The organism is Cyclobacterium xiamenense, from assembly GCF_900109255.1.
Lineage (GTDB): Bacteria > Bacteroidota > Bacteroidia > Cytophagales > Cyclobacteriaceae > Cyclobacterium > Cyclobacterium xiamenense.
On record NZ_FNZH01000005.1, the window covers coordinates 145601 to 202493 of the forward strand.

The 56893-nt window shown below is 50.3% G+C and carries 57 protein-coding genes (2 of these 57 cut by a window edge); 20 read left to right on the top strand and 37 right to left on the bottom strand.

Annotated elements, in window-relative coordinates:
* From BMW71_RS16445 to xerA, 4 genes are all read right to left on the bottom strand, one after another.
* Window positions 1-555, bottom strand: the 5' portion of a protein-coding gene (locus BMW71_RS16445) for a PIN-like domain-containing protein (RefSeq protein WP_092176434.1). 1122 nt of this gene lie to the left of the window's left edge; only the first 555 of its 1677 coding nucleotides appear in the window; its start codon is at window positions 553-555; its stop codon lies beyond the left edge, outside the window.
* Between the two features lie 447 nt (window positions 556-1002).
* Window positions 1003-1866 (bottom strand): LAPAL motif-containing putative phage structural protein, encoded by an 864-nt coding sequence (locus tag BMW71_RS16455; protein ID WP_092176439.1) that lies wholly within the window; start codon window positions 1864-1866, stop codon window positions 1003-1005.
* Between the two features lie 111 nt (window positions 1867-1977).
* Window positions 1978-2862, bottom strand: a complete 885-nt coding sequence (locus tag BMW71_RS16460; RefSeq protein ID WP_092176442.1) for an alpha/beta fold hydrolase — start codon at window positions 2860-2862, stop codon at window positions 1978-1980.
* Window positions 2863-3004: 142 nt separating this feature from the next.
* Window positions 3005-4441 carry a site-specific tyrosine recombinase/integron integrase gene (gene xerA / locus BMW71_RS16465; protein WP_092176445.1) on the bottom strand — a complete coding sequence of 479 codons (1437 nt, stop codon included), beginning with the start codon at window positions 4439-4441 and terminating at the stop codon, window positions 3005-3007.
* A gap of 96 nt (window positions 4442-4537) precedes the next feature.
* Here xerA and BMW71_RS16470 point away from each other — a divergent pair, with 96 nt between their 5' ends.
* Window positions 4538-4951 carry a hypothetical protein gene (locus tag BMW71_RS16470; protein ID WP_177179683.1) on the top strand — a complete coding sequence of 138 codons (414 nt, stop codon included), beginning with the start codon at window positions 4538-4540 and terminating at the stop codon, window positions 4949-4951.
* Window positions 4952-4965: 14 nt separating this feature from the next.
* Here BMW71_RS16470 and blaOXA read toward each other — a convergent pair whose 3' ends face one another.
* From blaOXA to rimO, 3 genes are read right to left on the bottom strand one after another with little or no spacing between them, the layout of a single operon-like run.
* Entirely contained in the window at window positions 4966-5802 is an 837-nt protein-coding gene (gene blaOXA, locus BMW71_RS16475; protein ID WP_092176447.1) for a class D beta-lactamase, read from the bottom strand.
* A complete protein-coding gene (locus BMW71_RS16480; RefSeq protein WP_092176450.1) occupies window positions 5799-6962 on the bottom strand; it encodes a hypothetical protein in 1164 nt (387 codons plus the stop codon). Before BMW71_RS16480 ends, blaOXA begins: the two co-directional genes overlap by 4 nt.
* A gap of 26 nt (window positions 6963-6988) precedes the next feature.
* Window positions 6989-8314 carry a 30S ribosomal protein S12 methylthiotransferase RimO gene (gene rimO, locus BMW71_RS16485; RefSeq protein ID WP_092176453.1) on the bottom strand — a complete coding sequence of 442 codons (1326 nt, stop codon included), beginning with the start codon at window positions 8312-8314 and terminating at the stop codon, window positions 6989-6991.
* Between the two features lie 356 nt (window positions 8315-8670).
* Here rimO and trhA point away from each other — a divergent pair, with 356 nt between their 5' ends.
* On the top strand, window positions 8671-9303 hold the full coding sequence (trhA, locus tag BMW71_RS16490; RefSeq protein ID WP_092176455.1) for a PAQR family membrane homeostasis protein TrhA: 633 nt from the start codon (window positions 8671-8673) through the stop codon (window positions 9301-9303).
* A 126-nt stretch (window positions 9304-9429) separates the two neighbouring features.
* The gene (locus BMW71_RS16495) at window positions 9430-9810 is read left to right on the top strand and encodes a DUF302 domain-containing protein (protein ID WP_244891204.1); all 381 of its coding nucleotides are present in this window, start codon (window positions 9430-9432) and stop codon (window positions 9808-9810) included.
* Between the two features lie 210 nt (window positions 9811-10020).
* Here BMW71_RS16495 and BMW71_RS16500 read toward each other — a convergent pair whose 3' ends face one another.
* Window positions 10021-10692 carry an FAD-binding oxidoreductase gene (locus tag BMW71_RS16500; RefSeq protein WP_092176461.1) on the bottom strand — a complete coding sequence of 224 codons (672 nt, stop codon included), beginning with the start codon at window positions 10690-10692 and terminating at the stop codon, window positions 10021-10023.
* Between the two features lie 114 nt (window positions 10693-10806).
* On the opposite strand from BMW71_RS16500, the gene BMW71_RS16505 reads away from it, so the two are divergent.
* The 5 genes from BMW71_RS16505 (at window position 10807) to BMW71_RS16530 (ending at window position 15747) form a co-directional block, all read left to right on the top strand.
* Window positions 10807-12114, top strand: a complete 1308-nt coding sequence (locus BMW71_RS16505; protein ID WP_092176463.1) for an MFS transporter — start codon at window positions 10807-10809, stop codon at window positions 12112-12114.
* Window positions 12115-12306: 192 nt separating this feature from the next.
* Window positions 12307-12921 carry an NAD(P)-binding domain-containing protein gene (locus BMW71_RS16510; RefSeq protein ID WP_092176466.1) on the top strand — a complete coding sequence of 205 codons (615 nt, stop codon included), beginning with the start codon at window positions 12307-12309 and terminating at the stop codon, window positions 12919-12921.
* 273 nt (window positions 12922-13194) lie between these two features.
* Window positions 13195-14118, top strand: a complete 924-nt coding sequence (locus BMW71_RS16520) for a LysR family transcriptional regulator (protein WP_092176470.1) — start codon at window positions 13195-13197, stop codon at window positions 14116-14118.
* A 199-nt stretch (window positions 14119-14317) separates the two neighbouring features.
* Window positions 14318-14758: a hypothetical protein gene (locus BMW71_RS16525; RefSeq protein ID WP_143057657.1), complete on the top strand. Its 441-nt coding sequence runs from the start codon at window positions 14318-14320 to the stop codon at window positions 14756-14758.
* A 29-nt stretch (window positions 14759-14787) separates the two neighbouring features.
* Entirely contained in the window at window positions 14788-15747 is a 960-nt protein-coding gene (locus tag BMW71_RS16530; protein WP_092176475.1) for a sodium-dependent bicarbonate transport family permease, read from the top strand.
* 37 nt (window positions 15748-15784) lie between these two features.
* Here the strand turns inward: BMW71_RS16530 and BMW71_RS16535 are convergent, their stop codons facing one another.
* From BMW71_RS16535 to BMW71_RS16545, 3 genes are read right to left on the bottom strand one after another with little or no spacing between them, the layout of a single operon-like run.
* Window positions 15785-16648: a DUF5777 family beta-barrel protein gene (locus BMW71_RS16535; protein ID WP_092176478.1), complete on the bottom strand. Its 864-nt coding sequence runs from the start codon at window positions 16646-16648 to the stop codon at window positions 15785-15787.
* Complete coding sequence (locus BMW71_RS16540; protein WP_244891205.1) at window positions 16645-17202, bottom strand: YceI family protein; 558 nt, start codon at window positions 17200-17202, stop codon at window positions 16645-16647. The genes BMW71_RS16535 and BMW71_RS16540 overlap by 4 nt, the downstream gene beginning before the upstream one ends.
* A complete protein-coding gene (locus tag BMW71_RS16545) occupies window positions 17199-17699 on the bottom strand; it encodes a QcrA and Rieske domain-containing protein (RefSeq protein ID WP_092176480.1) in 501 nt (166 codons plus the stop codon). The genes BMW71_RS16540 and BMW71_RS16545 overlap by 4 nt, the downstream gene beginning before the upstream one ends.
* Window positions 17700-17954: 255 nt before the next feature.
* On the opposite strand from BMW71_RS16545, the gene BMW71_RS16550 reads away from it, so the two are divergent.
* Entirely contained in the window at window positions 17955-18926 is a 972-nt protein-coding gene (locus BMW71_RS16550) for a hypothetical protein (RefSeq protein ID WP_092176483.1), read from the top strand.
* Between the two features lie 62 nt (window positions 18927-18988).
* On the opposite strand, the gene BMW71_RS16555 is transcribed toward BMW71_RS16550, so the two are convergent.
* Entirely contained in the window at window positions 18989-19834 is an 846-nt protein-coding gene (locus BMW71_RS16555; protein WP_092176485.1) for an alpha/beta hydrolase, read from the bottom strand.
* Between the two features lie 153 nt (window positions 19835-19987).
* Here BMW71_RS16555 and BMW71_RS16560 point away from each other — a divergent pair, with 153 nt between their 5' ends.
* Complete coding sequence (locus tag BMW71_RS16560) at window positions 19988-21106, top strand: DegT/DnrJ/EryC1/StrS family aminotransferase (protein WP_092176488.1); 1119 nt, start codon at window positions 19988-19990, stop codon at window positions 21104-21106.
* A gap of 3 nt (window positions 21107-21109) precedes the next feature.
* Here the strand turns inward: BMW71_RS16560 and BMW71_RS16565 are convergent, their stop codons facing one another.
* Window positions 21110-22573 carry a cryptochrome/deoxyribodipyrimidine photo-lyase family protein gene (locus BMW71_RS16565; RefSeq protein WP_092176491.1) on the bottom strand — a complete coding sequence of 488 codons (1464 nt, stop codon included), beginning with the start codon at window positions 22571-22573 and terminating at the stop codon, window positions 21110-21112.
* A 39-nt stretch (window positions 22574-22612) separates the two neighbouring features.
* On the opposite strand from BMW71_RS16565, the gene BMW71_RS16570 reads away from it, so the two are divergent.
* Window positions 22613-22879 (top strand): TIGR03643 family protein, encoded by a 267-nt coding sequence (locus BMW71_RS16570; protein WP_092176493.1) that lies wholly within the window; start codon window positions 22613-22615, stop codon window positions 22877-22879.
* Window positions 22880-22909: 30 nt separating this feature from the next.
* Here the strand turns inward: BMW71_RS16570 and pgi are convergent, their stop codons facing one another.
* A complete protein-coding gene (gene pgi / locus BMW71_RS16575) occupies window positions 22910-24556 on the bottom strand; it encodes a glucose-6-phosphate isomerase (protein ID WP_092176496.1) in 1647 nt (548 codons plus the stop codon).
* A gap of 544 nt (window positions 24557-25100) precedes the next feature.
* On the opposite strand from pgi, the gene BMW71_RS16580 reads away from it, so the two are divergent.
* Window positions 25101-27194, top strand: coding sequence for an ATP-binding protein (locus BMW71_RS16580; RefSeq protein WP_143057658.1), 2094 nt, complete (start codon window positions 25101-25103; stop codon window positions 27192-27194).
* A gap of 201 nt (window positions 27195-27395) precedes the next feature.
* The gene (locus BMW71_RS16585) at window positions 27396-28052 is read left to right on the top strand and encodes an MCP four helix bundle domain-containing protein (protein WP_092176501.1); all 657 of its coding nucleotides are present in this window, start codon (window positions 27396-27398) and stop codon (window positions 28050-28052) included.
* Here BMW71_RS16585 and BMW71_RS16590 read toward each other — a convergent pair whose 3' ends face one another.
* The 6 genes from BMW71_RS16590 to BMW71_RS16615 form a co-directional block, all read right to left on the bottom strand.
* Window positions 28053-29540, bottom strand: coding sequence for a sodium:solute symporter family protein (locus BMW71_RS16590; RefSeq protein ID WP_092176504.1), 1488 nt, complete (start codon window positions 29538-29540; stop codon window positions 28053-28055).
* Between the two features lie 19 nt (window positions 29541-29559).
* Window positions 29560-30501 carry a dihydrodipicolinate synthase family protein gene (locus tag BMW71_RS16595; protein WP_092176506.1) on the bottom strand — a complete coding sequence of 314 codons (942 nt, stop codon included), beginning with the start codon at window positions 30499-30501 and terminating at the stop codon, window positions 29560-29562.
* A gap of 56 nt (window positions 30502-30557) precedes the next feature.
* Entirely contained in the window at window positions 30558-31715 is a 1158-nt protein-coding gene (locus BMW71_RS16600) for a sialidase family protein (RefSeq protein ID WP_092176509.1), read from the bottom strand.
* Between the two features lie 2 nt (window positions 31716-31717).
* Window positions 31718-33316: a fucose isomerase gene (locus BMW71_RS16605; protein ID WP_218145598.1), complete on the bottom strand. Its 1599-nt coding sequence runs from the start codon at window positions 33314-33316 to the stop codon at window positions 31718-31720.
* A 131-nt stretch (window positions 33317-33447) separates the two neighbouring features.
* Entirely contained in the window at window positions 33448-34668 is a 1221-nt protein-coding gene (locus BMW71_RS16610) for an FG-GAP repeat domain-containing protein (RefSeq protein ID WP_092176514.1), read from the bottom strand.
* Window positions 34665-35825: a sialidase family protein gene (locus tag BMW71_RS16615; protein ID WP_092176517.1), complete on the bottom strand. Its 1161-nt coding sequence runs from the start codon at window positions 35823-35825 to the stop codon at window positions 34665-34667. The genes BMW71_RS16610 and BMW71_RS16615 overlap by 4 nt, the downstream gene beginning before the upstream one ends.
* A 155-nt stretch (window positions 35826-35980) precedes the next feature.
* Here BMW71_RS16615 and BMW71_RS16620 point away from each other — a divergent pair, with 155 nt between their 5' ends.
* The gene (locus tag BMW71_RS16620; protein WP_092176861.1) at window positions 35981-37348 is read left to right on the top strand and encodes a Gfo/Idh/MocA family protein; all 1368 of its coding nucleotides are present in this window, start codon (window positions 35981-35983) and stop codon (window positions 37346-37348) included.
* 58 nt (window positions 37349-37406) lie between these two features.
* Window positions 37407-38513 carry a hypothetical protein gene (locus BMW71_RS16625; RefSeq protein ID WP_244891206.1) on the top strand — a complete coding sequence of 369 codons (1107 nt, stop codon included), beginning with the start codon at window positions 37407-37409 and terminating at the stop codon, window positions 38511-38513.
* Window positions 38514-38567: 54 nt separating this feature from the next.
* On the opposite strand, the gene BMW71_RS16630 is transcribed toward BMW71_RS16625, so the two are convergent.
* The 13 genes from BMW71_RS16630 to BMW71_RS16690 form a co-directional block, all read right to left on the bottom strand.
* Entirely contained in the window at window positions 38568-40034 is a 1467-nt protein-coding gene (locus BMW71_RS16630; protein ID WP_092176519.1) for a Gfo/Idh/MocA family protein, read from the bottom strand.
* 188 nt (window positions 40035-40222) lie between these two features.
* A complete protein-coding gene (locus tag BMW71_RS16635; RefSeq protein WP_092176521.1) occupies window positions 40223-40453 on the bottom strand; it encodes a VF530 family protein in 231 nt (76 codons plus the stop codon).
* A 122-nt stretch (window positions 40454-40575) separates the two neighbouring features.
* Window positions 40576-41286 carry an energy transducer TonB gene (locus BMW71_RS16640; protein ID WP_092176524.1) on the bottom strand — a complete coding sequence of 237 codons (711 nt, stop codon included), beginning with the start codon at window positions 41284-41286 and terminating at the stop codon, window positions 40576-40578.
* Window positions 41287-41531: 245 nt separating this feature from the next.
* The gene (locus tag BMW71_RS16645; protein ID WP_092176526.1) at window positions 41532-42020 is read right to left on the bottom strand and encodes a hypothetical protein; all 489 of its coding nucleotides are present in this window, start codon (window positions 42018-42020) and stop codon (window positions 41532-41534) included.
* Between the two features lie 9 nt (window positions 42021-42029).
* A complete protein-coding gene (locus BMW71_RS16650; RefSeq protein WP_092176866.1) occupies window positions 42030-43319 on the bottom strand; it encodes an aminopeptidase P family protein in 1290 nt (429 codons plus the stop codon).
* A 236-nt stretch (window positions 43320-43555) separates the two neighbouring features.
* Complete coding sequence (locus BMW71_RS16655) at window positions 43556-43996, bottom strand: hypothetical protein (RefSeq protein WP_092176529.1); 441 nt, start codon at window positions 43994-43996, stop codon at window positions 43556-43558.
* A 179-nt stretch (window positions 43997-44175) separates the two neighbouring features.
* Window positions 44176-44439: a DUF4235 domain-containing protein gene (locus BMW71_RS16660; RefSeq protein ID WP_092176531.1), complete on the bottom strand. Its 264-nt coding sequence runs from the start codon at window positions 44437-44439 to the stop codon at window positions 44176-44178.
* A gap of 79 nt (window positions 44440-44518) precedes the next feature.
* Window positions 44519-45652 (bottom strand): acyltransferase family protein, encoded by a 1134-nt coding sequence (locus BMW71_RS16665; RefSeq protein WP_092176534.1) that lies wholly within the window; start codon window positions 45650-45652, stop codon window positions 44519-44521.
* A gap of 30 nt (window positions 45653-45682) precedes the next feature.
* Window positions 45683-46804, bottom strand: coding sequence for a family 20 glycosylhydrolase (locus BMW71_RS16670; RefSeq protein WP_092176536.1), 1122 nt, complete (start codon window positions 46802-46804; stop codon window positions 45683-45685).
* Window positions 46805-46826: 22 nt separating this feature from the next.
* Complete coding sequence (locus BMW71_RS16675) at window positions 46827-48032, bottom strand: DUF5009 domain-containing protein (RefSeq protein WP_092176539.1); 1206 nt, start codon at window positions 48030-48032, stop codon at window positions 46827-46829.
* Window positions 48033-48039: 7 nt separating this feature from the next.
* Window positions 48040-48552, bottom strand: a complete 513-nt coding sequence (locus BMW71_RS16680; protein ID WP_092176542.1) for a cupin domain-containing protein — start codon at window positions 48550-48552, stop codon at window positions 48040-48042.
* A 74-nt stretch (window positions 48553-48626) separates the two neighbouring features.
* Window positions 48627-49481: an ROK family protein gene (locus BMW71_RS16685; protein WP_092176544.1), complete on the bottom strand. Its 855-nt coding sequence runs from the start codon at window positions 49479-49481 to the stop codon at window positions 48627-48629.
* Window positions 49478-51034 carry a tetratricopeptide repeat protein gene (locus tag BMW71_RS16690; RefSeq protein WP_092176547.1) on the bottom strand — a complete coding sequence of 519 codons (1557 nt, stop codon included), beginning with the start codon at window positions 51032-51034 and terminating at the stop codon, window positions 49478-49480. Before BMW71_RS16690 ends, BMW71_RS16685 begins: the two co-directional genes overlap by 4 nt.
* 70 nt (window positions 51035-51104) lie before the next feature.
* On the opposite strand from BMW71_RS16690, the gene BMW71_RS16695 reads away from it, so the two are divergent.
* Window positions 51105-51323 carry a PspC domain-containing protein gene (locus BMW71_RS16695; protein WP_092176550.1) on the top strand — a complete coding sequence of 73 codons (219 nt, stop codon included), beginning with the start codon at window positions 51105-51107 and terminating at the stop codon, window positions 51321-51323.
* Here BMW71_RS16695 and BMW71_RS16700 read toward each other — a convergent pair.
* Both BMW71_RS16700 and BMW71_RS16705 read right to left on the bottom strand, forming a co-directional pair.
* Entirely contained in the window at window positions 51320-52330 is a 1011-nt protein-coding gene (locus BMW71_RS16700; protein WP_092176553.1) for a glycosyltransferase family 2 protein, read from the bottom strand. The genes BMW71_RS16695 and BMW71_RS16700 overlap by 4 nt on opposite strands.
* A complete protein-coding gene (locus tag BMW71_RS16705; RefSeq protein ID WP_092176555.1) occupies window positions 52330-52662 on the bottom strand; it encodes a YbaB/EbfC family nucleoid-associated protein in 333 nt (110 codons plus the stop codon). Before BMW71_RS16705 ends, BMW71_RS16700 begins: the two co-directional genes overlap by 1 nt.
* Window positions 52663-52872: 210 nt before the next feature.
* Here BMW71_RS16705 and BMW71_RS16710 point away from each other — a divergent pair, with 210 nt between their 5' ends.
* Window positions 52873-53166 (top strand): hypothetical protein, encoded by a 294-nt coding sequence (locus BMW71_RS16710; RefSeq protein WP_092176869.1) that lies wholly within the window; start codon window positions 52873-52875, stop codon window positions 53164-53166.
* 14 nt (window positions 53167-53180) lie between these two features.
* On the opposite strand, the gene hisS is transcribed toward BMW71_RS16710, so the two are convergent.
* Window positions 53181-54554, bottom strand: a complete 1374-nt coding sequence (gene hisS / locus BMW71_RS16715; RefSeq protein WP_092176558.1) for a histidine--tRNA ligase — start codon at window positions 54552-54554, stop codon at window positions 53181-53183.
* A 166-nt stretch (window positions 54555-54720) separates the two neighbouring features.
* Here hisS and BMW71_RS23755 point away from each other — a divergent pair, with 166 nt between their 5' ends.
* The gene (locus BMW71_RS23755; protein ID WP_174238251.1) at window positions 54721-54867 is read left to right on the top strand and encodes a hypothetical protein; all 147 of its coding nucleotides are present in this window, start codon (window positions 54721-54723) and stop codon (window positions 54865-54867) included.
* Between the two features lie 35 nt (window positions 54868-54902).
* Here BMW71_RS23755 and BMW71_RS16720 read toward each other — a convergent pair whose 3' ends face one another.
* Complete coding sequence (locus tag BMW71_RS16720) at window positions 54903-55403, bottom strand: metallophosphoesterase family protein (RefSeq protein WP_092176561.1); 501 nt, start codon at window positions 55401-55403, stop codon at window positions 54903-54905.
* A 208-nt stretch (window positions 55404-55611) separates the two neighbouring features.
* Between BMW71_RS16720 and BMW71_RS16725 the strand changes: the two genes are divergently transcribed.
* Both BMW71_RS16725 and BMW71_RS16730 read left to right on the top strand, forming a co-directional pair.
* Window positions 55612-56592 (top strand): pyruvate dehydrogenase complex E1 component subunit beta, encoded by a 981-nt coding sequence (locus BMW71_RS16725; protein ID WP_092176563.1) that lies wholly within the window; start codon window positions 55612-55614, stop codon window positions 56590-56592.
* A 218-nt stretch (window positions 56593-56810) separates the two neighbouring features.
* On the top strand, window positions 56811-56893 hold the start of the coding sequence (locus BMW71_RS16730; RefSeq protein ID WP_143057659.1) for a hypothetical protein. 448 nt of this gene lie beyond the right edge of the window; only the first 83 of its 531 coding nucleotides appear in the window; its start codon is at window positions 56811-56813; the stop codon falls past the right edge of the window.

Genomic DNA, 56893 nt, shown 5'->3' on the forward strand with positions numbered 1-56893 from the left:
ATCAAAAGAATATTCACGTCCAACTTTAAACGATTTTTCTAATGCATTTAAAACATCATCAGTTTCTTTTACAGATAATACTTCTTTTTCTGCTTCCTCAATTTGTTTTATAACAGTTTCCTCAAATGTTTTAATTTGTAATATAAAATCCTCAATATTTTTCTTGAATGCATTAATGCCTGATTGCTCAATGTAAGGATGTTTATCATCCTTCTGAGTTTCTCTTGAGATTTCCTCAATCCGTTTTAATAACTCAGATTTTCCTATACTATCAAATTTCTTGATTTTTTGTTTTAAAGGGTCATACTTTTCTGAAATTGGATTACTTATACTATTTTCTCTATTTTTTAGGTACTCAAATTCCACATGGGATGGAATCCATAATCTTTCAGGAAGTTTGTCAAAAATCTCTGAATAAATTTTAGTTCTTGCCGATATAGGTAAAAAGTATATATCAAGTAATGCAGAAGAATCAAAGACAACAATTGCTTTTTCCCAAAGAATTTCTTCTTTTTCGTCTGTCAATAAAAATGGTTTAATATTATCTCTGTTCATTTTCCTTTAAATTATATTTCATCGATTGGAATAGTTTTTATTTCTCTTCTAGCATTTTCTGACCAATAGCACCAATGAAATAATAGGACAAAACGCTAATTATAAACACTATTAACTGCAATATAGCCATCCCAAAAGATATATTTGAGCATGTAAGGTTCAAAACAAGTATTATTGATGCGGGTATTAAGCCAAATACAATTATTAAGGAAATTACTAAAGCAACCAATTGCCATCTAAAAGTTTCTTTCGAATTTGCTATTCCTGATGAAAATTTGACGATTGATTGCCCAAATAGAATGATTGAAATAATTGACCATTCCGAATTATAAAAAATTTTATAATAGTCATTTTCATAGCTGCGCACAATAAGAAGTATTATTATTGGCAGTAAAGTGAAAATTAACTCTGAGCTAAGTACATATTTGATTGTTCTGTCTATTTTCATTATTGATTATGAATTACATTAATTACTTCAATTATTTCTGTTTTTTCGGCAATCAGATATCCATTTCTATTGTATTTTGAAGTTTGCTTAATTTTTACTTGTAAAGAATCACCTGGCACTACCGGTATTTGACCGGAAAGAAATTTATCAAGCCATTCTTGGTCTAATATCTTTACAGAAACCGCCTTATTTCCGTGTTTAAAACTCCAAGCAGAATCTCCTAAAAAATCAGGTTTTTTTATTAAATAATATACTTCTGTCTCATTTATTATCTCATTGTCTGTTAGTGCGTTTTCAACATCTTCAATATCAATTTTTATCGTCCCAGATTTAATATCTTTGACTTCGTTATTTGGGCTTTTAAGTTCAAATGATTCAGTTTCTGATAATTTATTTGTGGAGTCATTTATTTTATTGATTGCTTCAGCAAGTTTTAGAGTGTCAGGTTCAGCATAATTAAATGTTTCAGGTAGGTCTTTGCTAACAGCGATTTCTGAAATTTTCTCCTTAAGCTTTTCTAAATCATTTACCGTATGTTTTCTTTCTGCTAAAAACTTAAATGATTCAGCCCTAGATTCTTCAATATATTCTTCTATTTTTTCATTAGCTGGTGAATTGTCAATTTGACCGTCTTCACTAACGACTAGTTCATTCCAAAATCGACCAATTAGTGAACCTTTTTCAATGTCGTCAAGAACAATCTTTGATTTAACTTTTGTATTAACACTTTCTGCTATTATAAAATCTAGGCTATTAATACCGTCAATCATTTCAGCAAAGGATTTGAAAAGTCTACTGGGGTTTTCAGTATTTCTTTCAAAAGCTAAACGTATTTCAAATTTGCTATGTAAACTTTTCTTCATTTATTCAGAGCCTTATTTTAAATTATGCCCAACGGTTAGTATATGCGCTGTGTGCCTGTGTTGCGCCTGCGGCAGGCACATAGCGCATATACAATGTTGGGCTTTCGTACTTTATTTTTCGATAAATTCTGTCAATATTTCATTCACTTTCTTTGGTTTTTCCATCATAAGAAAATGATTTACACTATCCATCTCAATATAGGTCAAGTTTGGAAACTTCGTCTTTAATACATTTGCATTGTCAGGCGGTAATTCATCAGATTTTGCATAAATTGAAATCGTCTGATTTTTGAGTGTTTTCTTGTCCCAATATTTTTGGTCTATTAAACTTTTCATTGACTGATATCCGACTTTCTGAGGTGTTTCTATCATCGTTGAGAGAATATAATTCTTGACATATTCCGGGGTTGTTCCTGTGATAAAGCCACTACAGAACTGCTCTACATTTTGCTTGTAATTCTCACCATTGAACATATTAGCAAATTGAGTCAAGCCTTCTTTGTATTGATTATTTTCTATGCTGTCAGTTGGAAAGTCAAAATACACGCCATCAATATTGATCAGTATAGAGTTTTCAGTATTCAATTGTTTCAAGACTTCAATCGCAATTGGTAGACCCATACTATGAGCAACCAATACAGGTTTCTTTATTTCTAAATCACGGATTACCGCTGAAACAGATTCAGCGAATAAATCAATGGTGTAATCCTGTTCGACTTTGTCGCTTTGTCCATAACCCGGCAAATCAATAAGCACTAAATGATATTTATCTTTGAAGTAGTCAAATTGATACTTCCACGTGTTCAGGTCGCATCCCCAACCGTGAATGAAAATCAATGTTTTTTCACCTTGTCCATATTCTTTGTAATGAACTTTAGAGTCATTGAGTGTAATGTAGTTGGAAGAAATATTATCAATTGTCTTTTCACTTAAATCACAAGAAGTGATGAATAGGAAAAGAATTATGCTCAATATTTTAAAAATTTTATTCTTCACTTAGTGGTCTGTTTTGTATGAAGCCCAACTATTGGCTAACCGCAGCCGTTGCGGTTAGTCCCCTTTTGGCCGTACAAACACAGCCTCCTAAAGATAGAAAAATTCCAATAAAATTCAACTAGCTTTTTCATTTCTATTCCGCTTAGCTATCCAGCAAATCTCCCGGAGAGACGATCTGTCCCAGGTGTTTGCTGCTCACATGGGTGTATACCTCCGTGGTCTTGCTGGAGTTGTGACCCAACAGCTGCTGAATGTACCGCAGGTCCGTACCCCCCTCCAATAAATGGGTAGCAAAACTGTGCCGCAGCATGTGCGGATTTACCTGCTTCCTAATCCCCGCTGCACCGGCGTATTTACGAATAAATTGCTGAATACTGCTGCTGCTGTACATTCCCCCAAATTGTCCGGAAAATACGTATTCCTTCACATCCGCCGCAGCCAAGTAGCGCTTTAGCCGGTCCAGAATGCTTAGCGGCAGTAGGGTATACCGGTCTTTTTTTCCTTTCCCCTGTAGTACACGTACCATTTTTCGGTCTATTTCCAGATCCCCTTTTTTGAGCCGAATCAGCTCCCCTATCCCCAATCCTCCCCCATACAACAACATCAGGATCAGGTAATGCTTTTCGTTGACTTCACTGGCTTTTAGCAAGGCTTTTACCTCTTCCTTGCTCAATACTTTCGGAAGTACCTTTTCCTTCTTTGGACGACTGATATCGGAAAGTACCAATTTACCCCTACCCAAATGGGCAACATACAAGCGGAGCGCATTCACCGACTGGTGGATAGAGGCGGCGGACCCTCCCCGGGAAGACCATTCCTCGTGGTACCGATTGATGTCAGATACGGTTACCTCTCCCATATCCCGATCCAGCCAACGAGGATCATTGATAAAGCGCTCAATCATTTTTTTATAGGTAACCAGGGTCCGTTCACTGTAATTCCGGGCCTGCATCATCTCCAGAAAATCCACCCGACAACTTTTTCGATGGCCACCCTTGTCCCACTGCGCCTGATACTGTTGGAGCAATTCCATGTCCCTGATCTCGATCCCTTTCCGGAAATTCAACAGGGCTATTCCTCTAAGCTCCCGAATGAGGACCTTGAAATCGCTGGAGTCGTTATTGCCCACAAAGCACCGGTATGATTCATTCCATTTTAAGAAGGATTGTGCTTTTAGGAGTCGGTAGATGGGCTTGCTGTAGGAAAAGGAATACTTAATCAAGGTACACCCCTCGTGAAGTATGGGCATCGCCCATAACGTAGGTAAACCCATTCCCTGCCCACCTGCCTGCTTATCCGACTCGGGTTTCAATACCTGGCAGCCCGATGAATAGGTCACCGGTTCACGGTTCAGGTAATAGGTATTCAGCAGGGAATCGGGAAGACATAACTGCCTGAGCAACTGAAGGCTGTGATCCGAATAGTCCATTTCCCAGCGTCCCTGATCCGCCTGGAATTCCAACCAGGCCTGACCGGTAACCTTGCTTCTGAGCGGATGATCTGCTTTAAGCCGGAAATACACCCGGTCCTTGTTGCTTTCTTCGCAGAAATTCAAATAAACGGTGGCTTTCTTTTCCATCTTGATCTTTTTTTTGTGGTAAAAAAAAGAATTCGAAAAATAATATCCGTATTTTTACACGTGTATAAACGTTTATACACGTGTAAAAACACGGATATGGATCGGAAATGCCCCGAATGTGGAGATGTTATCCATGGTAGAGAAGATAAAATTTTCTGCTCGGACGAATGCCGCTTTCAACGACATAATCGAAACAAGCGGAAAAGCGAAAAAACCATTTTGGATATCAATAAGATCCTGCGAAAGAATCGGCGGATCTTGCAAAACCTCAACCCAATAGGACTGACGGCCGTTCGCAGGGAAATCCTCACCCGGCAGGGATTTGACTTCAATTTCTTTACCCACCAATACATCACCCAAAAAGGCAACTATTATTTTTTTTGCTACGAATACGGCTACGCCTATGCCGAGAAGGAGAAAATCAACGTGGTGACCTGGCAGGATTACATGAACCAACAGTTGGTTGGGTACCAGATTTCCACCGTGGATCCGGAGACCAATCGGCCGTAGCTGCCCGAGCCCCCCTACAAAAACCCCAGCACCCGCAGCGCCTGCAGGGTCAGGCTTTTTCGGGCTTCCAGAAATTCCCCATCACTGACTCCCGGGCCGGGGGCCAGGTTGCTGGCAAAAAAGTACACCGCTGCCCCCTGCTCCAGGTAGCCCACAAACCAGCCATTGTCTACCCCCTGATCCACCGACCAGCCGGTCTTGCCACTCAGCCGGTAGGCCTCGCTTTCCTCCATGACCATCATCTCCCGAAAACGGACCTGCGTCTCCGAAGCCAGATCCAAATCCCCCGCATACAGGCGGCGCAAAAAGCGGATTTGTTCCATCGGGCTGATCCGCGAATCACCACGTAGCCAAAATTGATCCAGGTTGTCGGCCCGCACATCCATGCGCCCGTAATCCAGGCGGCTCAGGTAGTCCTTCATCCGGTCCAACCCTACTTTCCGGGCAATTTCCTGGTAGCAGGGTACGCAGGACAGGTGAAAGGCCTGCGTAAAGGTCAAATCCTGCTCCCATTGGGCCATGCCCCGCGCTTGCCCGTCCCAGACAAACAGGCTCTGCGCATCCGCCACAATCCCCAGGTCCAGGGCAATCAGGGAATGGGGAATCTTGTACGTAGAAGCAGGCAACTGCCCCCGCTCGGCATGGGCGAAGTCGTTGGAATAGTACCGGTCTTCGCCCGCATCGTACACCAGCAGGCTGCCATGTAGCCCGGAGGCTTCCAGGATCTCCTGCAAGGCCGGAGAATGCTGCCTGTCCGCCTCCTGTGCCGCGGCCAAACCGGAAAGAAGTAGAAAGATCGTCCCGGTGCAGGCGATCCAAATCAGATGGGGGTAAGTGTATAGTCGTTTCATCCCAGTACTTTATGGCGTTCGAAAGGTTTTTCCCGGTCAAAGAGGTACCGGTACGTATGGTGCGTTTTGAAGATGCTGGCGTTTAGTTGCTCGCACACCCGCATCATCTTTGGATTGAAGTCGCCAATCCAGTTCATCTCAATCGTCTCGTAGGACAATTTCTTTTCGGCAATATTGTCCCGGTATTCGGTCACCATGGCGCTTTCCACGCCCTTGCCTTGAAATTCGGGCACCACCCCAAATACCAATCCCAGCATCTTGTCAGGAGGATGCACGGCCCTGTGCCAAAGAAATTTCAATTTACCAATCAGGTCCAGCTTGCCATTGACATACTTAAAGACCTGGTTGATTTCCGGAATGCTCACAAAAAAGGAAATGGGTTCCTCTTTGTAAAAGCCAAAGTAGACCAGGTACGGATCCACGATGGGCTTCATGTTTTTTAGGATCAGCCGAGCCTCCCGTTCGGAAATGGTTTTTCCCATATGGCCCGCCCAAGCCTTGTTATAAACGTTCATAAAATACTCCGGAAATTTGTCCCAGAGTTCCTTCCCCTTCAGGTAGCGGAAGCTGATATTCTTGTCTTCCCGGATGATTTTGGCCCGGGCTTCGATCTTGGGGTCCATCACCACCCCCCGCACCTTGCGCATGTAGGTAAACTGCCGGAAATAAATCTGAAACCCGTATTCCTCGAAAAAGGAGCGGTAATACGGGAAATGCCAGTACATATTATAGTTCGGCGGGGAAAAACCCTCCACCAACAGGCCCCACCATTTGTCCCGCTCGCCAAAATTGACCGGGCCGTCCATAGCTTCCATCCCCTGCGCTTGCAGCCAATCCCGGGCGGCATCAAAAAGCAAAAAGGCAGCCGCTTTATCGTGAATACATTCAAAAAAACCCATGCCCCCGGTGGGCTGCTTTTCTTTCCACTTGGGATTGACAAAGGCCGCATTCCGGCCAATGGTCTGCCCCTGCTCGTCCAGCAGCAGCCAACGAATGGCCTTTCCGCCGCTTTTATACAATTTATTCGTTTCGGGATGAAACAGGTCCTCGATGTCCTTGTCCAGCGGCCGGATCCAGTTTTTCTCCTCCCGGTAAAGCCGGGCGGCCATCTCGACAAATTCCTTTTGCTGCGCTTGGGTGCTGACTTCTACTAACTGCATGGGTAGTGTATTTTGCAAACAATGAGTTATTCGGTACCGGGGTTGACGACCTCTCCGTACAAATCAAACTCGGTGGCATCGGTGATTCGGGCCTGTACAAAATCACCAATCCGGCAATACTGACTGCTGGCATCGATCAGGACCTCGTTGTCTACCTCCACCGAATCGTAGGCGGTACGCCCCACAAAATAACCTCCCTCCTTTTTATCGATCAATACCTTAAAGCTCTTTCCGATTTTTTCCTGATTGAGTTCGAAGGAAATTTGTTCTTGTACCTCCATCAGCCGATTGGCCCGCTCCTGCTTCACCTCCGCCGGCACATCATCGGGCAGGCTATGGGCATGGGTGTTCTCTTCGTGGGAATAGGTAAAGACGCCCAATCGCTCAAAGCGCATGCGCTGCACGAAGTCCATCATTTCCTCAAACTCCCGCTCCCCCTCTCCGGGATGACCGGCGATCAGGGTGGTGCGGATGGCGATGCCGGGAACGCGCTCGCGGATCTCCCCGATCAGGGCTTCCTGCTTTTCCCGGGTGGTGCCCCGGCGCATGGCCTTTAGCACCGCGCTGGACCCGTGTTGCAGGGGAATGTCCAGGTAATTGCAGATCGTTTCGTTGGCGGCCATCACGTCCAGCACGTCCAGGGGAAAACCGGTTGGGTAGGCGTAGTGCAGGCGGATCCAATCGATGCCCTGCACCTGCGAAAGTGCCTGCAGCAGGTCGGCCAGGCGGCGCTTCTTGTACAAATCCAGGCCGTAATAGGTGGAGTCCTGGGCGATCAGCAAGAGTTCCCGGGTACCGTTGGCAGCCTTGTGTTCGGCCTCTTTGACCAACTCCTCGATGGGACGGGACACGTGGCCTCCCCGCATCAGCGGAATGGCGCAGAAGGAACAGGGCCGGTCGCAACCCTCTGAAATCTTCATGTAGGCATAATGGGAAGCATGCGTAAGCAAGCGCTCCCCCACCAGCTCGTGCTTGTAATCGGCTTTAAACTTCTTCAACAGGGCCGGCAAATCCCGGGTACCAAAAAAGGCGTCCACTTGGGGTATTTCTACCTCCAGCTCGTCTTTGTACCGCTGGGAAAGACAACCGGTGACATAGACCTTGTCCACCAGGCCCTGCTCCTTGGCCTGGGCGTACTCCAGGATGGTATTGATCGATTCCTGCTTGGCATTGTCGATAAAGCCGCAGGTATTGATGATGACGATGTTAGTGTCCCCGGCATTGGATTCGTGCCGGGCGTCAATGCCGTTTCCCCGGAGCTGGCTCAGCAACACTTCGGAGTCCACCAGGTTTTTGGAACAGCCCATGGTGATGATATTGACTTTGTCTTTTTTTAAGGTTCTTGCTTTCATAAATTCCTGCAAAAATACAAAATTTAGCCGACATACCGCCGGTATTTGGGCCCGCTCGGAAAAGATGTTACTGAAATATTAATTGACCGGTGATTTTATAACGAATCCTTAACCGGCGATCCCCGGCTTTCCGGGAAGGAAAACCTACTTTTGATCCAGTAATACAGCGACGATTTTTTTATTACTCCTTGAATCTTTTTAAAAAAAAGGCTCCGGTGTCCATCGGGGTCTTTTTCTTTTGGCCCTGGTAACCGCCATCCCCGCCCGAACAGATTTCCCTGCCGAAACCCGGCGAAAGGTTGGTTCCCTGTGCTTTTGTACCCGATATTTGCAAAAGCACCAAATGCCCCGCCCCAATGGAACGAACGCAACGCCTGAACGAGGAGTTTGCCAACAGCATAACCCACCTTTTTGGGATACTGTTTAGCATCGTGGCCATTGCTTTGCTGGTGGTATTTTCGGTACTCAACGGCAGCCCGCTGGACGTGGCGAGTTGCAGCATCTTTGGCGGCACCATCCTGCTCATGTACACCTTCTCTACCCTGTACCATGCCTTTCCTCCGGGCCCGGTTAAGTCCCTGCTGCGCACCTTTGACCATATCAGCATCTATTTTCTCATTGCCGGTACCTATACCCCCTTCCTGCTGATCGGGCTGGGCGGAACAGCCGGCTGGATTTACCTGGCCATCGTCTGGGGCCTTACCCTGATCGGACTGGTATTCAAACTTTTTTACACCCACCGCTTTGCAAAACTATCGCTGGCCCTGTACCTCAGCATGGGCTGGCTGGCGATCTTCTTTATCCGACCCCTACTGGCCCAGCTCTCCCTTCCGACCCTCCTGCTGATCGCCGCAGGAGGCCTGGCGTATACGGTGGGCGTCTTTTTCTACACCAACAAAAAGATGCGGTATGCCCATGCTATCTGGCACCTTTTTGTGCTGGGTGGCACGGTCTTTCACTTTATGGCCATTCTTCGGATGGTCACCTGAAGGGCCGCAGCCATTTTTCCGGCAGGCTACCTGCACTCCTGTGACCCAGGTCACCGGCAATGGCACGAATTTCGCGTACCTTTAGGTAATCTTTTAACCAAAATAAACTGCACGATGAATTACCACATGGATCAAATAATGGAAGCTGCTTCTATCGACCTAGTCAAAGAAAAAGTAACAGCCGCCCTTAAGGAAGAGGGCTTCGGTGTATTGACCGAAATCGATATTCAGGCCACCATGAAAAAGAAACTGGACAAGGCCTACCCGCCCATGCTGATACTGGGTGCCTGCAATCCGGTCTTCGCCGACAAAGTGCTGACGGCCGACCCCCACATGACGGCCATGCTGCCCTGCAATGTCAGTATCCGGCAGCTGCCCGACGGCAAGTTTGAAGTGTCTGCCATTGACCCGGAAGCCGCCATGGTGCCCGTAGGCAAGGAGGAAATTAAACCCCTGGCCCGGGAAGTCAGGGAAAAACTGGCAAAAGTTATCGCCGCCCTGGCCTAACGGTGAACGAGGGATTCGCTGAAACACGCTTTTGCTGCGAAAATTGGGGAATACTATCGGGCTGAAGGACGGCAAGGCGTTGAACTCCCTAAACCAAAACGTGCACAATTCCCTCCGCCGTGGCGGAGGGCGAAGCACCCAGCCCGAGCAGTTTCGGGTGGAATTTATCCAGGTAACTGCCACAAAGTAGACAGCGTAACTAACTGCTGCTTACTGCTCAAACACCAGGGAATCGGGTTTTACGCCCAACTCCTGCAGCGCCTTTTCTACCGCCTTCATAAAGCCATCCGGTCCGCAAAGATAAACCTGCCGATCGGTAAAATCCGTGATTTTCTTTTCCAAATACGCCTTGTCGATCCTTCCCTGATCGTAAGCGGTATCGGCCTGCTTTCCGATGATGTTGTAAAACTTATGGCCCAATATGGTTTTAAGCTCCTCGAAAAGAATGATGTCATCGTTGGTCTTATTGGCAAATATCAGTTCGTTGGTACCTACCGCATTCTTCTGCCGCAAGTCCCGCAAAATGGAAATAAACGGCGTAATTCCCGCTCCTCCGGCGATAAACACACCAGGCCCCTTGTAGGAAATGGCTCCCCAGGCATCGCCAATTTCCAGCCGATCGCCGACTTCCGCATCCCGTAGCCGCTTGGTGACCCCTTCGTGGTCAGGATAGGTCTTGATGGTAAACTCCAGGTGGGCATCGGAAGGCAAACTGGTGAAGGTAAAGGGGCGCTTTTCTTCTTCCCAGCCTTCTTTCAGCAAACTTACTTCCGTGGCCTGTCCGGGTTCAAACGTATACCCTTCCGGCTTCTCTACCTGAAAAGCGTAGGTGTCGTGCGTTACCTGTTTTTTATTGAGAATTTGTACGTGAAATGTATCCATGATGATTGGTTAATGTGTTAAAAATCTACGGTGGAAACCGCAAACATTGCACCAATTACTGGATAGGAAAGGGATAATTTTTACTTTTGTTCGCACCATTTTTCCGCATACTGCATGAAAACCAACGAAGATTTAACCGAAAAGGTATACGAATGGATCACCGATGAGGGCGAAGTGCGGGCTTGCGCCAATATTTCGGAAACGGCTTGCCGGGAGACGCCCTATAATTTTGCCAAAAACGTGAGCAGCGGTGCCCTGTCCAAGCTAGCCGAACAGCTGGTTCACCCCGGGACCACCCTTCCCTGGATTCTGGCGGCCATGGGTGTACCGGGGGCATTTTCGGGCGCCCTGGTTCCCATCAAAGATGCGGGCTCCCTGCTGCCGCAGTTGCTGGTTTCGGCTAAAATCCGATCGTATCCCCGAAGAAAATGGTTTTGGGTCATCCCTGCCTGGGTACAGGCCCTTTCCCTACTGGCCATGGCCCTTGTGGTATTGACCGCAGAAGGGGCATGGGCTGGCTGGCTGGTTCTGGCTTGCCTGGCGGTCTTCAGCGGCAGCAGCGGAGTAGCGAGCATTGGTTTCAAAGATGTCACCGCCAAAACCATTCCCAAAGGAAAACGAGGCCAACTACTGGCCATGCGGGCCACGGCCGGGGGCATCCTTACCCTGGTAGCCGGTGCACTGTTACTGACCGACCTATCCGAAGACAGTGACCGATACCTGCTCTTTTTGCTAGTACTTTCCGGCGCAGTATTGTGGGCGATTTCTGGAGTTATCTTTAGCCGTATCGTGGAAGAGAAAGGCGCCACCTCCGGAGGCAGGACACCCCTACAGGAACTAAAAAAAGCCTGGGAGTTTTGGCAGGCGGACCGCAACCTGCGCCTGTTTATCCTGACCCGGGGATTGTTGATGGCCATCCCCCTGGCCCAACCCTTTTTCGTTATCCTGGGGCGGCAACAGCTGGGCGAAGCAGTATCCAATCTGGGGCTGATGGTGCTGGCAGCCGGAATCGCCGGCGTGGTCAGTAGTCCCTTCTGGGGAAGGTTTGCCGACCGGTCCAGCAAAAAGCTGATGTTGATTGTCGCCGCAATTGGTATGACGAATGTGGCACTTATGGCTTCCTTCCCGCTCTGGCCGGATGTGCTGCAGCACCGGTACCTTTTTGCCCTGCTTTTTCTCATTCAGGTCATGGTACACGGAGGTGCCCGACTAAGCCGAAAAACCTACTTGGTGGATTTTGCGCCGGACGCGGACCGTCCCTCCTACGTATCCCTATCCAATACCGCCATTGGCCTTTTTACACTGATTGGCGCAGCCCTGGGCACGCTGGCTGGTTTTTTTGGCATTCAGGTGATGCTGCTCGTCTTTTCCGGACTGCTGCTACTGGCCCTGCTGGTGGGCAGCCAATTAGACGAAGCGTAGGACGGGTCCGAAAAGAGCAAGCGAATTTTGTCTAGCAAAATTTGCCTTATACCCTACCATTCCTGTATTTTATTTTATTAATACAATTATTTCACTATATTATTTTATATATCCAGCTTATTTGTTTACATTTCCCCTACCAATAGGCCAGACAATGCGATCGGGTAGTAGGAAAATAAACAGGTAGAAAGAATGAATATCGCAATTTTAGGAGACAGCGGACTGGCCAGAAATCTGGGGTACCGGTACATGAACAGGGGCATCAACGTGGTTTTTGGCGTAAAAAAGAATTTTCAAATCACAGACATTGCCTGGAAAATCTACAACAAGAATTCCGACAAGGTTCTGCCTTATGCCGCAGCCATCGCCCATGCGGAGTTGGTCTTTATCTGTTGTGAAACCCAATGCCTGCCCGGCATCTGTGACAGCTTGCTGCAGGTCAATGATCCCAATAAAATCATCATCGACTGCACCAATGGCACCTATGCGGAGGAAAACGCGGGCGACACCTTTCCCCCCATGGAAAAGCTGGGCAGTAAAAACCTGTACAAAGCCTTCAATAACCTGGGCCTGGACTATCCCCTCTCCGATCCCCTGGGCGTCATTCAGGAAACGTACTATTGCGGAGCAAACAACGAAAACAAATCCAAGGTAAAAAAATGGATCGAATTAGCCGGTTTCAAGGCAATCGATGCCGGCGAATACGATAGCGCCCGACTCCTGGAGGCCTTTTACCACCTCAAACTGAAAATTGCCAGGCAGCAACAACAAAACAAGCAGTGTCACTTCAAGCTGATTTCCGTCTAAGGCACTTTCCCCGATAGGCCGGTAGGGTCGCCGTAACCTACCGGGAAATGCTGGTGCAGCCAGCTCCCGCAAGACTGCCCCCCGACGGTTTTTTCACCCTTTTTTCGAATTTTTTCATCGAAACACCTCCCGCTCCGGCTGCATGCAAGCGGATAGTCGGCCTGAACACAGGCAAGCACCGCAAATCGACCTGGATCGGATACGAAAGAATTCCCGCCGAAAAATTCGCAGACAATAAATAAATAAATATATTTGGTGCATAATACATAAGCAATGCATTATACATTAAATCAACTGCAGGTCTTCTTAAAGGTTGCCCAAACCCAAAGCGTGACCAAAGCTGCGGAGCAACTCCACTTAACCCAGCCGGCAGTCTCCATACAGCTAAAGAATTTCCAGGCACAATTCGACATTCCCCTTACCGAGGTCGTGGGTAGGAAAATATACATCACCGAATTTGGAAAGGAAATCGCCGAAGCAGCCTCCGAAATCATCAATCAGGTAAACGGCATCAACCAAAAAACCCTGCAATACAAAGGACAGCTGGCCGGGCGACTGAAAATTACCATTGTCTCCACGGCGAAATACGTGATGCCGTACTTTCTTTCCGAGTTTTTGCGAAGGAATCCGGGCGTAGAACTGCTGATGGACGTGACCAACAAGCAGCGGGTGATCGAAAGCCTGGAGGACAACGAGGTGGATTTTTCCATGGTTTCCATCCTTCCCCAAAAGCTCAACCTGGAGCACATCGACCTGCTCCCCAACAAGCTGTACCTGGTGGGTAACTCCAAAGCCTCCATCAACGAAAGCCTCACGATCAACGAACAGTTCAATACCTTGAATTGGATCTACCGGGAAAAAGGGTCCGGAACCCGGCAAATGATGGAAGCCTTTGTGGAACAAAGCCACTGGTCCATTGCCAAAAAAATCGAATTGACTTCCAACGAAGCCGTCAAGCAAGCCGTCATCGCCGGACTCGGTTTTTCCATCATGCCCCTCATCGGGCTAAAAAACGAACTAAACAACGGCGATATTAAGATATTTCCGCTGGAAGGCCTGCCCATGGCGACCATGTGGCAACTGGTATGGGTAAAAGGAAAAAACCACAGTCCCGTAGCCCAGGCATTTATCGCCTACATCAAACGGGAAGCGCCTGCCATCATCCAAAAGAATTTTGAGTGGTACATCAAGTACTAGGAAAAAGCCAGATTCGGATCGAAAGGAAAAAGCCTTATCATTAATTTTTTTTATGTACTTTATAATAATTATAAATTTTTATTAATTAAATATCCTCCTTAGGTTTGTAGGAACAAATAGTCCTTGTCTCATGCAAAAGAACCTGTATTTAGTTTGTCCTCTAGGTTTTGCGGAAAGCTATATCCAAAGAAAATTCGGATTGCATCATTATTTTCTCACCGCGCTGGGTTCGGTTTTCCGGTTTCAAGAGGTGCGGTTCGTCGAGGCAGTGGTGGAGTTTTTAAAAAATGGTCCGATAGCCCAAATCATCCTGGTGCATAACCTGGATTGCCCCCTAAAAAAGAAAATCGTCAACCACTCCCGGGAGTTGGATTCCTACGCGGAGAAGGAGCTATTTGAACTGTATATCGATCATTATTACCGGATAAATCCGCTCGAATCGGAACAGGAAAAGGTACGGGAACTGGCACTGCTGCATATCGGCAGCCTTTGTCAGAAGCTGGCCCGGCATCCCCTGATCGAAGGAGTCCTCCGTGAGGAAGGAATAGGCATCGGGGGCATGCTGATCGATCCCCCTTGCCAAAAATTGGAGGCCGTACCTGTGGAAGCCTGGAAGCCATCTGCAATCTCCATTAGTTAAACCCACTATTTATCCCTTTAACCCCGTCTATGAATTTACAACTACTCCTGCAGAGTCTGACCAACCCTGCCCTTTTGTTTTTTTTTCTCGGGATACTCGCAGTAAAGCTCAAAAGTGATTTAAAAATCCCCGATAATTCCTCCAAATTTATTTCCCTGTATTTGCTGTTTGCGATCGGTTTTAAGGGCGGACAGGAATTGGCCCACAGTCCTTTTGGCATGGAGATCGTCTGGTCCATCCTTTTTGGCATGGTCACCGCCTGTGTCATACCCTTGTATACGTTCTTTATACTAAAAAAACGCATGGGGATCGAAAACTCCGGGGCAATCGCCGCTGCCTACGGATCGGTAAGTGCCGTTACCTTTGTGACCGCTGCCAGTTTTCTGGAACTTCAAAACTACACGTTTAGCGGGCACATGGTCGCCATTATGGCGCTGATGGAAGCCCCTGCCATCATCCTCGGGGTATTGCTTATTCGCTGGTTTGGCGACGGAGAAGGCAGGCAGACCAGCCTGGGAGGCCTGCTGAAACATTCCATGACCAATGGAAGCGTCTTCCTTATTCTGGGGAGCCTGGTGATCGGCTTCCTGGCAAACGAGCAGGAGGCGGAAGGAATCAAGCCCTTTACCACGGATATTTTCAAGGGCTTTTTGGCGATCTTTCTGCTGGATATGGGGATCACAAGCGGCAAGAAGCTTTCGGATTTCTTGCGTTCGGGTTGGTTTACCAGTGTATTCGCCGTTGTGATTCCGCTGATCAACGGATCGCTGGTGGCCCTGCTTAGCGGCTGGGTAAGTTCGGAGCCCGGAGATCGGTTCATGCTGGCCATCCTGGCCGCATCCGCCTCCTACATCGCCGTTCCAGCTGCCATGAAGATGGCCGTCCCGAAAGCCAATCCGGGCATCTTCCTACCCATGGCATTGGCCGTGACCTTTCCAATCAATATCACGATCGGTTTTCCCATCTATTTTATGCTTATCCTGCTGTAGCAGCATTCCAACTCGGTGTAGCCAGCATTCATCGGCACTATTTTCGCCCGCTGGCAAAAATGCGGTTAACATTAAAGCCCAGTCGGAATTCCTCACCAGGAGAACCATTTCCCCCGGCAAGCAGGTACTGTTCGTTCAGGTTTTGGGAAGTGACGAAGTAGAGCTGAAAAACATGCCCCCCCGCTTCCAGATCGATTCCCAGCCCCAGGTTGTTCCGCAAATCGCTGTTCAGGTTTGGGATCCATTGCAGGGTCAGGGAAGACTTTCCGGTAAGTTTGTATTTTCCGGAAAAGCCCAGCCCCAGGTACAACTGCTGCTCCCCTTCGATCAGGTAGGCAGGCAAGGGCTCGGTGAAATAGGCAAACATGGGGCTAACTTGCAGGCTGAGTTTTTCCGAAAACTTCCGTGCCACCATCAGTTGCCCGGCAAAACTGCTCCGCTCGCTGAAAGTTGGCGCCGCTTCCTGCAGAAAACCGTAGTCGGCTGTATTGACGCCCGCCGCACCCATCAGCGAAACGGAGATCGGAACACTCCCGCTCTCGGTTTGCTTGACCAGGTGGTACCGGCCAAACAGGTTGTAGAATTTATCCCTGCCCGATCGGGAGGCACCCAGCGAAAACCGCTCATCAAAGGCATATTCAAAACTAAATTGGATATTGGCCCCATTATCCAGACCATACAGGTTGCGCAAGCCTCCGGACACCGGACCGAAGGTATGCATGATGGCGAAATGCAGGACCTTCTTGTCCAGCGGCTCCACCGTCAGCAAGTTGATGTGCCGGGGTGCATGGAAGGTCAATTCCGTGGCGCGGTCGGTGTCGGCCAGTTTTCGTTCGAGTTGGGCCAGGGAAATTCCCTGCACCAGCAGAAGCGCCAGCGTCAGCAGAAGCGATCGGTTCATAAATCAGTTTTTTTTAAGCGTGCCTGGATGGTCACCGTTTGTGTTTCGGACAATTCGTAGAACATCAGTTTCGGGATCTCAATGTCAAAATCTCCCAATACCACCTCAAAACCGGTTTCCAAAAGGATTTCCGAAGCTGAAAGCTGCGTGAGGGTCCCGGTGATAGTCATCGACTTCTCCTTTCCATGGAGGGTAAAGGTTCCCCGGGCCTGCACCTCCAATGGCTCATTCAATTCCAGCGGGCCGGATTTTTCCAGGTTTCCGGAGAACTCTGCGAAAGGATATTTTTTTGTTTCCAGGTAATTGTCCCGCATGTGTCGATCCCGTAGCCCAATGCCCGTGTCCAGCGTATTGAGATCGATGTAAAAATCAATCAGGCCGCTTTCCAAGTCCAGCAATCCGTTTAGTTGGCTGGATTCACCGGTGAATTCATTGAGTGCGGCGGTCGACAAAAAGACCACCTCACCGGCTTCCGTCTGGTACCGCTGTGCGTTGGCCTCGCTTGCAAGCAGCAGGAGGATCAGCGAAAGAAAGCGCAGGACCATCCGCCTCATGACAAGCTGATGGTTAGGTTGTCCCCATCACGGCTGACCCCGTAGGATCTCAGCGGGCTGGAAGCAGGGCCATTGACCACCTGTCCGTTGGTATCGAAGCGGGAACCGTGGCAAGAACAGGTAAACACCTCGTTGCCATAGGACCAGTTTCGATCGCATTGGGAGTGGGTACAAACCGAGGTGAGCGCATTGAACTGACCGTTGACATTGACCACCAAAACACGGGCCTGGGTGATCAGCAACCAGCCCCCGGAACTCGCCAGGGCTTCGTTTCGATCCAAATCGATTTGCACGGCCTGCTGCGTCACCTGTATGCCGTTGCCGGCGCCTCCACCGTTGCCCGCATCGGGATCGGGCATGGGATCTTCTTCTTCCGTGCAACTGGTAAAAAAGCCCAGCCCAAAAAGGGCCATGCAAGAGACCATTCCCGACTTTTCCAGAAACTGCCTCCGGTCAACCGCCAGTTTTCCTTGTTTGAATTCCGCTGTCTTTTTCATTTGAATTGGTTTTAGTTTTCGGGTACATCCGCCCCATGAAGTTGATTTTGTTTTCTATTGTTTTCTAAGCTACGAAGCCAGTACCCGCGCTGGATCTACTAAGGTCATCTTTTGCCGACTTTTCCCGGTTTTCCGGAAGGCTATTCAAACCGGATCCCAGCGAATAATCGCCCGAAAACCGGATCAAAATCGACGCATTTCCTTGCCGATTTCCCGCGATGCGCTACCTTTATAGCTCCCAATAAACTAGAGGAAATGAAATTTGTTTGTGCTGTACTCGTTCTGCTATTTCTGGCGTTTCCAGTCTCGCTAGAGGCTCAATCCACAGCCCGTCAGCTGGTACCGGATTTTACGCAGCTCTTCCTGAATCTGGACACGTTGCCAACCCGGACCTATTTCCTCGATTACCAGCCTTCCTTCGATCCACGTGGCGGACACTTGCAGGGCATGCAGCGTTTTGGGGAATCAGCATTGTACCTGAGCGGTAGCACCGAAACCCACAGCTACATGGCCCTGGGGGATACCCAACGCAAGCGAATCGTGTCCGTAGACAGCCTGATGCCTGCCCCCTTTCGCCATGCAGGGGGCTTTCAGATTTACGGTCGGTACCTGGCCGTTGGCATCGAGGACAATCAAAAACGTAGGACTTCCCGGGTACAGATTTACGACCTGCATGCGGAAAATCCCTGGGCCCAGCCACACTACAGCCTGCTCCGGGAGGGGGCCTTCGAACGGGTCACGGCGGGAGCCGTCGGGCTTACCGCCTACCGGCAGAAACTATGGCTACTGGTGGCCAACTGGGACAGCCGAAACCTGGACATCTACACCTGCCCGAAAGCCGAATTTGAGCAGGGTACCGGATCCTTTGATCTGCAAATCAGTCTGGACGCAAGCAAGCTACCCCGGTCCGATTGGTCGGACCCGGATTGGAATTCCTACCAAAACATCAATTTGTTTACCGATCAGCAGGAGCGCCTGTACCTGGTGGGTACGGGTAGAGACGGGGAGGGAAACCAGGTTGGGGACTTGTTTGAGCTCCAGACAGAAGAATCGCCCCCCTCGCTTCGAAAGCTGGCCAGCAAGGTCTTTCACCCGGGGGAGCCGGTGGATTTTAAAGCCGCTGCCGGTTTGGTGATCGGTTCCGGGGGAAGCCTGGAATTGCTCGGCGCCCCCTATCAGCTGGAAGGCCGCACGCGCATTGATGTGTTTTCCTCCCACGATAAGTAATACCGGTACAAAGGTGCTGGACGATGGCGTTTTGGCCCGCCCATCCCTTACTTTTTGTCCGTTCAGTCGATCTCCAGCACAAAGTCCCGCACCCAGCGAAATGCCCTTCCGGGGGTGTACAGAAACTGGGCCATCATGGGCACGTGGCGCTTGTTGTCTTGCCGTTTAAAATTGGGTTCGGGCTCAAATTCCCGGTAGGCATCCAAAAATCGGGCGGTTCCTTCCAGAATACTGTCGTAGGTTTTACCTCCCATCAGGATGAGCAGCGGTGGCATGTCGTCGCGAAGGAAGTAGATCGGCGAGGTGGCTTTCCATACCTCCGGATCATCGGTGAATGTCTTCAGGTGCGAGGTCCCCGGTGCATAGTCCTGTTCCTTGAGGTAATGGTACATATCAAGGCCCGCCGCGTCGATCAATGCGGCGCCAGCCACGGGGTTGTCTACGCCAAGGCTGTCAAAATACCGGTTAGTAAGCGTCACCAGGGCGGCGAGGTGACCGCCTGCGGAATGGCCCGACACCACGATGCGTTCGGGATCTCCGCCATAATCTGCACTATTCGTGGCGACCCAATCCAATGCCTTGGCCGTGGCCAGACCCATGGCATGCACCTGATAGGCCGGACTCAGCGGATAATCGATGATCACGGTCAAAATCCCCCGACGGGCCATTCGTCTACCGAAAAATCCGTAGCGCTCCTTATTGCCCGATCGCCAACTTCCCCCGTGAACAAATACCAGCACCGGTACAGGTTCCGCGGCTCTTTTGGGAACAAAAAGCGAAAGGCGTTTTTCGGGCATTTCCTCCAGGAAGCCCTCTTCCATGTAGGGGATGTTTTCCTTCACGGTGATCCCCCTGAACGAACAGGAGGCCAGCACCGCTAGTAGCAGCATGCAAAGATAGTTTGCCATAAAATCGTTTTAATACATACCTTTGGCGAGTAAAAAGAGGCCAATTATCCGGCAATAAAAGAAAAATCAACACATAAAGGAAATAAACCGGTAACTCGTGGGCTCCCCCTACGGCCCCGATCCTTCTCGCAACCAAAAGGAATCTTGTTTTCCATGAAACCCGATACGTACATACCCTTCCTCGACCTGAAGGCCGTCAACCAGCGATTTGAGCCTCAATTGAGCCAATCCGCCTTGCAGGTGGTTCGAGCCGGGCAGTATCTGGTAGGGGAACACACGGAAAAGTTTGAACAGGAATTCGGTGCCTATATCGGTACCCGCCATGTCCTTGCCGTAAGTAACGGGACCAACGCCCTGGAACTCATCCTGCGCGGCTACCGGGAACAGGGGCTGCTACAACCAAACGACGAGATACTGGTTCCGGCCAATACCTTTATTGCCACCTTCCTGGCGATCGTCAATCAGGGAATGGTTCCGGTACCCGTAGACCCCGGCCTTCAGACCTTCCTCCCGGACCTGCCTGCCCTGAAACGTTCGTTGGGTACAAAAACCAAAGCCCTGGTGTTGATCCACTTGTACGGAAGAACTGCCTATTCGGAAGCCATTGCCGAATGGGCAAACTCCCAGGGCCTGCTGCTGATCGAAGACAATGCGCAGGCGGTGGGAAGCCAATGGAATGCCAAAAAAACCGGCAGCCTGGGCCATGCAGCCGCCCATAGCTTTTACCCCACCAAAAACCTGGGCGCCCTGGGCGATGCGGGAGCCGTGACCACGGACGATCCGGAATTGGCAGCGTGCGTACGGGCCCTGGCGCATTACGGAAGTACGGAAAAATACCGGTATGCCTATACCGGATTCAATTTTCGAATGGACGAGATTCAGGCGGCGGCTTTGCGGGTGAAGTTGCCCCACCTGGACCGGGACAACCAACAACGGGCCTTGCTGGCCGCCCGTTACCTGGAGCGCCTCAGCCATCCGGATTTGCTCCTTCCGGAGCCGGAAAGCAGACCCTTTTACCATACCTGGCACTTGTTTACCGTTTTGACGGAACAAAGGGATTCCCTGCGCTCCTATTTGGCCAGCCAGGGCATCGAAACGGCCATTCATTATCCGGTACCCCCGCATCGGCAGCCTGCCTTTGCCTCCCTTTTGCAGGGGTACCAGCTGCCCGTTACCGAGAAAATTCACCGACAAACCCTCAGCCTGCCCCTTCATCCCGCCCTGAGCGAGGAACAGCAGGACTACATCATAACCTGCATCAATCGCTGGTAATCCTTAGCGCCAGCGTTTGGCAAGGGTGTGTTTGGCGAGGATTCGTTTGGCGTCGGCCTTTACCTGGGGCAGGGATTGCGCCTTCCAAATGGCGTCCCGCGCTTTTTTGGAGGCCAATTCCGGGTCCACTACCGGCAAGGGATACGTTTCCCCCGGCTTGAAACGATAAAACTGTTGCTCAATGGGCGACATTTTCCAGGGTTCGTGGAAATGCGGAAACGGAATATCCGCCAATTCCGGCACCCATTTTTTGATAAACAGGCCCTCGGGGTCCTGCTCGCGGGACTGCTTTATCGGATTATATATCCGTACCTGATTGATGCCCGTCACCCCCGCCTGCATCTGAAGCTGGGGATAATGGATGCCGGGTTCAAAATCCAAAAACAAGCGAGCCAGGTGGGCGGCCCCCTCTCGCCAATCCAGGTTGAGCTGATGCGTAAGGAAGGAAACCAGCATGGCCCGCATCCGAAAATTAAGGTAGCCCGTTGCGGTCAGGCAGCGCATGCAGGCATCCACCAGCGGCAAGCCGGTCGTTCCCTGCTTCCAGGCCTCCAACAGGACCGGGTTTTTATCGTAGCCGTAGTCGCTAAAGCCGGTATTGATCGGGGCCAGTTCCATTCGGGGCTCCATTTCAAACTTTTGGATGAAATGGCAATGCCACCGCAACCGGGATTGAAAATTCCGGATTTGGCCGGCGTGAACCCCACTTTTTCGTAGGGTTTCGGTGGCCTGAAACACCTGCCGTACCGAAAGATTACCCCAGGCAAGGTAGGGAGAAAGCCGGGAACAACTCCTTCGGCTCGCTTCCGGCTTGCTAATGTGCCGGCTGTAATCGCGCACCCTACCTTCCAGAAAACTGCGTAGGTATCGCTGGGCTTTTTTTTCACCACCCTGCTGCATGCCCGCAGGGTTGGGTGCCGGGGGCTGCTGCCAAAAGAGATCCCTTAAAAAATCAAGGCGGTCGGGATTCAAAAACGTAGCGCGTTTCCAGTCCGGATCCTCCAGGGGCTGGTTCATAAAGGTATCCCACTGCTCGGACCAGCCGCTTCGGTTTTTTCTTCCCCGTTGTACGCCCTGCTGCGGCCATTCGCACCAGCTAATCCCCTGCTCCCGGCAATAAACGGTCACTGCCTTGTCCCGTTCGTAGGTGAGCCGGATGCCGGTTTCCTGATGGGAATACAGGTAGCGGATGCGAACGTGCCGCTGAATCGTCTGCAAGGCTGCAAGGACCTCCGAATACAGGGTCAGGACCTTTGTTCCCACCGGCGCAAGAGATTGATTCAGGTCGCATAACCCTTCCCAAACGAAACGCCAGTGCCGGTTATCGCTTTGGTCGGCCTGCAGCAGGGAGGGTTCTGCCACGTATACCAGCAGGATCGGAAGCCCGCGCTCGATGGCCCCTTTCAGCGGGGCATGGTCGCGCAGGCGCAGGTCTCTTTTCAGCCAAACCAGGGTAATTTCTTCCATACCCGGAAAACCATTGGTACAAATAAAAGTTTACCAGGCATGCAACAAACGAACGAAGACCGGGACCGTATTGTGGAAATGGCTTGGGAGGACCGTACCCCCTTTGATGCCATCTTCCGACAATTTGGGCTCCCAGAAAAAGAAGTTATCCAACTGATGCGCCGCGAATTGAAAGCAAGTGCCTTTCGAAGGTGGAGAAAACGGGTACAAAACCGGGCCACCAAACACGAGAAATTGCTCCCAAAAAAGGAGCACCGGTTTAAATGTTCCCGACAAAAGCCCATCAGTCACAACCAAATCACCTGATTTGAACCCGGCCGATAGCTTCCGGATGTATTACTCCTGACGGAATTTCTTGAATGCGTTGATTAGCCCATTGGTGGAAGCATCGTGCCCGGTGACTTCATCCGGTGAAACCAAATCGGACAAAACGGATTTGGCTAAAACTTTGCCCAGTTCCACACCCCACTGATCAAAACTGTAAATATTCCAGATCACGCCCTGAACAAAAATTTTGTGCTCGTACAGGGCTATCAAGGCCCCCAATGTGGAGGGATTGATTTTCTTCACCAAAATCGAGTTGGTGGGACGGTTGCCTTCGAACACCCGGTGCGGAGCAATTTTGTCGATGATCTCGGGGGCTTTTCCCTCTTTTTCCATCTCTTCCCGCACGTCTTCCAGGGATTTTCCATTCATCAACGCTTCGGTTTGTGCAAAAAAGTTGGACATCAACTTGAGGTGGTGATCCCCCAGGGGATTGTGGGTATGCGCTGGAGCAATAAAGTCGCAGGGCACCATCTGGGTTCCCTGATGGATCAATTGGTAAAATGCATGTTGTCCGTTGGTACCCGGCTCTCCCCAGATAATCGGACCGGTGGCATAGGTTACCGGCCGGCCTTCCCGGTCGATGTATTTGCCATTGCTTTCCATATTGCCCTGTTGAAAATAGGCGGGAAAGCGGTGCATGTATTGGTCGTAGGGCAAAATGGCTTCCGATGCTGCTCCCAAAAAATTGGTGTTCCAGATACCAATCAGGGCCAGTAATACCGGTAGGTTTCGATCAAATGGTTCGTTTCTAAAATGGGTATCCATGGCATGGGCACCTTCCAGAAGTTTTCGGAAATTGTCGAAACCGACGGCACAGGCGATCGTCAAGCCAATCGCCGACCACAGAGAATACCTTCCACCGACCCAATCCCAAAATTCAAACATGTTATTAAGGTCAATGCCAAACTCCCGCACCGCATTGCCATTGGTAGAGAGGGCCACAAAATGCTTGGCCACCTCTTCTTTATCATGCGCATTTTCCAAAAACCAATCGCGCGCCGTGTGGGCATTGGTCATGGTTTCCTGGGTGGTGAAGGTCTTGGAAGCGATAAAAAACAGCGTGGTCTCCGGATTTACTTGTTTCAGTACTTCGGTAATGTGCGAACCATCCACGTTGGATACGAAGTAGGTCGATAGGTGCGGAAACTGGAACGGTTTGAGCGCCTCTGTCACCATCACAGGACCCAGGTCACTGCCGCCGATGCCAATATTCACCAACGCGGATATGGGCTTGCCGGTATAGCCTTTCCACACGCCCTTGGATACCTTTTCCGAAAAGACCCTCATTTTTTCCAGGACCTTGTTTACTTCCGGCATGACATTTTTTCCATCCACGTAGACGGGGCTATTGGATCGGTTTCTCAAAGCCGTATGCAACACTGCCCGGTTTTCGGTGCCATTGATCAGTTTGCCCTCAAACATGGCCTCGATAGCCGCTTTTAGCTCGGTCTGTTCGGCCAGGTCGAGCAAGGTTTGGCGGATACCGTCTGTGATGCGATTTTTGGAGTAATCCACCAGGATGTCTTTGAACCGTACCTGGTACTTTTCGAACCTTGCGGGATCCTCTTCGAACAGCTTTTTGATGGAAATGGTCTCGTTGGCTGCCTCAGTTAAGTGCTTCCAGGCATTGGTGGTGGTCGGATCTATATTTTTCATGCGTTTGTTTGTTCAGGTTTCGGGCGTAAAACTAAAAATAAAACGGTAGCTTGTGAAATTAGCCGGTCAAATTGCCGCTTCAAAAAAAAACACGTAGCGGACCAAACCGGGCAACCGGGGCCCTTAAAAACAGGTAGCAGCCAAATTGGCACGCGAAAAAACTGAAAACCAGCAGGTTGTGGACACGTAAGCGCACATGAAGCATTCGTTCGTTCGCTAGTGAAGCAACCCGGTATAAAAAATTCTTGAATTTATTTAGTTAATTATTTCAAATAAAATAAAAATTAAATGAAAATGAATAAATTAGAGTCATATTCAGGACCAACCCTACAGTTATCATTGGTTTATTTTTTTAGACGTAAAATTTCTGAACATTTCTGAACCGAAGTTAATTTTAAAAAGGATATACATAGACATTCACTTAGCATTCAAACCTGTATGACAGAAGCCGGCTTAAATGCGACAATAAACTGGAAATTGCACCATTTTTGCAACTGAGGATAGTGGTACCAAAAATCAATTACACGAAATCTTGAAAGTGATTTTGAATCTTAAAATACTTTTTTTATCCGTGACCTTTGCTGCTGTTACCTGGTCTCAGCATACGTTTGGCCAGCGGGAAGCGATTGATTCCATGAAATTGGAATTGCATGCGATTGAACGTAGCGAAAACTTTTCGCCAGACAAGCCTTACATCGATTTGATTAACCACCTGGGCGAACTGTACTACAACCTGGACCCGGATAGTACCTTTTTGTTGGGAATGAAGAGCCTGGACGCTAGCGAAAAGGTCGGCTATATCGAAGGGGTAGTCGATGCGTACCGAAACATCGGGGCCTACCACAACCTTCGCGGTGAGTACGAGCAGGCAATGGGCTTTTTTCGGGAGGGGCTCCTTATTGCCGAAGAAAATCAATACTGGAAGGGGTTGGCCAATACCTACCATAGTATCGGGCTTAACTATTACGATCGGGGTATTTTGGAAGAGTCGGTCACTGCCTACCTCAAATCGCTGGAAATAAAGGAAAAGCACCTGTCCAAAATCGAGCAAAGCAGAACGCTAAGCAACCTGGGTCTGGTCTTTCTGGATATGGAAGATACCGACAGAGCGCTCAACTATCACCAAAGAGCCCTTGCGATTCGCAAGGAAGCAAACGATCAGCTGGGTGTCGCTTCTTCCATGCTAAACATTGGCGACATCTACAAACACACCGGTGCGTACGATCAGGCCCTGGAAAACTTCCAGTCTTCCCTTGCAATTGGGACAGCGATCGACAACAAGCGATTGGCATCCGCCAGTCATTTCAATATCGGAGAGATCAATCTGGCCCAACAAAACTTTGCGGAAGCCTTGTTCCATTTTGAATCGGGTCTGAGCCTGGACCAGGAGATCAAGGACAAGGCGGGAACTGCCGAAGATTACCTGGGCATCGGTGAGGCGCAGATGAATTTGGGAAAACTGACTGCCGCCAAAAACGCTTTTCAGGAAAGCTTGGAAATGGCGATGGAAAGTAACCTCAAGTCGGTTATACAACGAGCCCACTTGTTGCTTAGCAAACTGAACGAAATGCAGCGTAATGCGACTGCAGCCCTGTACCATTTCAAATTACACAAGGCTTACCAGGACAGCATATTCAATCAGGATTCGGAAAAGCAAATTCAGAAACTTGCGGCAGAATATGCCTTCGAAAAAAAAGAAGCCGAACTCCTGCAGCAACAACGGGAAAATGAGCTTAGGAACGAGGCCCGAATGGAGCAGCGCCTGCGGATGGGTGTTACCATCATCCTGGTCATTCTATTGGTGGCCTTTTTTGTGGCCCTTCGATCGATACGCTACCAGGTGAAAGCCAGAGGCGTGGTGACCCGACAAAAAAACGAACTTGAAGCACTGAACAAAAAAATCCTCCAACAAAAAAATGAAATCGAAAAGGTGGCCAACCAGCTATTTGAAGTAAACCAAACCAAGGACAAACTCTTCAGCATCGTCGGCCACGACCTCAAAAGCCCAATCAATAGCCTCAAAGGCCTCATGCAATACGTAGTCGATGAAAAATTAAGCCAGGAAGAGTTTCTGCTGGTTTCAGCGCAGTTAAGAAACGAGGTAGAACAGGTGCATTTTACCCTGATCAACCTGCTTCATTGGGCGAAAAGCCAAATGAAAGGAATCGTGACCGACACGGAAAAAGTATCCATCAATAAAATCCTCAAAGAAAATATCAGCCTCTACAAACCGGTATCGGAAGCAAAGGACATCGCTATTATTGACCTGCTCTCGCCCCAAACCGATTGCCTGGCCGACCGGGAACAATGCAACCTGATTGTTCGAAACCTCTTGAACAACGCGCTGAAATTCACCAACCGGGGCGGACAGGTACAAATCAGCAGCAACAAAATCAATGACTCCTTTTGGGAAATAGCCATTCAAGACGACGGCATTGGCATGGACAATACTACCCTGTCCAGGTTATTCACGCCGGTTCTGAAGGAAAAACACCGATACGGTACCGCTGGGGAAAAAGGAACAGGACTCGGCCTGCAACTAACCAAGGACTTTATCTGTAAAAACGGTGGAGAGATCCATGTCGAAAGCGAGCTGGGTAAGGGCAGTAAATTTACCTTTACCTTGCCGATCGCCTGACCCCAGGACTGCCGGCGTGAATAGTTGAGGGGTAAATTGGTATTCCGGTTTATTTTTTCTTTATTGGAGAAGATAGCCCGTTAAAAATTGTGCAAAATAAAGTGATGCAGACGTGCATGCAATTTGGCCCTTGCAAGTATCTTTATGCGGTAATTTATCCGCATACGGGTCAAATAAGTACCGCACCAAAAACTAAAAAAAATGAATGATAGCTCGTTTAAAGCCTTTAAAATCAAGATAGCGATTGCGCTGTCTTTGGTTTTGTTTCTGATTTTTGCAAAAAGTCTCGTGGACAAAAGCAACGTCGATGAGTTGGAAGCCTCCTTTGTGTCGGTCTACGAAGACCGGCTGGTCGTTCAGGACTATATTTTCAACATCACCGAACTCCTTTTCCGCATGCGATTACTGGTAGCCGATACCGAATCCCTGGAACAATACCTTTCGGTGAAGAAACAGGTAATGGATTACCACGATCAAATTCTGAACATCATCTCGTCCTTCGAAGAAACACACCTCACACCCAAAGAGTCGGAGTATCTGAAAGAATTCAAATCGCTGATTACGGAAAAGCTTGAAATCGAAAGTTATTTTACCGACCTGGAAGAATCGGAGCAAAACTACCAAACCACCGTGGAAAAGTTTAACACGGACTTTGAGCGGGTATTTTACGACCTGCGGGAGCTTTCAAAAATTCAGCTTAGAGAAGGAGAAAAACTCACCAACCTCAGTTACCGCATCAAAGCCCGATCCGATATCTGGATGCAATTCGAATACGCCGTATTGTTTGTCCTGCTCATCATCATCAGCATGCTGATCTATTCTTCCCGAGCCATCCGCAAAAAAGAAGAAACGGCTTAACTAGCGCGCCTTTTTTCGATTGGCAAGCGCAGATAGGAGAAATCCTACCAGAAAGATGACCAAGGTGCCGAATACAATCGTCAGGTTTGCGTGAAAGGGGCTTCTAAAGGTGGCCCCTTCCTCCAGGATTACCGGAGATAAACTCATCCAACCGATAAGCAATACCCCCAAAACCACGCCAATGGCGGCATATTTTTGGCGGATGTTTTTGCCAATAAATCCCAACAGAAACAATCCCAAAATTCCACCACTGAAGATGGCAGAAAGTGCCCACCAGGCATCCAGGGCACTCGTTACCCCGTTGAAGGCAATGGCAATCACGATGCTGAGAAAGCCCATCACCAGGGAAGCGATTACCAATACCTTCATTTCTGCTTTTTCCGGTAAGTCCGGCGAGAGGTACTTTTTGAAGTGATCGGTTAGAATGATCGTTGCGGAACTGTTGATACTGGTAGAAATGGTACTCATCCCGGCCGCAAAGATGGAAGCGATCAACAAGCCGGTCATCCCTACCGGCAATCCATTGACGATAAAGTAAGGAAATACCTTATCGGCCTGTTCGCTGCCCCTAAACTCCACCGGCAACAGATCCGGCAGGGCCTGATAGTAGGCAAACAGGGCCGTTCCGATAAAGAAAAACAACAAGGATACCGGTACGTACAATAAACTACCCAAAAGGGTGGATTTTACCGCCTCTTTGTCCGTTTTGGCACTCAAATACCGCTGTACGTAGTTCTGGTCTACACCAAAATTTTGCAAATTGATAAACAGGCCATAGATCAGAATGACCCAAAAGGTGGCTTCCGAAAAGCTAAACCCAAAACTCCCAAGGCTAAATTTATTGTGGGCGGAGGCAATGGCAAACACCTGTCCGGGACCTTCGGGCATGGAAAAAAAGATAATACCCAAACAGGCCACCGCTCCACTGATCAATATGATCCCCTGAATGGCATCGGTCCAGATCACCGCTTCAAAACCACCCATGATGGCATAGATTAGCACGCTGATTCCGGTGATGACAATGATTACCGGAATACTCCATCCGAAAAGCACATTCATTGGTAGCGCGAGCAAATACATGATAGCCCCCATCCGTGCCAGCTGCGTCAACAGGTAGCAGATGGAGGCATAGGTTCTGGCCCAGGCGCCGAAGCGAGTCTCCAGGTAATAGTAAGCCGAGGGACTTTTTATACCCCGGTAAAGAGGCACAAAGAATTTCACCGCCAAAATGGCGGCAATGGGAATGGAAAGACTAAACACAAACCCATTCCAATTGGAAAGGTAGGCGTTGCCCGGCAAGGCCAAAAAACTGATGCTACTGACAAACGTAGCAAAAATGGACATGCCGATTGCCCAGGACGGAAGCTTTCCTCCTCCCGTGATAAAGTCCTCCGAAGAGCGTTTTTTGAAATAAAACGAAGCTCCAAACAAGACAATCGCCAGCATGTAGGATAAAAAAACAACTAAATCAATAATGGGTAGATTCATACCTTACCTGAATTTGAACTTATGTATCGTTAGTGCAATAGCGGTAAGCAGCCAGTTGGGGCAACTTTTCCCGTATTTCTCTCAATTGCTCCCCTTCGAAAGCCGTCAGTGGGGCAGCCAGGAAGCCATTTCCAAGGCCTAGAAAATGCAAGCCCGCCTTTAAACCTTTTAGAAAACTCGAGCCGTAACTTCCCAGGCTGTAAAGCTCTGCAGAAACTTCCATCACCATATCTTGCAAACGGGCCATTTCGGCCAAATTACCGGATGCTGCCGCCTGGTACAGGTCTACGTACACCTTTGGAAACATATTTGCTCCTCCGCTCACGCCCCCGTGGCCTCCCATCAGTACCGCGGATGCCAGCATTTCCTCTGGCCCCACCAGGAGGGTAAAATCAGGACGGTTGCGAAAGGCGTGGACCATGGCATTGAAGTAGGGCGCATTACCCGAACTATCCTTTAACCCCAAAATATTCGGGTGCTGGGAAAGCTCGACAACGTTCGCTTGACTCAACATGGTTTTGGTATGGGAGGGCATGTTGTACAGGTAGAGCGGTAAGGGCAACTCGTCGGCCAATTTTCTAAAGTAGGCCAGGATTTCGCGCTCTCCCAATCCAAAGTAATACGGAGGCGCTGCCACCACGGCATCGGCGCCGGCATCCCGCGCAACCCCTGCCAACCGCAGGCTTTCATGAAAAGAAGTGTCGGTCACACCCACCAGTACCGGAAGTCGTTGGTTTACTTCCCTACAAGTCAGCTGTATCAGTTCCCGTCGAAGATCGTAGGAAAGGTTGGTGCATTCTCCCGTGGTGCCCAGAATAAACAATCCCTGCACGCCACCCTCCATGAGGTGGGCCAGAAGTTTGGACATACCTTCTGTATCCAGGCGGGTGTCATCCTGTAATAGCGTGGCGACCGGGGGAATGATCCCCCGAAGTGGTTGATTGAGTAAGTCTCGTTGCATGTGTGTTATTCCTACTTCGTAGGGCGTTTAAAAATCAGGATTCGTTGGGAAATTTCTTATATTTTTGATGGATCGATGACGGCGTATTTCACCGATATGCGGTCGTAGGTGTACGAAAGGTGCACCATGCCGTCTTCGGCTTGTATGATGGCCGGATAGCTGTACCCCGCATTATTGGGTTCATTTTCCAAGGTCATGAAGGGATGCCAGGTTTTGCCATCATCCGAAATGGCCAGGTTGAGGATGTTTCTACCGTTGGGCTCGGCTCCTTCTTTGGTGCTGTGGTTGTAGATCAACAGGTGTCTTCCGTCCTGCAGCGTCACGGCATCCGTCCCCGAGTTGGGATTGGGTAAGGAGGTCGCCTCCACTTCCGACCAGGTCTGACCCTGATCCCTGGACCAGCTTTCAGCGATGACATTTTGCCGCGTCCGGCAAAGGACTTGCAAGGCGCCGTCTTCATGCTGCAACACACTGGGCTGAATGGCATCAAATGCCACCCCATCATTGATGGGTCCGACCACCTGCCAGGTTTTTCCCCGGTCCTTGCTAATTTCAAAATGCACTTTCCAGAAAGTTTCCCCATCCGATTCCACTTCCGTACTGGAAGGGCTGATTATCGTGCCGTCTTCCAGCTGTACCGGCTTGTTTTTGACAGGACCCAGCAAGGGGCCAATCGCCGGGTCCTCGCCCAACCTGCTGGGAGCAGACCAGGTTTTGCCGTTGTCTTCCGAGGTAATCAGCATTCCCCACCAATCCCGGGGGGTAGGCCCCACCTTGTAAAACAACATTAACGGTCCCTCCTCCGGCTGAAAAAGCACGGGATTCCAGCAAGGGTACCGCAGCGTGTCGTTTTGAACGCCATTGGCCACTTCTTCGGGCCAGGACCAGGTACCGTTTTCCAAATGGCTTACCCGGATGCCTACGTCCGGATTGCGCTCATGGGTTCCGGAAAAAAAGGCGGCCACGATACCTGCCGGTGTCTCCACCAACGTGGAAGCATGTACCTGAGGCGTGGGCCGGTTGTCCAGCGGATAAACCAACTCCGCATGTACCAGTGCCCCTTCACCGACCTCGGCTTTGGGCGGTAGGTAGTAGTTTCCCGTAATGTCGTTTGCCTCCTGGTCTTGCCGGGATTGGGAAGTATTCTCCCCGGATCCACAACCAACCAATGTCAGGGCCATTGCGGAAGCCCCCGTAACCGTTGCGAAAACCATTTTTACTCGATACCACATAATGCTGTTTTTATTCCTAGTTCGTCCATGGCTGCGGCTTTTGCAAGGCATGCCTCCAGCGCTTTTTCTTTACTGGTCGCGTAGACCACCTGAATGTGGTTGGCCTTGTGCCGCGCCATCATTTGATCCCTGCTCACGCCATCCAATACCCCGTGCATGATGGGCCATTGGGGGGTGGTCAGGTCCCAACGGCGTTGGGTTTCCTCGGCAGGTAATTCGGCAACCTCTCCCGTACCCAGGTCGCAGTGCAGCCGGTCGTTCATGATGTACACACGGCTCCAGACAATGTGCCCGGGTTTGCTAACGCCCTTGAGGCTGCCTCCGCCCAGGTGAAAATACATGGGGGGCTGCCGTTCGCTACTTGCCCCGGCATATCCTCCTGCAAAATGCGAGGCCGGAGCCGCCCCGGAAATGAGAAAGACCCAGACAAAGGCATCTCCTCCTGCAAGCGGGTAGTCCTCCCCATAGCGGAGATCATGCAGGGTATTATCCCCTTGCATGCCCAGTTTTTCCCAAAGGCGGTAGGTCAGCAGGCTGTCCAGTCCGGCACATTCGTCCACCTCATTGAAATGGGGAAGCGCTTTTCCTGGAAGGATTTCCTTCCCGTCCCGTCCCAGGACTGGCGGTCGTTCCGTACAATTCAGCAGCCCCTCCGCCAAATCGCTGGCAGGCGCCAAATCCTTTAATCCTTGCTGGTACTGAATACCGATGGTATCGCAGCCAAATTCCTCCGCAAGCCGCAGGGCGGCAATGTACATCTTGCACTGCTCCAGGGTTTGCGCTTTGGTGAGCTCTGTGGCAGGATCCGATCCCCAGACAAAGGTCATCCCCCGGTCCAGTAACCAATCCAGCACCTGCGCTGCCTCTTCCTCCGTAACCGTTTTCATGGCGGCATAGAGCGTAGACTGGCTTAGCCGTTCTTTAAAGACGCCGGTGGGATGCAGCAAATGATCCGGAATAATGGCGTTAAACATGCCCATGCAGCCCTCGTCAAACACGCCCATAATGGCCTTCTGTTTCCGAAATTCCCGGGCAAAACGACGACCCGTTTCGGCGAGTCCATTTGGAAAAGCTGCAGTGTCAAAGTCCCGTACATGACCAAGGTCATGGGTCACTTTTCCGGAGTGAATCCACTCCTTCAGGCCATTGAGAAAAAAGTCGTCACTAAAGTCCCGACTCCAAAGGCTGGAATAGGAAACCCTGGCTTTGGTAAGCGATCCATTCAGGTTCAGCATTCCCACCAGGCCAGGCCATTGCCCGTCCCAATTGGCCAGGGTCAAAATCGGTCCCTTATGCGTCGTTAATCCTGCCAAGACGTGGTGGGAATACTGCCAAACACTTTCGGCCACGACCAGGGGCTTCGCCGGATCCAGGTCGCGAAAAACCTGCATGCCCATTTTCTGGGAATCGATGAAACCATGCCCTTTTTCGGCGTCATAGGGATGAGCGCGGATTACCCGCACCCCCAGTTCGCTGAAAACGCGCACCAGCTTTTCCTCCATTTCTTCCTGCGCCGGCCAACAAGTTTGGTTGGCAGCCAATCGCAGGTCGCCACTCGCAATCAGGTAAATTTCGTCTATCATATGCATATTTAGTTATTTACTTCCGTACATGCCGGTACCTTGAGTGATTCTTCTTCCTGCTTGGGAATACTACGCTGAATTCTTCCAATCAGGCCCATGCCTGACCAAAAAATTTGCTACCGGTCACCGGCTTATTTCAGTGGGTTTTCGTACCAAATTACTCCCAGACCCTTTTTGCTTCCGTCTGCGGCCGTTTCCTCGGAAGTAACCAGGTCCAGGTCTCCGTCTCCATCCAGGTCGATTGCCGTGACAAAATCGTATTTGACGCCTGCTGCTCCGCTAATGTCCAACAGTCCCGGGGAATCCGACCGAAAATCCATCAGCGCAGCCAGCCCGGATTTTTCCAGGGCCCCTTCAAAGGAGAGCACCAGATCCATTTTCCCATCCTGATCCAGATCGGTCAATAGGGCCGATTTGCCCCGGGTTCCCAGACCTTCCGGATAAGCCTGCTGCTCCCAAAGCCACTGCTTCCCCTGCCGGTAATACAGCGCCCAACCTCCCAGCAAATCCGCAACGACAATGGCCTCTGTCGGAGCACCGGTACCGGATTCCACACCCAAAAACATGGGTTCACCGGCTCGCACGCCCAGCAAATGAGGCCTCCAGGCGCCACGAACTCGGGACGCACCCGGGTTTTCAAACCAGCGGAGGCCACGCAGGGAACCTTTCCTATCCGTAATCAACACGTCGGGTGTGCCGTTTCCGTTCATGTCCACCCATTCGATGGACATGATCCAACCCGCAGGAGAAATCTCGTGGTACACCCAACCCTCCATGTTTCGCGGATCTGCCGGCGCCTCCAGCCAGCCCACGGTCCCGTTGGGATCCTTGGATCCGACGAGCAAATCCAGTCCATGGATACCATCCACATCCACGGCCCTGCCAAACATCCAGCGGGTCGTACCCAGGGTAACTGGAATATCTTCGGACCGCCAGGCTTTCGAATCCAGGTATTTTTCCGAGTCAGCAGGAGCCCAGTGAATGGTCACTCGCTGATGATCTCCTTCCGAACAGGTGATCAGGTCCATTTGCCCGTCCCCGTCCAAATCGGCCGCAAACGCATCCTCCACATCCGGTGCCGGTACCTCCACGTACGGCCAGGGCTGCCTGGGGTCTGCTGGCTGCAGGTACAGACGGGCCACCCCGCCTTCTTCCCAGCCTACCGCCAGGTCCAACTTGCCGTCACCGTTGACATCGGCGGTTTTGGTACCGTCCGAGCCAAGGGAGGTATTGTCGATCGTATGCCGGATCCAGGGAGTAGCATCCGCAAAACCCTGCTCCTCCTGAGCAAGGCCCGCCAGCGGAAAAAACGCCAGAACCACTAATTCGCTTAGCCGTATGCCAGTCTTCATTCGGTTTTTGATTTGCTACTGATGATTTTTCGGGAAGTAAACACCCGGTACAAGGCTTCGTCGTGGGCGCTATCCCAAATGTCCGCTTCTCGGAAAGAGACCTGCACGATTTCCCGTTCTCCTGTCCGATCGCGATCGTACACCAGGTGAATGGTTCCGTCTTCCGCCTGCTGTCCATCCGGATAAGAGACACCGGGGCGTTGGTCCAGCAACAGTCCACGGGACCAGGTAAGCCCATCGTCCCGGGAAACAAAGGCCATCAGGTGGGATCGCCCGGTGCGTTGGGTCAGTGGACCGTGCTTTACCAAAAGTAGGTTTCCGGAATGGAGGCGCCGAATAAAAAACCGGGCACTTGGGTGGGCAAACAAGGAGGGCTGCACCGGAGACCAACGCGCTCCCTGGTCCGTGGAAAAGCTTTCGCCGATGCCGTAATTGGTGCGAAGCAGGGCCCAAATCCTCCCGTCTTTTTTTTCTACAAATTGGTGTTCGTCGTAGACCCGGTTTGCTGGCGGCACGTGAATGGCGCCCTTTAGCTGCCAGGTTTTTCCACGATCTGCGGATACCACCATTCGGGCACTGTTGTCAGTCAATCGCCAGGTCGAGGCTGGCAAAGCCCATTCCCCGGTACGCAATACCGTGGGCTTACACATCATAATGCCATCCGTCAGCCGTTGGGGAGTGGACCAGGTGGCTCCGCCTTCGGAACCCAGATCGGCTGTCATGGCCCAAACGCCCGCCTCGGTACCGTCCATCCCGATGGTTTGGGCCCAGAACACCCATAATCTGCCCGTTGGATCCATCCATATCTCCGGATCAAAGGCCCGGACTGCTCCGGGTCCATCCGGATCGATCACCAGCAGCTCTTCCCAGCTATTGCCGGCGTCTTTGCTGTGGGCCAGCACCACGTAATTGTTTTCGTCTTCCCCGGGACTCGGTCCGGCGTACCAAACCGACCACATTTGCTGCCCGTCCCCTGTAAGAGCCAGACTGGGGATACCGGAAAACCGACGTTGATCCGGCTGGTGTCGCGGTGCGTAGCTAACTTTGAGGTACACTTCGGGAGCCTGCAAGTAGGCGCGGTTTTCCTGTGCCAGGGAGGGGAAAATCACATAAAAAAGGCCTGAAAGAAAGAAGGCTGTGGTTATTTTTGGTTTCATGCGGGGTTTATTCGGTCTACTGCTGAAAAATACACCAAGATTTTCCGCTTTGAAAGAAATTTCCGTTAAATGTGACCGTTCCTTACAAAAACACGTATTCTGAGGGATTAATTTTCTATATTCATTCCTTAATCTGGAAAAACATAAATTTTGCAATGGACCCGTTACACGTAAACAGAAGAAAATTCATTAAAAGTAGTACTGCCCTCATGGCGCTGACCAGTGTGGGGGTACAGGCCATGCCCTGGGGGGCACGAAAATCTCCCTACAAAGTCGGATTGATCGGAACTGGCTGGTATGGTAAAAGTGATTTATTCCGATTGATTCAGGTGGCCGAGGTAGAGGTCCTGGCCCTGGCAGATCCCGACCAAAACCTGTTGGACGAAGCCGCCGTACTGGTCAGCCAACGGCAGACCTCGGGAAATACGCCAAAAAAATACACGCATTACCGGCAAATGCTGGCGGAAAACGACCTGGACATTGTACTGGTAGGCAGTCCGGACCATTGGCATGCCCTGCAGGCCATTGACTCCATACAGGCGGGTGCCCATGTGTATTTACAGAAACCCATCAGTGTAGACGTGATCGAAGGGGAAGCCATCCTGGCAGCGGCACGCAAACACAACAAGGTGGTGCAGATCGGCACCCAACGCCGCAGCACCCCCCATCTGGTGGAGGCAAAAAAGAACATCGTGGACAAGGGCTTGTTGGGCAAAGTATCCCATGCCGAAATGTGCTGCTACTACCACATGCGGGCCAACGGGGAACCGGAGGTGCAACCAGTGCCCGATTTTTTCGATTACGAGCTATGGGTAGGTCCGGGTCCCATGAGGCCCTTCGACGGGCTTCCGCACCGCCGTTGGTGGCGTACCATGATGGAGTACAGCAACGGCATTACCGGCGATATGTGTGTGCACATGTTTGACGCGGTACGGTGGACCCTGGGTCTGGGCTGGCCCAAAAGTGTGTTTGCTACCGGAGGAATCTACGTGCAAAAAGGCGGAAAATCCACCACTGCCGATACCCAGACGGCAACCTTTCATTACGATGAACTGGATTGCGTGTGGACCCACCGCTCCTGGGGTACTCCCCAGGATCCGGAATATCCCTGGGCCTACAAAATTTATGGGGATAAAGGAACCCTTAAAGCTTCCGTCATGAAGTACGAATTTATTCCTCAGGGAGGGGGAGAGGTGATCAAAGGAGACGTAGTCTACGAACGGGAACGCTACCCGGAAGATCTAAACGAAAAAGACATTGAACTCCACGCAGCCCCCGCTACCCGGGATCACATGCGGGATTTTCTACGGGCCATCGAAGAGGGCGGACGCCCGGTCGCTGACGTGGAAGAAGGCCATATTTCTACTGCCAGTTGTATTCTGGCAAACATGTCCATGGAACTGGGCCGACCCCTGGCATACGATCCCGAAAAACGAATGGTGATCGGCGATGAGGAGGCCACGCGCTTGCTGCGGCGCCCTTACCGGGCTCCCTATCAGCATCCGGATCCCAACTTTGTCTAATACCAACCGGCCTGTTCAACAAGGACAGGCCTTTTCTCATACCCAATCGAACCAAACCATGATACGCAATTCTTCATTTATTTGCTTTGTGGGTGCGCTTTGCCTGTCATTCGGGCTGCTCAGCTATCCAGTCTCCCAGGCTGTAGCCCAAACAACTGTGGCGATAACGGGAGAAAAATTCTACATCAACGGCCGCCCCACCTATCCCGAGAGAACCTGGAAAGGTCACTCCATCGAAGGCCTGCTCATGAATAGCCGCATGGTGCAGGGGATTTTTGACGACCTAAATCCAGAAACGGTGAATCGGTGGAAGTACCCGGATACCGGCGCATGGGATCCCGACCGCAATACCCGGGAATTTGTTGCGAACATGGCCGAATGGAAAGCCCATGGCCTGTTGTCGTTTACGCTAAACCTTCAGGGAGGAAGCCCCGAAGGCTACAGCCGGAATCAACCCTGGCACAATTCCGCATTCACGGCAAGCGGAGAATTGCGGCCTGCCTATCTGCAACGGCTGAAGAAAATCCTGGACGAAGCGGAGCGGCTGGAGATGGTACCCATCCTTGGATTGTTCTATTTTGGACAGGACCACCGCCTGGCGGATGAGGCGGCTGTCATCCGGGCGGTAGACAATATCCTGAACTGGCTACACATGCAGGCCTACAAACACGTACTTATCGAAGTAAATAACGAGTGCAACGTTCGCTATACCCACGAGATCCTGCAACCGGACCGGGTACACGAATTAATCCTACGCGTGAAAGCCAACGAAAAAAACGGCTTTCGCTATCTCGTCAGTACCAGCTATGGAGGCGGATTTATTCCCTTACCCAATGTGGTGAAGGCGGCCGATTTTCTCCTCATCCATGGCAACGGCGTATCTGATCCGGACCAGATCGTGGAAATGGTACGTAAAACCAAATCGGTGGAGGGCTACCGGGACATGCCCATTGTATTCAACGAGGACGATCATTTTGACTTCGATAAGGACTGGAACAATTTCATAGCGGCGGTATCAGCCGGAGCTTCTTGGGGTTTCTTTGATTTCCGAATGGAGGGCGAGGGCTTCGAACAAGGCTATCAGAGCGTGCCCGTAGACTGGAGTACGGGATCAGACCGAAAAAGAGACTTTTTTGCCCTGCTTCGGGAAATCACGGGGTATTAAAAAAACCCACCGGTCAGATGTCCGGTGGGTTTATAAATGGTGACGTTTGTCCGCTTAAACCTTGAAGCCTTCGCGGTAGGTTCTTCCTACAAACTGATTGGCTTCTTCCAAATTGGTGATGCGCATGTTTTCTCCGTCCCACAACAGCTTTTTGCGGCCAAAAAACTCGGCCTGTCCTTTGCTGTTTTCTCTACGAAGCATGTAGCTTCGGATGGCCAGGTTGCCCATCAGGACCGTCTCGGTCATGGGGCCGGCATAGTCAAAGGAGGAGGTAAGCGCCTTGTGTTCGGGGCTGTTGAATCCCGCCTTGCAAGCGTCCACCCATCTGCGCTGGTGACCGTATTCAGGCTCGTCGTTTTTCTCTACCTCCGGACCAAATTCGGTGGTGCCGTCGTTTAGGTACAACTTGGGCATAAGCGGCGAGCTATCGTTGATATTGGTAGAAATGATCCCCTTCTCTCCAATGATCAGCACCCCATTGGCACTGTTTTTCCCGCCAATATCGGCGTCTGCAGGGATGATATCGGGGTGGGAAGGACGAATCCCCCCATCACTCCAGGTCATCTCAATAGGTGCACGGCTTTTGACCGTCTCGTCAAAATGCAAGGTAATAAAAGAAGCAGGAGGACAGCCTTTGGGATAATAATCTGCCGTCCACATATCGGTGTATATGGAGGCCACGCTGCATTCCGCATCCGTTGGGTACTTCAAACCAAGGGTACGGAAGGGAATGTCTATCAGGTGGCAGCCCACATCACCGAGAGCGCCGGTTCCGTAATCCCACCATCCCCGCCAGTTGAAGGGGTGGAGATTTGGGGTGTAGGGTATGTACTCGGCAGGTCCCAACCACAGGTCCCATGCCAAATCGTCCGGCTTTTTGGCGGGAGCTGGCTCCGGAAAAGGAATTCCCTGTGGCCATACGGGACGGTTAGTCCAAACCTGAACCTTGGATACCTTGCCAATTTTGTCGTCATCAACCCATTTTTGCACCATGTCCAACAGTGGATTGGAGCCACCCTGATTTCCCATTTGGCTGACGATTTTGTTCGTTCGCGCCATTTCGGTCAGCATTCTCGCCTCCCGGATATTATGCGTCATGGGCTTCTGCACGTATACGTGTTTGCCACGCTCCATGGCATAGGCAGCGGCAGGACCGTGTACGTGGTCCGGTGTAGAAATGGTCACCGCGTCGATGTCTTTTTCCTTATCGAGCATCTCCCGGTAATCGCTGTACCGTTTGGCATTGGGAAAATTCTCTACGGAGCGGGAAGCAGAACCCGAAAAATCAACGTCACAGAGGGCAACTACCCGCTCCCGGCCATTGACCGATGCGTTTTTAATATCGCTGGCGCCCTTTCCCCCCGCACCGATGGCAGCGAGATTTAGCTGATCGCTGGGCGCCGTATACCCCACTCCTCCCAACACGTGGCGAGGAACAAAAATGATGGAAGAGGCAATCGCCGCATTCTTAATAAAAGATCGCCTGCCGGGATCCGATTTTTCTTTCTTTGGTGATTTCATGGTTATTTCAACTTATTGATTGGATAAAAACTTAATGTATGTAAAATTTGCGGTACTTATTAACTCTGGGCATCAAAAATATACCCCTGGCACGTCGTTTACGGCAATTTGCCTCGCTATTATTTCCATAAATGGTTGAATTCAGGGATGAACTGACATACCCCCGTCTTCGATTCCTTGTCGACCGATCATTTTTCAATCGATTCCAGGTACAGTTGCTCCACTTTAGCCCTGGCCCAAGGTGTCTTCCGCAAAAAAGTTAGGCTGGACTTGACGGAAGGATCGTGGGTGAAGCACCGAATGCGAATCCGCCTACCTAACGCTTCCCACCCATAGGTTTCCTGCAAATGTACGACCATATCTTCCAATCGAACTCCGTGGAGCGGATTGGCGGGTTGGGAGGCTGACTTGTCTTTCATTCCAATAAAAATAAGTGTTCCGGGCAGTTTCTCCTAGCGAACGCTTGTAAAAAAAATACGGGCAATTCAGGAATTACCTTCCTAAAATTGCCCGTATGCATGTTGGCAAGTGTACCTTTCCCTTACCTAATTAAAGCAGGAAGCGTGGGATTCTTCTCAAAATCAAAGGTTATGGGTAAAACCGATAGCGAAGCGACTTCAACGTTCTCCACTTCTGCAGGTTCCCATTCCCCGGAGGTAGCTTTGATCGCTTTAATGGCTTGCGCTTCCATGTCCGTCAAATACCGCTCCATGGAAGTTTCGATATTGCTGGAAGTCGTTGCAAAAGGGATATCTCCGTTCTCATCGACCACAAACTTAACGAAAATAGTTCCTTCTAAACCCCAGTTTTTAGCGGATTCGGGGTATTCCAGGTTGCTTAGCACCGTAGAGCGCAGGGCTTCTTCTCCCCCCTCGAAATCGGCTTCTTCGTCCACCGAGTAAAATACGCCCATCCGGTTGGCTTTACTCTTCATCTTATTTCGATTGCTCTTCAGATCAAACATGATCACTTCCAATTTCTTCCGGTCAATTTCATTGTCCACACCGGTAACTACTACGTCATCTAGTTCTCCATCCTTCATCTTATAGGAGTAGGAAAACGCCGGATAGTCCTTGATGATTTCATTGATCTGAAACATGTAATTCATGTTCCGGTCCTGCATACGCTCTAATTCGCTGCCGGACAGTTTGCTGCCGTCCTGTTGCGATTGTGCCCCGGCGCTGAGCATAAATACAAACAGAAGGGTGACAGGTATGGATACTAATTTCATTGCTTTTTGTAACGTTTTCATGACATTGCTTTTTTTGTTCGAAAATCTATTCGTACAACCAGACCCTACTATCCGGACCTGGCCTGTAATACTCCGATGTGCTACACAGTGAGGAAATTTTACAGGTATTCAGTATAAACTCCTTAAATTCGCACCCAGAGTATTTTTCTACTTCGGGTGTAAAAAGTTCAAGGACCATGCCATTAACTGGCATTTCGATAAAAAAATGAATTTTTATTCGGAAAAATAAATTTTTTCTTCTTATTCTACATCACCCCCCTGACTTCAATCGCTTTGCCCCGGAAAAATGCAGCTTCTCCTTTTTTCTTGCCTTTTAAGGCTTGCACCAATGGGGAGGCGCTGCTAACGCCCTGAATTTCTCGTTTACGGAAGACCATTTTCCCAAACGAAGCAGATACCCAGACCCACCCAATATCCAGTACAACCAAGGCTCCTTCGCGGACGATGAACGCCGGTTCCACCGAGAGTTTCTGCACTGCGGATTCCCACTGTGCAAGGGTCTGCCATTGCTTTTCGAGCAAGGTGCGGCTTTGCCGAATGCTTTCCCTTCCCGTCTCGTATTTATCGCCGGCACTACTTTTTGTATCGGTCGACGCCGCTTCCTGCAGCGCCAAAAGCTGCGTTTGCAGTTCTTCTTTCTTTTGCTGCAGGCTATTCAACGCCTCTTTTTTCAGGCCGGCCTTGAATTCCCGAATGGCATCCGGGGATTGTTCGTTCAGATCGATTGGTTCCAATGGATGGGGTTAGGCGTTCATCAGGGTTTCGATTTCTTCGGGATCAATGGGAATATTTTCCATCAAATCGGTGTACCCGTTGTCTCCGATGACGATATTGTTTTCCAACCGAATCCCCATTCCTTCCTGCGGAATGTAAATCCCCGGCTCTACCGTAAGCACCATACCCGCCTGCAGGGGCTCGTACATGGTGCCGACATCGTGAACGTCCAATCCCAGGTGGTGGGAGGTTCCATGCATAAAATAGGTCTTGTAGGCAGGGTTTTCCGGATCCTGATTGCGGATATCGGTTTGGTCAAGCAGCCCCAGGCTCACCAACTCGGATTGCACGATCAGTCCCACTTCTTTATGATAGGCTTGTATGGTTATTCCTGGCCGCAACAGGTTCATCGCCTCCCGCTGTACCCGCAGCACGGCATCGTACACCTGTCGTTGCCGTTTGCTAAATCGGCCGCTGACCGGCAAGGTGCGGCTCATATCGGCGTTGTAATTACCGTATTCTGCGCCTACGTCAAAAAGCACCAGGTCTCCGTCCTGGCAAACCTCATTGTTTTCGATGTAGTGCAGCACACAGGCGTTTTTTCCCGAGGCAATGATGGGTTCGTAGGCAAAGCCACGACTGCCGGATTTCACGAACGCGTGTACGAACTCGGCTTCGATCTCGTATTCCCGGACTCCCGGCTTCACAAAGGCCAACACCCGCCGAAAGGCCTGTTCCGTTAGGTCACAGGCTTTTTGAAGTTGGACGATTTCCTCTGGCTCCTTTACACTACGAAAGGCATGCATCATGGGCGAAACGCGGTGGTATTCGTGCAGGGGGTGGCGTTCCTTGCAGGATTTGATAAACCGGGCATCCCGGGTTTCTACGGTGACATCGGCACGCAAGTGATCGTTTGTGTTGAGAAATACGTGCTTGCTAAGCGCCATTAAGGTGTGGAAGATCTGTTCAAAGTCCGTTGTCCACTTCACGGTACGGATTCCCGAAAGGGAAGTGGCCTCCGCTTTGGTCAATTTAGGCCCTTCCCAGACGGCAATGTGTTCACTCGTAGGCTTTATAAACAGTATTTCCCTTAGATTAGGATCGGGGAAGTCCGGGCAAATCACCAATACGGTTTCTTCTTGGTCGACACCACACAGGTAGAGCAAGTCGTTATTTTGCCGGAATCTCATGGTTCCGTCTGCGTTGGTAGGCAGTATATCGTTGGAATGAAAGACGGCAATGGCCTTAGACGGCAGCTTATTCTCGATTTTTTTACGGTTCTTCTTGTAAAGCGAGGCGGGAGCCGGTTGGTATCTCATGTGGTCATCGGTTTTTGCAAAGGTAAAAAATATACCCGCCCGGCACATTGAATTTACCGGGTATTTAAAAGAAATCCCTCGTAGAAAGTGAATGACTTCGGAACCTGCTTTTTTGCGGATTTGCCTTACCTGGCATCCACCCCAAAAAGATTGAATACTTCCCGCGAACCGTCCAACGTGGCTGCATATTCGCCGGGAGGTAAAGCCTCTATTTCCAATAAGTAGGACGAACTTTCCTATTTTGAGGCGGTAAATGGCAAAAAATCAATATCCGCGGCAGTAGTTTTATTAAAATTAACGGTGCCTGTGGTAATTAATCGCCGGTTTTTATCCGGGTCGGACTCAAGTAAAAACACATTTATGATTTCGATTGGGTCCCGGGTGTTTTGGTCTGCTTTGACCAGCAAGCGGACGTTTTCACCAGTTTCGGTTCTCACAGGACTCTTTGCCTTATCGACCAGATTCATGCCTTTCGCTTTCGACACCCCAAACAGGGCCACCCCAACGCTGGCTTTTGACCCGGTAGACGCTTTTTGCTTTTCCAGCGGTTCTCCTAGCTGCTCGGTCCTAACAAGAAGAACGATACCGGAAAATTCCGGCTCTGCCACCTGTACCTGCCGAGCGATTAACGGCAGCAGGCTTGACAGAAAGAAGAAAAATACCAGCAACTTTTTCATGGGGCATCTTGGGTTTAGTCGGGAATTGGTGCGAAACACCTACCCGATGAGGTCAGGAATTCTCCCCATTTACCGCACAATTACCCATTCTGAAAGAAGTAATTCACTGATTTATAATCAATACTACCCATTTTTACGGAAAATTCCCAGTATTTTCCGTAAAAGATGATCGGCCAGGGTCAATCGTCTACCAATGTATCCGTGCCTGCCGAAAAGGCCCAGTCCAGAAGTACTTTGGAAACACTTACCAAAATCCCCGTTGCCACCGCCCAGGCCATGACCTCCTTCATCGAGTTTTCCGGACGGTAAGGGCTCGTTGGTGGTGTTTTTCCTGTGGTTTTTTCCCAGGACTTTTCCAGCCCTTTCCGGATAAGGTAACCACCTGCCAGTGTCAGGCCAGAAATGGCCAGGGATTGGATGAATTTTTTATCGTCGGTCTTCATGTGATGAATGGTTTACAACTGCTGACGATTACACTGGGAAAATCGTGCCAGTTTAGCGCGAACGAGCCCGGGAAAAGGGCTATACTTTGATGTACACCCCTCGCTTATCCATTATCCAGCCGACCAGCCAAATAAGTAGCATAAATGCAAGTGCGAACGATAAACTCGCTGTTTTTGGGGGTAAAATCCCGGTGAAAAAGCCCTCATAGATCCAGTTTTTCAGGGAAGACCCCTTCACGGGAACCATGAGCAGGATCCGTACCAAAACTCCCGAAAGCACGTAAAGAAGCAGGGGGTTTCTGCCAAAAACCTCAAAAAAGTAGGCCCAGCTTTTCCAATTTTTGATCTCCAAAAGATAGACAAGCAACCCAAGAAGGGCCGTGACGTAACCCACGGATACCAAAACAAAGGAACTGCTCCATATCTTCTTATTGATGGGAAAAAGGAGATCCCAGGCGTAGCCAACGACCAATAGCAGGACTGACAGTGTCAGTAGGCGCACTACCGTTTGTACCTGTGCCCCTTGCCGTTTGATAAAAAGCCCCACGGCATAGCCTGCCAGCACGTTCACCACCGCGGGAAGGGTACTCAACAAGCCCTCCGGGTCAAAGGGTATCCCCTCGCCCCGGTACAGATTTCCCGCGCCGATCAGCCAAAGATCCAGTTTTCTGGCGGCATTTCCCTCCAGGGAATAGGGATCCGCACCCGGATCCCCAAAGAAAAACATCAGGCCCCCATACCCGAGCAAAGTCGCCGCGGCGATGGCCAGGCACGTCCGGAGGCTTAGAAAGTATACCAAGGTGGCTGCTATGCCGTAACAAAGGGCAATGCGCTGCAACACCCCCAGTACACGGATGGAAGTAAAATCATACGGCACGGGACTCCCGTCTATGATTCGAAAAAACGGAAAGGCCGTAAGCAACAGCCCGATCAGAAAAATAATGGCCGTTCTTCGGATCACTTTTTTAAAGTAAATCGCCCCTCCCCGGTCGCGTAACCTCGCCAGGCTAAAGCTCATGGCATTTCCTACCACAAACAAAAACGATGGAAAAACGAGGTCCGTAATCGTCAATCCGTGCCAGGGAGCATGCAGAAAAGGGGCAAAATTGGTAGACCAACTGCCGGGCGTGTTGACCACGATCATCAGGGCCACGGTGAGCCCACGGAGTACATCCAGGGATTGGTAGCGAGTCGATTGCTGCAATGGATTCATGGCGTAGAATTGGCTTTGAGGTTGTGGAAATTAACTACCGGACAACCGGTCTATTGTATCAAACATTCGAATAAAGGTTACCCATGGCTGCTCCTGCGCTTCCTCCCCGGGGTTCTCGGATTCCGTGTACCGGGTATATCCTTCCATAAACGAAGCCGCACCCGACCAGACGGTCAACATCACCCCCTGGAACCGGTCCTTCAACTCGGGCGTTTGGTACCTTCGGTAGCGATACATATCCTCCACTTGCATCTCACCAACCTCAGGCTTCCGCCAGGAACAGCTAATCACGTCAAAGCCTTTCATGGCAAAAAGTACGGGCGTTTGATCTGGGCGCTCGTAATGCCAATCGCAAATGACCACATCTTTTGGAATCAGGTCAATGGCCCGGTGCGTATTGTTCATGCTGGCTTCCCACATGCCAATTCCCGTGGTCTTGCCATCAATCAGCCGGTCTCCCCAAATCCAAAGCCGTGTATTTGTCCGGCTAAGGTGATTGCATATGCGGGTCACTTCTCCGGCAAAAAGCTCGGCCTTGTCTCTTCCGTTGCAGCGGGGACACCGATCGTCTCCAATGTAAAAGACCTCGTCCATCCCCGCATGAAAGGCATCCGTTTCGAATACCTCCACAATCTCATCGACCAGGTCAAACACCACGCCGTGGACCTCCGGATGCAGGGGGCAGTAACTTTTGCAGTAAAGCCCATCCGGATTCGGCCATTCGTATTCCTCCGGAAGCTGCACATGCGGGGTTTCGTCAAATTCAGGGTACATCGCCAACAAGTTGCCCAGGCTGGACGCCCAGGATTGATGCCCCAACAAATTGATCTGGGGGATGAGTTTGATCCCATGACGGGCGGCCGCAGCCACGAGTTTTTTTACCTCGGTTTTCGAAAGCACGTCCTCGTTGCGCAATTCCGGATGCGATTCGTAGGCATAATTAAAATCCACCCGCAACAGCAAGGTATTGACGCCCCGCGGTGCCAGTACCTGCTCCATGAAGGCTACAAAGGAATCCACCTCTCCCGCCTGCGGAGCAGCAATGGCAAGTCCCCGAATCGGCAGGCCTGCCGTGGTTTGCCGGGCATGCAGGGATCCTGCGACGAAATAAACCAGGCAGCTGCTTACCCATACAATGACCGAATGCCTCATTTTTTACGATTTAAAAGTAAATTTAAATTTTTAAACGCAATTTTCTCCGCTCCAGAAAACCTGTGAGCTGTATGATAAGCAAGGCATATAGCAGGGATTTCAATATCCCGGGCAGTCCGGTCCGCAACACCTCGGGCAAAACAAGTCCTGTCATGCTCAACAGCCCATAATGGATGTAAGGAAGCAAGTAACAGGTCAGCGTACTTGTCCCGGCCGCCCGTATTCCGTCAAACCAATGCTTCTTCTTGTTCCGCTCGACCAGGACAATCAACAGGCCAAAGGTGGCTATGCTAATGGCAATGCAGATTAGTACCCAGGATGGGGAAGACCCGATCTTGTGAATGCCCCACAGGGGTCTGCTCGCCAAACCAAGAAAAAGGAATACCGCCGCCAAGCCGGAAAGGACGAACCAAAAGTGGTCCTGCCTGCCTTGTTTGAACTGGTCCCGGTAAAACCCGCTTACCAAAATGCCCGCCAATGCTAAGGCTGGCGTCGCCCCATCGTCAATGAGCCAAATATAAGGTTTGATTACCTGTAAAAACGCCAGCATCTCCAACTTTGCCAGCACACTGAAACCCATGCAGAGCAGAAATGCCAGGCCAATCCAAACCTGTTTCCCCCGGCTGAGAAGGTAAACCAGGGATGCAATTAGGTAAGCCCAGCCAATTAATCCCAATATCCCCCACCAGTAAAAGCCCATCCAAATGGGCGCATCGCCCGCGCCTCCCTGATAGCTGGCTGCCAAAAAAACCAACAATCCCCATCCCAGGGTTTTTCCTACCCACTTCCTCTGTTGTTTCTCCGGCACTTTTGGGTAGTCCAGCCAGATCAGGAAAAAGGACAGGGTAAGTAGTATCTGCCACACCGCTTTGGGCAACAGGGCTCCTTCGGCCTGGTAGGACTCCAGGTTGACGTGAAACACCCCCATGATCAGCAGCGCCAGGGATCTGCTCACTATGTGCAACAGAATTTGGGAGGTATTTTCGCCCTTTTTCCACCGGTTATTGATGGCAAGTGGAATGGACAATCCCACAATAAATAAAAAAGCGGGGAAAACCACGTCTGACAGGCCCATTCCGTCTACCCCGGCAGGCACGTGCAGCAACCACTCGGGCACACCGCGAAGGGTCCACAGGTCGTTGACAAAAATCATCAACATCATGGTTAGCGCCCGAAAAACATCGATCGCATGGTTTCGGCTAGTCACCGGTGCAGCTGCGGCCTCCATTTACTGCTTATTTTCTGGCAAAATCATCCTGTACCCGTACGATGTCGGTCTCGTCCGAGGGGTTTGCCGGATCGGTATGCATCCAAATCTCGGCTACTACGGCCCAACTGCCCAGCCCCAAAAGGCGGTGTCTTTCCCCTTGTTCCAGCCGAATGACTTCACCAATGGTCAGCGTTTTTGGCGCATTCTCTGTATCCGTAGCACTGGTTACGATACCGCCCTCTCCGGCTACCAGCTTCCAGATTTCAGCCCGTCGGTGGTGATACTGCCAGGACAGGCGCTTTCCGGGTCCGGCCAATAGAATTTTAGGACTTAGCTTATTTTTCAGCTGCGCTTCGGTAAGTTGCACCTCTGGAAAAAATTGTTCCCGAAACTGCCCGATCTGTGCTTCATCGATCACAAAAAAACCACCCCAGGGCCGGGTTTCGTCCCGACTTACAATCCGGTAGCCAAAACCGTCCAACCAATCGCCCACCTGATTAAAAATGGCATCTTTTGTCACTTCTTTTGATACATTCATGTTAACTGCGGTTACGTAAAAAAACAACGTTTATCAATTTCTAGTAAAATCTGCTCAAGATACTAAATTTATTTTCAGATTTCACGGTGGATGCTGGCCGCGCCAATCATGGCTGCCTTTTCACCAAGCCTGCTGATGCGAATATCCAGTTGGAGGCCACGGGCGTTGAGTAGTTGCCTCACCTGTGGGAGAAAGTGGTCGGCTGCTTTCACCATGTTTCCCCCCAGCACTACCGCGTCAATTTTTCGGATCTTCGCCTGTATCTCTATTAAATCGGCCAAATTTCGTCCAAAAACCCCGAGCATTTCCAGGGTCTCTGCCCGCGTATCCGCGTCTTCCAGCAAGGGCTTCAATCCAACGACCGAATGCCCAAACCGCTCTTTGGCCCACTTGGAAAAAAAGGAAGTACTCAAATAATCCTCCGCGATCCCCTCCTTAAATGGCGTGGACCACAGTGCTCCGTCCTCGGCCAGATCCCCGGATTTAAACGCCCCACCTAGCCCGGTACCGAAGGTCAGGCCCATCAGGTGCGCGCCGTTATCCCAGCCTGCTACCCCTGCCTCCCCTTGTAGAAAGGCCGCTGCATCGTTCATAAACCGAATATTTTCAGCCGGAATACGCAATCGTTCCGATAGTTCTGTCGTCACGTTCACCTCGTAAAGAGCCAGGTACTTGCCCTGGTCTACCATTAGGGAGATTCCCTGCTCGTAATCAAAGGGGGCCGGCATGGCGATGCCCAGCAGGGTATTTTTTGTGGGGCCCAGGCCCTGGATGCAAGCTGCCCAGGCGGCTAAAATCTCCTCCCGGCTGGCTAACGAATTGACCGGTTTGCGCACCAGGTTTTCGTCAGCGATGTCTTTTCCATCTGCTGTCAGCAGTCCGGCACTTATATGGGACCCACCGATATCAATTCCGAGGTACTGCTTCATTGTTCCTGCCCGTTTGCCGCACGCAGCAGCTCTTTAAATCCTTCCCGTTCGTGGTACTGGAAAAACTCCCGGTCCGATGGCGCCCTGTTTTTCAGGAAATCGTTCCTTTCCAGGGCCTTGCCCAGGTTTTCGTATAATTTTGCCTCCTCGCCATTTCGCGCAGCAATCAACGCCAGACCATAAAACGGATAGCCGGTTGTCCTGTTTTGAATCGCGCTTTCTTCAAACTTGATGGTGGCGTTATAATAGTCCTTTGCCAGAAAATTGGCCAATCCCTGGTTAAACAGGTTGATGGGATCCTGGGCGGCTTTGTTGAGGTGGATGGCCGCCAGGCGGTAGTCCCCATTAAATATGGAAACGGCACCCAAAGCACCTTCGTAGGTTTCCCGTTGCGCATCCGATTGCGTCAAGGCCAGCGCCCGATAAAAGTTGGTGTAGGCGCTGAATTTATCTCCCCAAAGCCAAAAAACCAGCCCCAAGTTGTATACTGCAGTGGGGTTTTCAAAAAAGGCATTGGAGCGATTTAGCGAAAAAAGCGCATTTTCCAGCAGTTGATTCCGTTCCTGTACCGATTGCGTACGCTGCGCCCGGTTTAGAAAAACCATTCCCAGATTGCTGTACACCCAGGCGCTGGGATATACCTGTTCCATGGCCAGCAGCAGTTGCTCTTGTTCGTTCCAACCCGGTTCCCGGGAGACTGCGTGGGCGAGTTCCCGCTCACTGAGGGTATCTGCGGGCACCCTTCCCTGCCGGATGCCCCGGGCCAAAATGGACAGCTGCATGTCCGAAACGGAGAGTGGCGGCTCGGGTTGCCGGCGGATTTCGCGTTCAAACCGCAACAGCACCTGCCGGTTGATCTCCGGATAATGGGGCAGGCCGGTCATTTTCCACTTTTTGTAGCTCCAGTCGCCGGGTCCTCTCAACACCTCCAGAAAGGGGGTTTTTTCGGTAAAAGGCAAATTGCTGTAGGCCGATAGGCGGTCTTCCATCTCTTGCCAGCCGCGGAGCCCCATCCCGGCTTTCTCCAGGGAATCAGGAGGGAGCCAGGTTCCCAAAACAGGGATTTTTTCCTGACCCCGGTACTGTCCAATCTGAGCCAAAGACGCCGTGGTAACAATGCCGCGAGCCAGCAATTCTTCGGTCGTCAGTACCGGAACAGGATTTCGGCCCTTTCTGAATTCCGTGATCGCCAGTAGCTCGCCTTTTTCCATCCCCTTTGAAAAAGGCATGCTGAAGTCCCCTTCCAGGATTACCGGTGCATAGGGATCCAGCGTATCGCCGCTGACCTCCAATTTCTTCTCAAAACGCAACACCTCCCCGCCAAAAGAAAACCGTGGCGTCAGTGCGAAACGTTCGCTTCTGGATAGTAGGGCATTTGGCAGCTCTACGCGTATGGAAAAACGAACGGAATCCCCTAATCGCTCGAGTACCTTGGGCGCGATAAAAATTTTTTGATTTTCGGCTTTTTTTATAACTTGCCTCTTGTTACACGAACACAGAAATAAAACAGCTAATAGACCTAACGCAGTACTTATTTTTTTTGCAACAATCATAGGGTAATCCGGTTAATATCAGTAAGTTGTTTGCCTTAAGGGTTTCCTTACATTTAAACAGGTTAAAAGGATGGAACAGATCAAATTATTCTTTCAGGGCAGCGCATTTGGCGTTTGTTCAAAATTAGGAGAAAAACTTCATTTCCCAATTGACAGCATCCGGTTGTTTTTTATTTACAGCTCTTTCATCACCCTGGGCTCTCCCATCATCCTTTATGTGAGCATGGCCATGCTGATGAAGCTGCGGACCTATTTCCGGAGAATGAACAATCCCATTCTCTTTGATTAGTGGAGGGAGGAGAAATACCGTTTTCCGAGAACGTAGTAGGAAACGATCAACGAGAAGGGTTGGGTAGATTTTTCTGAACCAACGCATCCTACCCGAATCGCATTTCCGGGTGCCTTCCGGTTGCGTTCGCTCCAAAAATCGCGGTACGCACGCAGCACCGCCTTGCCGTGGGCAGGTCCACTGCCATACCACAGGTGCAGCGCCGCCGCCGTATCCAACACAACCCGCAGGAAAAAAACCGGCCAAAAACCGCCCCTGGTCAGGTTTGCATACAGCATAAACAGGCTGTTTCGAAAGTTCAAGTAGGTTTTAAAGGGGTTGGTGCTAGCCAGCGTGCCGCCGCCGAAGTGATAGACCTGGGCATCGCTGCAATGGTGAATTTGAAAGCCGGCATTTCTCCAGCGCCAGCAGAGCTCAATTTCTTCCATGTGTGAAAAAAAATTGGGATTGAATCCGCCAAATTCGTGAAACAAATCGGCCCTGACGCAGAAACAAGCGCCGGAGGCCCAATCGATGGGTTGGGATTGGTCGTATTGCCCGCTATCTTTTTCCAACGTATGCAGTATCCTACCCCGGCAATAGGGATACCCCAGCCGGTCCAGGTAGCCACCGGCGGCGCCGGCATAGTCAAAGTACCCTGTTTGTTTCAGCGAAAGGACTTTGGGCTGACAGGCCGCCAATGTAGGGTTTCCTTCCATGTAGCGAACCAATGCTTCGTCCCAGCCCTGTACCACTTTCACGTCCGAGTTCAACAACAAGTAGTAATCAAACTGTCCGTTAAGGGTTTCCAGGCCCAGGTTGTACCCCTTGCTGTAGCCGTGGTTTTCTCCTAGGAGCAGCAAGCGTATTTCCGGAAAATGTACGGTTAGGTAGTCGATGGACCCATCCGTGCTCCCATTGTCCACCACAATCACTTCAAAAACAGACTGATGAACCACCTGGGACAGGTACTTTTTGAGCACTCCTTTCCCGTTAAAATTCAAAATGACGATTGCGGCTTTCTTCATCAGACCATGTTACCAAAATCCATTCCTGGGATATTGGGCATCATCCCTGCGGTAGCAGCACTCATTTTTTCTTTGATTTTTGCATCGATGTTTTCCAGGGCCTTGTTGGTGGCGCCGACAATCAGGTCTTTCATCATGTCTTTGTCTTGTTCGTTTACCAGTGAGCTGTCGATAGCGATGTCCAGGACTTTCCGCTGCCCGTTCACAACGACCTTTACCATTCCTGCCCCTGCCTCGCCCTCTGCCCGTAAGTGAACAAGCTCCGCCTGGGTTTCTTTAATTTTTGCCTGCGCCTCTTTTACCTTGTTCATCAGGTTCATGAAATCCATCATAGGTTCTATCGTTAAAGTATATACAAATATAATCGAATATCTAACGTTTGTTCCTCCGAGTTGTTCGCACTTCTTTCAAAAATCGGAAACAAACAGGCAGATACTTTTACAAAAGCAAGATTTCCCCAATTATTAAACCTCTTTGAATCATTTTCCGTATTAAATAGCATTGAATCCTCTTTGTTTCAATCAAACCTAACTAACACCTTTATGAACACGCTGGAAAAAGAAATCATCACCATTGAGAAAGAGCACGTGCAGAACCTCCAATTTTCAGGAAAGGAAGTTGTAGTCGATCCCGAGGCGAAACGCATGCGCTTGCTCGAATTACAAAAGTCCCAGATACTTGGTAATATAGCCCGCAACAAAGTCTGGATCTACTTCCAGACAGCTGATGGAAATGCCTACCGGATCAATACCACCGTTTGGGCAGTGGGCGAACGATTCATATCCCTGAAGGGAGGCATCACCATCCCCATCTCTTCCATTTTTAAAATCGATTGAGGAAGGTACGGCAGTTACCCCTGGAGCCGGGAGATAGCCTCTTCCAGGCTCAGGGTTTCCTGCTCACCACTGACCATGTTTTTTAGACCCAGCGTTCCGTTTGCTAATTCCTCCGCACCCAGGATAGCTACAAAGGCTATATTTTTTTTGTCGGCATAGTTGAATTGCTTCTTGATTTTTGCCAGATCCGGATATATCTCCGCAGCAATACCCGCTCTTCTGAAAGCGGCCAGGTACGCCATGGCTTGCTTCCTTTCCTCGGCACCAAAATGCGCCAACATCACGCGTGTACCCTCATTTTGGGCTTCTGGGAACAAGTTGAGGGCGTCCAGAACGTCATACAGACGATCCACCCCGAATGAAAAGCCAACCCCGGAAATATCGGGAAGACCAAATACCCCCGTAAGGTTGTCGTAACGGCCGCCACCACTCACCGAGCCAACGCCCACACCGGACACTTTTACCTCAAAAATGGCTCCGGTATAATAGGATAAGCCCCGTGCCAGGACGGGGTCCAGGGTAAGAAACCGTGTGTCTTCGCCCAATAGGGTAAGAAAAGACAGTACTTCCTCCACTTCTTTCAGACCGGTTGAACCCACCACACTGTTTGCCAGGAATGCCTTTAAGAAGTCCAGCCATTCGCCGTTGCTTCGTTCTGACGCTTCCAGCACGGGAGCCAACACGGCCACTGCCTCCTGCGAAAAGCCTTTTTGGTACAACTCCTCCTCTACCCGTTCCCGGCCGATCTTGTCTAGTTTGTCGATGGCGACACACAGTTCCGCTTCCATGCCGGCTGCCCCGGCTACCTCGGCGATACCTGATAGTATTTTACGGTTATTCAGGTGGATGCTGTAATCGGCCAACCCAAACGCGGCAAAGACCCGTTTGATCATGGCAATGATCTCCGCTTCGCAGATCAGGCTGTCCGTTCCGACCACGTCGGCGTCGCATTGGTAAAACTCCCGGTACCTGCCCTTTTGCGGTCGGTCCGCTCGCCATACCGGCTGCATCTGAAAGCGTTTGAATGGGAAACTAATCTCGTTTTGGTGCATGACCACATACCGGGCAAAAGGGACTGTCAGGTCATACCGCAATCCCTTTTCCGAAAGCAGGGGAAGTACAGCGGTCTCGCCCGATTTAAACGCGGTATCGTTCACCTTTTTTAAAAATTCACCGCTATTCAACACCTTAAAGAGCAACTGATCCCCTTCCTCACCGTATTTGCCGGTAAGGGTACTCAGGTTTTCCATGGCCGGTGTCTCCAGCTGCTCGTAACCAAACAGACGGAAGGTATCCCGTATGGTAGTGAAAATATAGTTCCGTCGAGCCATTTCTACCGGCCCAAAATCCCTCATTCCTTTTGGTATGCTTGGTTTTTGTTTGCTCATGCGTTGGAAATTTGCCCAAAGGTATAAAATATTACAGGATTGAAGGGCCGGCAAAGGGGTATATTTCGCCGCATAGGTAAACTTCTTTGCCCGTAAATGGCACTTTTTTCCAATAGTTTACTACCTTTGCCCTTCGATTTCAGGAATAACATAAATAAAAAATACCATGGCTGTTACTACTTTAAAAAGAAAGTTGAGGAGAAAGAGACAGGCACAGAACGCCAGAGTCTTGAAAATCAAACAATTGAACGCCAAGCCCGTGATCAAAAACGTGGATGTTGCAGCGATCAAAAAGGAGTTCTCCGACAAATAAAACCCCAAATGAACCCAGCGCTTGTTGGGTTTTTTTTATAGTTTTCCGCGTTTTCCCAACTCCACCACACGTAGGTTTTTTATTTTTTTGTCCAATTCGAAGGTCAGTAGGGTTTTTACCTGGTGAAAACCCTGATTTCCCAGTGCACCCGGATTCAGGTACAGGCAATTCAGTTGCTTATCGAATTCCACTTTGCAAATATGGGAATGACCGCAGACAAACAAGTCCGGTTGCAAGGAACGGATTTTCGTTTTGACACCTTTGGCGTAGCGCGGGGGTTTCCCTCCAATGTGCAGCATCAGTGCCTTTACCCCTCCACTTTCAAAAAATAGTTCCTCCGGATACCGACTTCTCAGCTCGGTATCGTCGATGTTTCCATAAACGATGCGCTGCAGCGGTCCCTGTGGCAGGGCGGCCAGCACACGGGGATCTCCCACATCTCCAGCATGCCAGATTTCGTCCACATCTTCCAATATGCCCCGGGCATTTTGCGGAAAATCACCATGCGTATCGCTAATCAATGCTATTTTTTTCATGTTTTTCTACTTACCTGTATCCTACGCTTCCACCGGTTTTGCATGCGCGGGTGTAGTAACCGTTCCGGAAGATGGGGCAAGGAGACAGCCCTTCCTTTCCTACAAATAAAGGCAGAATCTTTTAATTAAACTTCCTGAATGATACATCCTGCTTGGTAATTGTAAGATTCCTTTCTATTTTTACGACGATAGAAAATTTTGCGACTAAATGAGAGAAATACAATTCAGAGATGCAATCAAGGAAGCCATGTCGGAAGAGATGAGACGCGATAAAAACGTGTTTCTGATGGGCGAAGAAGTAGCGGAATACAACGGTGCCTACAAGGCCAGCCAGGGAATGCTGGACGAGTTTGGGCCCGACCGTGTCATCGATACGCCTATCTCCGAGCTTGGATTTTCCGGATTGGGTGTGGGTGCAGCCATGAATGGACTGCGACCCATTATAGAGTTTATGACGTTTAACTTCTCCCTTGTGGCCATGGATCAGTTGGTCAATTCTTCGGCCAAAATGCTGGCCATGTCCGGTGGTCAATACAGCGTGCCGATCGTGTTTCGGGGGCCCACCGGAAACGCAGGACAATTAGGAGCAACGCATTCCTCAAATTTTGAAAACTGGTTCGCCAATACCCCGGGGTTAAAAGTGGTGGTGCCATCCAACCCCTACGATGCCAAGGGGCTGCTGAAAGCCTCGATTCGGGATGAAAACCCGGTAATTTTTATGGAATCTGAATTGATGTACAGCGATAAGGGCGAGGTTCCCGAAAGCGAGTACCTACTCCCGATTGGCATCGCAGAGATCAAACGAAAAGGCGACGACGTTACCCTGGTTTCCTTCGGGAAGATGATGAAAGTGGCGTTTGAAGCGGCCGATGAACTGGCAAAAGAAGGCATCATGGCCGAAGTCATTGACCTGCGAACGGTTCGGCCCATCGATTACAAGACCGTACTCGAATCGGTAAAAAAGACGAACCGATGCGTCATCGTAGAAGAAGCCAATCCGGTTGCCTCCATTTCTACCGACCTGGCCTTTACGATACAGCGGCATGCATTTGATTACCTCGATGCACCGGTCATGCGGGTCAACTCCATGGATATCCCGTTGAGTTACTCCCCTACCTACATCGAAGCTACATTACCCAATGCCAAACGCACCATTGACGCCGTGAAATCGGTCACCTACCAGAAATAACAGGCAATTATCCACGTATTCGACTAGAAAAAGGCAGCCGTTGGGCTGCCTTTTTTGTGTTTTGAGGAGTCTCTATAGTAGTTTACTAAGAATATTAAATTTCTCTGCCACCTGGCTGTGGTTTGGGCATCCTTTGTCATGGTTTTTGCACCATTTAAGGTGCAGGTCATCGGACCTGTACAAGGAAAGAAATGTTCACCTACAAACCATACGTACCTATGCTTATTCGAAATCAATTAGGAATCCTACTGCTACTGCTCATCATGGCCTCATGTTCGGGAGAAAAGGAGGATCGATACAT

Coding starts and splice junctions, on each gene's coding strand:
- blaOXA (WP_092176447.1), bottom strand. CDS start 5,802: ATGAAACGACTATACACTTACCCCCATCTGATTTGGATCGCCTGCACC.
- BMW71_RS16480 (WP_092176450.1), bottom strand. CDS start 6,962: ATGCAGTTAGTAGAAGTCAGCACCCAAGCGCAGCAAAAGGAATTTGTC.
- BMW71_RS16555 (WP_092176485.1), bottom strand. CDS start 19,834: ATGGCAAACTATCTTTGCATGCTGCTACTAGCGGTGCTGGCCTCCTGT.
- BMW71_RS16585 (WP_092176501.1), top strand. CDS start 27,396: ATGAATGATAGCTCGTTTAAAGCCTTTAAAATCAAGATAGCGATTGCG.
- BMW71_RS16625 (WP_244891206.1), top strand. CDS start 37,407: ATGATACGCAATTCTTCATTTATTTGCTTTGTGGGTGCGCTTTGCCTG.
- BMW71_RS16470 (WP_177179683.1), top strand. CDS start 4,538: ATGGATCGGAAATGCCCCGAATGTGGAGATGTTATCCATGGTAGAGAA.
- BMW71_RS16605 (WP_218145598.1), bottom strand. CDS start 33,316: ATGATAGACGAAATTTACCTGATTGCGAGTGGCGACCTGCGATTGGCT.
- BMW71_RS16520 (WP_092176470.1), top strand. CDS start 13,195: ATGCATTATACATTAAATCAACTGCAGGTCTTCTTAAAGGTTGCCCAA.
- BMW71_RS16630 (WP_092176519.1), bottom strand. CDS start 40,034: ATGAAATCACCAAAGAAAGAAAAATCGGATCCCGGCAGGCGATCTTTT.
- BMW71_RS16530 (WP_092176475.1), top strand. CDS start 14,788: ATGAATTTACAACTACTCCTGCAGAGTCTGACCAACCCTGCCCTTTTG.
- BMW71_RS16570 (WP_092176493.1), top strand. CDS start 22,613: ATGCAACAAACGAACGAAGACCGGGACCGTATTGTGGAAATGGCTTGG.
- trhA (WP_092176455.1), top strand. CDS start 8,671: ATGGAACGAACGCAACGCCTGAACGAGGAGTTTGCCAACAGCATAACC.
- BMW71_RS16590 (WP_092176504.1), bottom strand. CDS start 29,540: ATGAATCTACCCATTATTGATTTAGTTGTTTTTTTATCCTACATGCTG.
- BMW71_RS16600 (WP_092176509.1), bottom strand. CDS start 31,715: ATGGTTTTCGCAACGGTTACGGGGGCTTCCGCAATGGCCCTGACATTG.
- BMW71_RS16650 (WP_092176866.1), bottom strand. CDS start 43,319: ATGAGATACCAACCGGCTCCCGCCTCGCTTTACAAGAAGAACCGTAAA.
- BMW71_RS16550 (WP_092176483.1), top strand. CDS start 17,955: ATGAAATTTGTTTGTGCTGTACTCGTTCTGCTATTTCTGGCGTTTCCA.
- BMW71_RS16720 (WP_092176561.1), bottom strand. CDS start 55,403: ATGAAAAAAATAGCATTGATTAGCGATACGCATGGTGATTTTCCGCAA.
- BMW71_RS16545 (WP_092176480.1), bottom strand. CDS start 17,699: ATGAAAAAGACAGCGGAATTCAAACAAGGAAAACTGGCGGTTGACCGG.
- BMW71_RS16685 (WP_092176544.1), bottom strand. CDS start 49,481: ATGAAGCAGTACCTCGGAATTGATATCGGTGGGTCCCATATAAGTGCC.
- BMW71_RS16710 (WP_092176869.1), top strand. CDS start 52,873: ATGAACACGCTGGAAAAAGAAATCATCACCATTGAGAAAGAGCACGTG.
- BMW71_RS16690 (WP_092176547.1), bottom strand. CDS start 51,034: ATGATTGTTGCAAAAAAAATAAGTACTGCGTTAGGTCTATTAGCTGTT.
- BMW71_RS16705 (WP_092176555.1), bottom strand. CDS start 52,662: ATGATGGATTTCATGAACCTGATGAACAAGGTAAAAGAGGCGCAGGCA.
- BMW71_RS16675 (WP_092176539.1), bottom strand. CDS start 48,032: ATGGAGGCCGCAGCTGCACCGGTGACTAGCCGAAACCATGCGATCGAT.
- rimO (WP_092176453.1), bottom strand. CDS start 8,314: ATGAAAGCAAGAACCTTAAAAAAAGACAAAGTCAATATCATCACCATG.
- pgi (WP_092176496.1), bottom strand. CDS start 24,556: ATGAAAAATATAGATCCGACCACCACCAATGCCTGGAAGCACTTAACT.
- BMW71_RS16640 (WP_092176524.1), bottom strand. CDS start 41,286: ATGAAAACGTTACAAAAAGCAATGAAATTAGTATCCATACCTGTCACC.
- BMW71_RS16700 (WP_092176553.1), bottom strand. CDS start 52,330: ATGAAGAAAGCCGCAATCGTCATTTTGAATTTTAACGGGAAAGGAGTG.
- BMW71_RS16455 (WP_092176439.1), bottom strand. CDS start 1,866: ATGAAGAAAAGTTTACATAGCAAATTTGAAATACGTTTAGCTTTTGAA.
- xerA (WP_092176445.1), bottom strand. CDS start 4,441: ATGGAAAAGAAAGCCACCGTTTATTTGAATTTCTGCGAAGAAAGCAAC.
- BMW71_RS16620 (WP_092176861.1), top strand. CDS start 35,981: ATGGACCCGTTACACGTAAACAGAAGAAAATTCATTAAAAGTAGTACT.
- BMW71_RS16560 (WP_092176488.1), top strand. CDS start 19,988: ATGAAACCCGATACGTACATACCCTTCCTCGACCTGAAGGCCGTCAAC.
- BMW71_RS16635 (WP_092176521.1), bottom strand. CDS start 40,453: ATGAAAGACAAGTCAGCCTCCCAACCCGCCAATCCGCTCCACGGAGTT.
- BMW71_RS16660 (WP_092176531.1), bottom strand. CDS start 44,439: ATGAAGACCGACGATAAAAAATTCATCCAATCCCTGGCCATTTCTGGC.
- BMW71_RS16510 (WP_092176466.1), top strand. CDS start 12,307: ATGAATATCGCAATTTTAGGAGACAGCGGACTGGCCAGAAATCTGGGG.
- BMW71_RS16565 (WP_092176491.1), bottom strand. CDS start 22,573: ATGGAAGAAATTACCCTGGTTTGGCTGAAAAGAGACCTGCGCCTGCGC.
- BMW71_RS16540 (WP_244891205.1), bottom strand. CDS start 17,202: ATGAGGCGGATGGTCCTGCGCTTTCTTTCGCTGATCCTCCTGCTGCTT.
- hisS (WP_092176558.1), bottom strand. CDS start 54,554: ATGAGCAAACAAAAACCAAGCATACCAAAAGGAATGAGGGATTTTGGG.
- BMW71_RS16670 (WP_092176536.1), bottom strand. CDS start 46,804: ATGAGGCATTCGGTCATTGTATGGGTAAGCAGCTGCCTGGTTTATTTC.
- BMW71_RS16495 (WP_244891204.1), top strand. CDS start 9,430: ATGGATCAAATAATGGAAGCTGCTTCTATCGACCTAGTCAAAGAAAAA.
- BMW71_RS16610 (WP_092176514.1), bottom strand. CDS start 34,668: ATGAAGACTGGCATACGGCTAAGCGAATTAGTGGTTCTGGCGTTTTTT.
- BMW71_RS16680 (WP_092176542.1), bottom strand. CDS start 48,552: ATGAATGTATCAAAAGAAGTGACAAAAGATGCCATTTTTAATCAGGTG.
- BMW71_RS16595 (WP_092176506.1), bottom strand. CDS start 30,501: ATGCAACGAGACTTACTCAATCAACCACTTCGGGGGATCATTCCCCCG.
- BMW71_RS16655 (WP_092176529.1), bottom strand. CDS start 43,996: ATGAAAAAGTTGCTGGTATTTTTCTTCTTTCTGTCAAGCCTGCTGCCG.
- BMW71_RS23755 (WP_174238251.1), top strand. CDS start 54,721: ATGGCTGTTACTACTTTAAAAAGAAAGTTGAGGAGAAAGAGACAGGCA.
- BMW71_RS16500 (WP_092176461.1), bottom strand. CDS start 10,692: ATGGATACATTTCACGTACAAATTCTCAATAAAAAACAGGTAACGCAC.
- BMW71_RS16615 (WP_092176517.1), bottom strand. CDS start 35,825: ATGAAACCAAAAATAACCACAGCCTTCTTTCTTTCAGGCCTTTTTTAT.
- BMW71_RS16535 (WP_092176478.1), bottom strand. CDS start 16,648: ATGAACCGATCGCTTCTGCTGACGCTGGCGCTTCTGCTGGTGCAGGGA.
- BMW71_RS16725 (WP_092176563.1), top strand. CDS start 55,612: ATGAGAGAAATACAATTCAGAGATGCAATCAAGGAAGCCATGTCGGAA.
- BMW71_RS16695 (WP_092176550.1), top strand. CDS start 51,105: ATGGAACAGATCAAATTATTCTTTCAGGGCAGCGCATTTGGCGTTTGT.
- BMW71_RS16505 (WP_092176463.1), top strand. CDS start 10,807: ATGAAAACCAACGAAGATTTAACCGAAAAGGTATACGAATGGATCACC.
- BMW71_RS16665 (WP_092176534.1), bottom strand. CDS start 45,652: ATGAATCCATTGCAGCAATCGACTCGCTACCAATCCCTGGATGTACTC.